Below are 56,044 nucleotides of genomic sequence, written 5' to 3'. Positions count from 1 at the left end.
GGGTCAAGCCAGCTGGCGCCCCATAGCTTGCCGGCCACCAGGGCAACGATCGCCAGCACCGAAGTGGCGGCGTCGGCGATCACGTGCAGGTAGGCCGAGCGCAGGTTGAGGTCATGGTGGTGATGGCCGTGGTCATGCTCATGTGCGTGGTCGTGATGGTGCGTATGGTCATCGCGCAGCAACCAGGCGCAGATCAGGTTGACCGCCAGGCCGATCACGGCGATGAAGATCGCCTCGTCGTAATGGATGGCGCCTGGCGCGAGCAGCCGTTCAACCGACTGGAACGCCATCAGCGCGGCGACGCCAAGCAGCAACAGGGCGCTGGAGTAGCCGCCGAGAATCTCGATTTTCCAGGTGCCGAAGGCAAAACGGCGGTCGCCTGCATAGCGCCGCGCGGCGGCGTAGGCCAGTAGCGAAAGGCCGAGCGCGAGGGCGTGGGAACTCATGTGCCAGCCGTCAGCCAGCAGCGCCATGGAATTGAAGAACCAGCCACCGGCGATTTCCGCGACCATCATCACGGCAGTCAGCCATACGGCCAGCCGCGTCTTGCGCTCGGCACCGAGGTTGCTGGTATGGAACTGATGGCTGTGCAGCCAGCGGTCGGAGCTTTGCGTGGTCATGGTTTATCATGCTCCCGGATAGGCGTGAAATATACTATACCCCAGTATACCTACGACGATGGAAGCAGAATGGCACATACCCTCAAGAGCAAGAAGCAGCTGCTGACCCGGGTGCGCAAGATCAAAGGTCAGGCAGCGGCGCTGGAGAGCGCGCTGGAGCAGGAGAAGGACTGCCTGGCGATCCTGCAGCAGATCGCTGCCGTACGTGGCGCAGTGAACGGGCTGATGGCCGAGGTGATGGAAGGGCACATCCGCGAACACCTGGTGGCGGAGGGGCTGAGCGCCGAGGAGCGGCTTGAAGAGGCCGACAAGGTCGCCTCGCTGTTGCGCTCCTACCTGAAATAACGTTGGCATCATCGTGGGGCACATCGGTGCCCCGCAATGCGCTCTACAACCGGCCACGCATCGCGGCAATCACCTCAGGTATACCCCTCCCCAGTACCTTGGGTGGCGTCGGGCTTTCGCCGAACTCCCGCCAGACGAACAGCGTCAGTTCCGCCCCGTCGGTCTTGGACAGGGCATGCTCCAGCGAGCCGAACTGTTGCAGCGCCCGGTAGCGCTCATCCGCCCAGAACAGCGCCTCGACCCAGTCATAGACCGGGATGAAGTGAAAGTGCAGCGGGCAACCGGGTACATGGCCGAAGCGCCCGATGTACAACCACCTGGGCGCCAGCGCTTGCTCCATGGCCCGTTGCAGCCTGGCCATCAGCAGGCCCATGTCCGCCAGCGCCTGGTCGGGCAGGTCGGCCAGGCTGTCCACTGGCGCCCGCGAGCCCAGCATCAGGTAGCCGGGCAGGCGCGACGTCAGGTGATGGTTGACGATCCAGTGCTCGCTTTCGTGGACGACGTACTCCAGGGGAATGTCCACCGGCTCAGGCCCACCAGTAGCGCACGAAGTGGAAGAACACTGGCGCTGCGAAACACACCGAGTCCATGCGGTCGAGCATGCCGCCATGGCCTTCGATCATGTGCCCCCAGTCCTTCACCCCGCGGTCGCGCTTGATCGCCGACATCACCAGCCCGCCAAAAAAGCCCATGGCATTGACGGTCAGCGCCATCAGCGCCGCCTGCCAGAAGGTGAACGGGGTGATCCAGCACAGCATTGCGCCCACCAGGGTAGCCAGCGCCACGCCGCCGGCCAGGCCTTCGACGGTTTTCGACGGCGACAGGTTTGGCGCCACCTTGCGTTTGCCGAACAGCTTGCCGCACACGTACTGCAGCACATCGCTGATCTGCACCACCAGGATCAGCCAGGCGATCAGCAACAGGTTGCGGCCTTCGAAGCCTGGGATATCGAGGGTCATCAGCGCCGGCACCGACGACACGCAATACACCGCGATCATCAGCCCCCATTGCACCTTCGAGGCGCGCTCGAGGAAACGCGTGGTGTCGCCACCGAAGCTGGCCAGAATCGGCAGCAGCAGGAACAGGTACACCGGAATGAAGATGCTGAACAACCCATACCAGTCCATGGCGATCAGCAGGTACTGCACCGGCAGCGCCACGTAGAACGCGGCCACCAATGCGGGGTAGTCGCTGCGCCGGGTCGGGGTGAGGGTCATGAACTCGCGCAGGGCATAGAACGACACGCCGTAGAACAGCACGATCACCCCGTACTTGCCGAACACGAAGGCGATGCCGATCACCAGCACCATCACCCACCAGGCGTTGATCCGGGCGTTGAGGTTGTCGATGACCGCGTGCGGGGCAGGGCCGGCGCGCCACTTGAGCAGGCGACCGATGACGCTGGCCAGCAGCAACAGGGCGCCGATGCCGGCGAACAGCGAAAGGGTGTTGTGGTCCATCTCAGGCATCCTTCGGGGCCAGGTTCAGCAGGGCCTCGCGGGCCCGTTCGAGAAATGCGTGTTTGCCTTCGTCCGCCTGCAGGTGCAGCGGCTCGCCGAAACTCAAGGTACACAGCAGCGGCAGTGGCAGGGCGCGGCCCTTGGGCATGACCCGGTTGAGGTTGGCGATCCACACCGGTACCAGCTCGACCTGCGGGTTGGCCGCGGCCAGGTGGAACAGGCCGCTCTTGAACGGCAACAGCGGTTCGTCACCGAGGTTGCGCGTGCCTTCCGGGAAGAAAATCAGCGAGTCGCCCTGGGCGAACGCATCGAGCACCGGTTGCAGCGGATTACCCTCGGCCGGCGTGCGCGTGCGATCGATCAGCACGCCGTTGAACACCTGGCGGATGAGGAAGTCGCGAATGCCCGGTTTGCACCAGTAGTCGGCGCCTGCCACGGGGCGGGTGTGGCGGCGCAGCGGGGCGGGCAGTGCCGCCCACAGCAGCACGAAATCGCCATGGCTGCTGTGGTTGGCAAAGTAAAGCCGTTGCACCGGCTGTGGCGTGCAACCCAGCCACAGGGCGCGGGCGCCGGTGATCAGGCGGGCGGCGGAGGTGATGACGAAGGCGGTCAGGCTGGCGAGCATGGCGGCGGTCTTATCCGGTGAAGGGGAGGGTCAGTACCAGCAGCACTTGCACGGCCAGGCACAGGGCCTGGCGGCGCAGCAGGGCCAGGGCGGCCTGGCTGCGTGCCGGCCAGTCGCGGCTGTCGGTGGCGCTGGGTTTGAGGCGTAGTTCATGCAGGGCACGGTCCAGGGCCTGGGTATCGGCGGGCAGGTCGCTGCTGGCGGCCAGCTGGGTAAACAGCTCGGCATCCAGGGCGACGCGTATCGCCCAGTACTTGTGCGCAAGGCCAACGAGCAGCAGCACCACGCACAGCGCATGGGCCAGCGCTGGCAGCGCCACGCCGAACAGCGGCGCCAGGCTGCAGGCGATGGCCAGCAGGCTGATGCCGTCTGAAAGGCGTTCCAGCTGGCGCCCGCGGGCGAGCAGGCTGGCGACGAGGCGCAGGTTCATGGCCGGGCCTCCAGTTGCTGCAGCACCTGCTGATGGGCCGGGTGCAGGACCACCCTGGGGCGTGCCTTGCGGATCAACGTTTCGGCCTGGCTGGCGTTGTTGCAACGGCCGCTGATGATCAGCCACGCGGCTACCGCGCTGGCGCTGCGTGAATAGCCCAAGGCGCAGCAGACCAGTACCGGGCCATGCTGGCGCTGGTGTTCGATGGCGGCGGCGGCTTGCTGCAACAGGTGGCTGTCCGGGGCGATCAGGTCCAGGGTGGGGAAGTGCTGGTAGTACGCTGGCGCCTGCGCCGCCGCCATCGCCGGCAAGCCGGCTCCCACAAGGTTGTCGCCGATCCCTGTGGGAGCCGGCTTGCCGGCGATGGCGGTGCAGGGCAACTCTGCACACAGGTCGACAACCGCTCTGAACGATGTCGCCTCACCCCGTCCTGGGATCCGTCCCAGATAAACCCCATCGCACACTTCATCCGCTTGCGGATGCTGTCGTGTCCACAACCGTGAATTGCCCCATGCAGCCAGCAGATAGGGCGCCAGCAACACGCTCGCGGCAATCGACAATCGGCCATCCGCACCCTTCTGGAAACCGCCCGCACCGAACACGCCATAGTTCAGCGCCACCAGCAACAGCGCCAGCGCCGGCCACAGCAGCCACAAACTGGCGTGCCCGAGCTTGAAGGCCAGCACAGCCAGCAGCATCGCGCCGAGCCCGTAGCGCAACGCCACTCGGCAACGCTTGGGGTCGCGCGCCAACTCGGCGTGTTGCCAGGGCAGCGGGCCTTGCTGCGGCCACAGCCACAGGCAGACGAAACCGGCCAGCGCGCCGGTTGGCAGGTCGATGAAGTGATGCTGCCAGGTGGTCAGCACCGATACCCCGATCAGCCCCATCCAGCCATGCACCAGCCAACGCCACAGGCGCTGGTGCGTGTGCCGGGCGAACATCGTCCAGATGATCACCAGCAGCGCGATATGCAGCGACGGCGCCTGGTTGTAAGGCTTGTCGAAGCCCATCAGCACATCGAACAGCCAGCCGAACAGCCCCGACAGTTCCGGGCGCTCGAAGGTGAAGCGCAACGGCCAGAGCAGGAAGCACGCAACGCTGACCAGTTGCGCGGTCAGCAGGGCCAGGGCGTGCCTGTCCATCTCCCGCCGGGTGTGCGGCAACAGGAACGACAAGCCGTACAACAGGTCGATCGACCAGTACGGGATGATCGTCCAGGGCCACAGCGGCATGTGCCGTTCCCAGGCGAACACCAGGCTGCCGACATCCTCGCGCCCTGCCGTGTAGCTGTTGGTCAGGCCGTAGCTGAGGAAGAAGAACGGGCCGAGCAGCAACAGCCACAGTACGCCACGACGAATCAGCCCTGCTTCACGGGCCATCAACGCACCCGCTGCGCCAGGCTGACACTGAAAATGCCCCACTCGTCGATGCGCTGGGTGACCTTGCGAAAACCTGCCGCTTCCACCAATTGGTCCATCTCTGCCTGGCTGCGTCGGCGCATCACCCAGGCCTGGCCGCCACGGTGGCTGGTCAGTGCACGGGCGATCATCTCCAGTTGCGGGTGCCAGGGCTGGCCGGTGTACACCAGGTAGCCGCCTGCTTCGACGGCATCGGCCAGCCCCGCCAGCGAGTTACCCACGGCCTCGTTGCTGGGGAACAGCTCATACAGGCCGCTGACCACGGCGAGGGTCGGGCGCGGGTCGAGGCTGGCCAGGCTCTGGCGGTCGAAGGCGTCGCCCTGGACGAAACGGGCGATGTCACCCAGGCCCTTTTCGCTGATCAGCGCGTTGCCTTGCTGCACGTTCAGCTCGCTGTAGTCGCGCAGCAGGATCGAGTCGGGCAGCTGCTGCAAGCCTTGCAGCGCTTCGAGGATGTAGCGGCCGTGGCCGGCGGCGATATCGACGATATGCACCGGGCGCTGTTGCTCGCGCAGCTGGGCGATGGCCAGGCGCAGCAGTTCCTCGACATTGAGCTTGCGCTGGCGGATGCCGCGCCAGCCGATGGCGTTGAGGTAGTTCTGGTCGATCATTTCGCCCAGCCGGCCTTTGCCGGTGGGCTGGTTACGGTAGACGTAGTCAAGGGTGGAGCCAGAGTCGAAACCAGTATCGAAGCCCAGTTTCACGCCAGCGGACAGGCCCTTGCCCAGTTGCAGGCCGGCGCGGGTGGCGCGCCAGTACAGGTCGCGCGGCGAGTTGCGTGGCAGCGGCGCGGCCAGGCTTTCGGCCTCGGCGCAGCTGGCGCCGGTCTTGTCGGCATCGAGCAGCGATGGAACGGGGGCGGGGCTGTCGAAGCAATGCTCGACGAAGCGCTTGATCCGCGCCAGGGCATGGGCACGGTCACGTTCGCCGAGGGTGTCGTGGAAGAAGCCGGGCAGGATGTGCAGCTCTTTGCGCGCACTGCCCAGGCGCTCGAAGAAGCGCTCCTGCGGGGCGCGTTCGACCACGAAGTCCGAGCCCGATACCAGCAGTTGCGTCGGCACCTGGATCGCCTGGGCATCGGCCACCACGCGGTCGGCGGCTTCGTACAGGCCGAGCAGCATGGTCACCGAGATCGGCCGGCTGATCAGCGGGTCGGCCACGTAGGACATGACTCGCTCCGGGTCGTGGGTGAGCAGGCGTGGCTTGACGTAGCTGTTGACGAAGAAGTTGCCGCGCAGGGCTTTCATCAGCTTCAGCCCGGGGCGGGCGAAGGGGACGTAGAGCTTGACCTTGAACGCCGGCGAGGCGAGCACCAGGCAGCGCACCTTGGGTGCGTAGTCGTGGGCCCAGGTGGCGATCAGCACCGCACCGACGCTCTGCGCCAGCACCACCAGGTCGGGCTCGGCGATGCCGTGCTGCGCCTGGATATGCTCGATGAAGGTCTGTACGTCACGCACGCTGGTGGCGAAGCTCGGGCTGTCGCCGCGCGCACCCGGCGACTGGCCATGGCCACGGGCGTCCCAGGCGAAAACGTCATAGCCGGGCAGGTCCAGCTCGTCGGCCAGGTGCGCCAGGCGCCCGCCGTGCTCGTGGCCACGGTGGAACATCACCACGGCCCGGCGCGGCTGGTGTTCGTTGCGCGTGGCGGGCCAGTGGCGGTAATGCAGCTCGACGCCGTCATGGGTAGAGAAATGCAGCGATTGCGCTTGGCGCATGGCGAATATCCTTGTCCGGCAGCGGGAGGCTCAGCGGGTTTCGGCCAGGCCCTGGCGAACCCGGTTGTACAGGGTATAGAGCGAGAGCAGCAGGATGACCAGCAGCAGGCCGTTGATCCAGGTTGCGCTCAGCAGCCCGAAGGCTACCCCGGTGCCCAGCACGCCGAAGGCGAAGGCTCGGTCGCTCTTGCCCATCGGCCCGTCGTAGCGCCGCGACGCGCCGGCCAGCGGGCCCATCACCCCGGCGTACTCGCTGATGACCGCAAGCAGCACCAGCAGCACTACCAGCACCGGCGACACGCCGGCCAGCAGGGCGAAGGGCAGGTACAGCGCGGCATCGGCGATCACGTCGCACAGTTCGTTGAGGTAGGCGCCCAGCTTGGATTGCTGGCCGAACTCCCGGGCGAGCATGCCGTCGACCGCATTCAGCGCCATGCGCAGCAGCATCCACACCGGCACCAGGATGAACAGCCAGGTCACGTGAGGCAGCCAGGCCAGCAGCAGGCCGATGAGCACGGAGATTGCGCCAGCGGCGACGGTGACCTGGTTGGCGGTGACGCCACGCTCGTACAGGCGCTGCACGGACGGGCGCAGCAGCGCCTGGAAGCGGGGTTTGAGCTGGTAGATCGATGGCACGTGGAACTCCCTGTCGTGGTGCGGCGATGCGGCAATTGTGAATAAGCCGCGTGGGCGGCGGCAAGTTGAAAGCGCCTACTTGTGAAGTTGATCAGGCCTACAGGGCAAGGGAAATGCGCCGCTTGTCGCTTTGTGTGTGCATGGTGTGTATTTGGCGTGGTTGAAATCCATAGCGGTGTGTACGCTACACATCACCTGCCAAAGGACGGATGCATGCGCAGCAGGGACGTGATCCAGCTCATCGAGGCTGATGGCTGGTACGAGGTGGACGTGAAAGGAAGTCACCATCAATTCAGGCATCCGTACAAGCGAGGGCGGGTTACGGTTCCCCATCCCAGAAGCGAACTGCCACGGGGCACCGTACACAGCATTTTGAAACAGGCGGGCCTGAAATAAGGCCGCTTGCGTTGAGCGGGGCGCGTTGCAGCCCACAGCATTACTGGAGACAGACGATGAAATTCCCCGTTGTACTGCATAAGGATGAGGGCTCGGATTACGGCGTGATCGTGCCCGACGTGCCTGGCTGCTTCTCGGCCGGCGCCACTGTTTCCCAGGCGCTGGAGAACGTGCAGGAAGCTCTGGCCCTGCATTTTGAAGGCCTGGTGGCCGACGGCGAGGCGCTGCCGCAGGCCGAGGAGGTGGATGTGCATGTGGCCAACCCCGACTACGCCGGGGGCGTCTGGGCAGTGGTGGACTTCGATGTGACCCCGTACCTGGGCAAGGCGGTGCGCTTCAACGCCACGTTGCCCGAGAACCTGCTGCAGCGGATCGACGAAAAAGTGAAGCGCGATCATCGTTACGCCTCACGCTCCGGTTTCCTGGCCTCTGCCGCGCTGCGTGAGCTGGCGGTCGCCTTGCGCTAACCCCCGGTATTGGCGCGGTCCCTGTAGGAGCGGCCTTGTGCCGCGATAGGGCTGCACAGCAGCCCCAACATTTTTGTGTCGTGCCTAGAACCTGGGGCCGCTGCGCGCCCCTTTCGCGGCACAAGGCCGCTCCTACACGGGACCGCGCTGAAGATCAGCTCGTCAGCAAATGCTCGACCAACGCCGCCGCATACCCCGGCAGCGCGGCAAAATCCCGGGCGCACAGCTGCAGTTGCCGGTTGGCCCACGGCTCGTGCAACGCCACCCAGTGCAGGGGCAATACCCCCTCCCAACGCCGCACCGAGGCCAGCGGCACCACACCTACGCCAGCCCCACCAGCAACCATGCGGATCACCCCATCGAAACCTTCGGCACGCACCCGCACCTGCATCCGGTGCCCCAGCCGCAGGGCCTGTTCCTCAAGGTGCAAGGCCAGTGCGCTGTTCGGGCCCAATCCGACATGCCCGTACGCAAGGCTCTGCATAAAGTCGGGCTCGACTGCATCGGCCAGCACATGCCCTACCGGCATCACCAGCACCAGCGGATCATCGCGAAACGGCCGGGTCTGCAGATGCTCGCTGGGTGCGGCGGTAGAGACGATGCCCAGGTCGGCCATGCCCTGGGTAATGGCCTGCACGATGCGCAGGCTTGGCAGCTCCTGCACGTCGACGCTCACCCCTGGGTACTCGACCAGATACTGCGCCAGCAGCTCGGGCAGGTACTCGGTCAGCGCCGCGGTATTGCACAGCAGGCGCACCTGGCCCTGCTGGCCCTTGGCGTACTGTGCCAGGTCGTATTGCAACCGCTCCACCTGCGCCGCTATCAGGCGTGCGTGTTGCAGCAGCGCCTGGCCGGCGGGCGTCGGCTGCACGCCGCGGCGATTGCGGTCGAGCAACGGGATGCCGAGCGAAGCTTCCATGGCGCGGATGCGCGCGCTTGCGGCCGGCAGCGACAGGTGGCTACGCCGTGCACCGGCGGTGATGTTGCCGCACTCCAGGGTGTGCTGGAACAGCGCAAGGTCGGTCAGGTCGAAATGCATCAGCCTCTGTCCTGGCAAAAGTCTGACTGAGTATATGGCGAATTTTCAGGCCAGCGCCGCTACCTCAGGATTAGGCCATGGAAACCTTACTCGCGTTTTACCAAAACATTGGCCCAGCATTGACGTTGCTGGTAGTGCTGACCTTCCTGCTGGCCGGTGCGGTCAAGGGCGTCATCGGCCTGGGGTTGCCGACCATCGCCATGGGCCTGCTTGGCCTGGCTATGCCGCCGGCGCAGGCTGCGGCGCTGCTGATCGTGCCTTCGACGCTGACCAACCTGTGGCAGCTTGCGGCAGGCGGGCATTTGCGGGTGCTGATGCGGCGCCTGGGCGCAATGCTGCTGATGATTTTCGTCGGCACCTTGCTGGGTAGCCGTTGGCTGGGGATCGACAGCGGCCCCTGGGCGGCCCACGCCTTGGGTGGTGCGTTGGTGGTGTACGCGCTGTATGGCCTGATCGGGCGGGGACTGTGCCTGGCGCGGCGCCATGAGCGTTGGTTGGGCCCGTTGTGCGGGCTGGTGACGGGCGTGGTCACGGCCGCCACCGGGGTGTTCGTGATGCCTGCCGTGCCTTACCTGCAGAGCCTCGGCCTGAGCCGCGACGAGATGGTCCAGGCCTTGGGCCTGTCGTTTACCGTCTCGACCCTGGCGCTGGCCATGGGCCTGGCCGGCCAGCAGGTACTGGACGGCCAGGCGCTGGGGGCCTCATTGCTGGTGCTGGCCCCGGCGTTGCTGGGCATGCTCGCCGGTACCTGGCTGCGCAGCCGTATCCGTGCAGCGCTGTTCAAGCGCTGCTTCTTCATCGGCCTGGCGTTGCTCGGTGGGCACCTGCTGATCAACGGTTAGCAGAGGAGGGGCTGAGCATTTCGATCATCTGGAAATCGAAGTCGCGCTCCAGGTACTGCATGCGGTTTTCAAAGAACTCAGCCATGTGCGGCAGGGCCGAGTGCACGTCCAGTGCGGCTTTGTCTGCCCACACCTCGAAGAACACGAACAGGCTTGGGTCTTCCTTGTCGCGCAGCATGTGGTACTCGATGCAGCCCGGCTCCTGGCGGCTTGGTTCCACGTAAGGGCGGAAAAGTTGTTCGAAGGCCTCGGACATTTCCGGGCGGGTCTTGGCTTTGAGGATGAAGGCGAATTGCTCGCTCATGGTGAGGCCTCTATGGATGAACAGTGAGCAGATTCTAAGGCAATAATTACTTCGGTATTCGTGATTTCAGGGCAAATGTATTTTGCCGTGCCCCCGCTTTATCCACCGCCCGCGACTGCCTAATCTGCCGCCATCCAATTGACCCGGTCGCCGATACCGACCCTTTGAGGCACACCATGAAAAACATTCTTCTGCTCAACGGCGGCAAGCAATTCGCCCATTCCGACGGTCGCCTGAACGAGACTCTGCACGACGCCGCCCTGGCCCACCTGGACCGCGCCGGTTTCGACCTGAAGCAAACCTACATCGATGGCGGTTACGACGCCCGGGAAGAAGTCGAAAAATTCCTTTGGGCCGATGTGATCATCTACCAGATGCCCGGCTGGTGGATGGGCGCGCCCTGGACCGTGAAGCAGTACATCGACGAGGTGTTCACCGCTGGCCACGGCAGCCTGTATGCCAGCGACGGCCGTACCCGCTCGGACGCTTCGCAGAAATACGGCAGCGGTGGGCTGATCCACGGCAAGCAGTACATGCTGTCGCTGACCTGGAACGCACCCCAGCAGGCGTTCGACGACCCGGCTGACTTCTTCGAAGGCAAGGGCGTGGACGCGGTGTACTTCCCGTTCCACAAGGCCAACCAGTTCCTCGGCATGACCGGGCTGCCGACTTTCCTGGCGGTGGATGTGATGAAGCGGCCGGATGTGCCGGCGGCGCTGGCGGCGTATGAGCAGCATCTGGATCAGGTGTTCGGCAAGGCAAATTGAAGCCCCGCGATGCGTTGAAAACTTGCCTGGGTTGCCTGCAACGGCTATCAATCACCGCATCCCTACACCAAGGCCACCCCGCGTGAAAACCCGCTCCGAAGAACTCCAGGTATTCGTCGCCGTCATCGACTGCGGTTCGATCTCCGCCGCCGCCGAACAGATCGGCCAGACCCCGTCGGCGGTCAGCCGCACGCTGTCGCGCCTGGAGGGCAAGCTGGGCACCACGCTGGTCAACCGCACCACCCGGCGCATGGACCTGACCGAAGAAGGGCGCTTCTTTCTCGAACGTTCACGGCTGATCCTCGAGCAGATGGACGACATGGAAGAGCGCCTGTCGATGCACCGCCAGACCCCGTCCGGGCGCCTGCGCATCAATGCCGCCGGGCCGTTCATGCTGCACGCGATCCTGCCCTGGATCAGCGAGTTCCGTCAGCAGTACCCCGGTATCGAACTGGAACTGAACACCGACGACCTGATCATCGACTTGCTGGAGCAGAGCACCGACGTGGCCATTCGCATCGGCGAGCTGGCCGACTCCAGCCTGCATGCCCGGGCGTTGGGCTGCAGCCCGGTGCAGGTGCTCGCCAGCCCTGCGTACCTGGCCCGGCACGGCACCCCGCAGAACGTCGAGGACCTCGCCGAGCATTGCCTGCTCGGTTTCAGCGCACCCGAGTCGCTCAACCAGTGGCCGCTGCGCCATGCCCAGGGCGAGCGCTGGGCGATCCGCCCGCAATTGCTCGCCTCCAGTGGCGAGACCCTGCGCCAGTTGGCGATTGCCGGGGAAGGCATCGTCAGCCTGTCGCATTTCATGACCCACGAAGACATCCGCGCAGGCCGCCTGCAGGTGCTGCTGGCGGAGCACAACAACGGCTATCGTCAGCCGATCCATGCGGTCTACTACCGCAATACCCAGCTGGCCCTGCGCATTCAGTGCTTCCTCGATTTCATCCAGGCAAAGCTTGTGGCATACGCGTGCGCAGTTGCCTGAATGCGACAACAGCTGCCCGTTGGCGGCGGAAATTTCCTACGGTGTTTGCTTAGTCGGAGCGCTTCGGCCTTAATGACTGATCAACAAAAACAACACCAAGGAAGTGCCCATGCGTCTTGTCATGTTCCAGCCATTGGCCCTCGGGGCCGCGATCCTGAGCTGTTCCTCCGCTTTTGCCGTGACGCTGGAAGGCGGCGCGGTGGCTGCGCCTGATCAATATGGCGCACAGGTGGCCGCCGATATCCTCAAGAAGGGCGGCAACGCGGTGGACGCCGCCGTCGCCACGGCCTTCACCCTCGCCGTCACCTACCCCGAGGCCGGCAACATCGGTGGCGGTGGCTTCATGACCCTGTTCGTCGACGGCAAGCCGTACTTCCTCGACTACCGCGAAGTGGCGCCCAAGGCCGCCACCAAGACCATGTACCTGGATGACAAGGGCGAGGTGATCGAGAACCTCAGCCTGGTCGGCGTGCGCGCAGCCGGCGTGCCGGGCACGGTAATGGGCCTGTGGGAAGCGCACCAGAAGTTCGGCAAGCTCAAGTGGAGCGAGCTGCTCACCCCCGCCATCGGCTATGCCAAGAACGGCTTCAAGATTGCCCAGAAGCAGTACCAGTACCGCGATGACGCCCAGGGCCTGTTCAAGACCGCCACCAACTTCAACGACTACTTCGGCAGCATGAAGGTGGGCGAGTTGTTCAAGCAGCCGGAGCTGGCGCAGACCCTCGAGCGCATCGCCGACAAGGGCGTCAGCGAGTTCTACCAGGGCAAGACCGCCGACCTGCTGGTGGCGCAGATGCAGGCCGACAAGGGCCTGATCACCAAGGAAGACCTCAAGGACTACAAGGCGCTGTGGCGCAACCCGATGGCCATCGACTGGCGCGGCAACGTGGTCTACACCGCGCCACCGCCGAGCTCTGGCGGCGTGGCCCTGGCCCAGCTGCTGGGCATCAAGGAAGACCGTGCGGTCGACTTCAAGGGCGTCGAGCACAACTCGGCGAAGTACATTCACCTGCTGGCCGAGATCGAGAAGCGTGTGTTCGCCGACCGCGCCGACTACCTGGGTGACCCAGCCTTTACCCAGGTGCCGGTGGACAAGCTGGTCGCCAAGGACTACCTGGCCAAGCGCGCAGAGCAGGTCAACCCGAACGCGATCTCCGCGACCGACAAGGTCAAGCCGGGCCTGGAGCCGCACCAGACCACGCACTTCTCCATCGTCGACAAGCAGGGCAACGCGGTGAGCAACACCTACACCCTCAACCTCGACTACGGCAGCGGCGTGGTGGTGAAGGGCGCGGGCTTTTTGCTCAACGACGAGATGGACGACTTCAGCGCCAAGCCGGGTGCAGCCAACGCCTTTGGCGTGGTGGGCGGTGACGCCAACGCCATCGCCCCGGGCAAGCGCATGCTTTCGTCCATGAGCCCGACCCTGGTGACCCGTGACGGCAAGGTGGTGCTGGTGGTGGGCACGCCGGGCGGTTCGCGGATCTTCACCTCGATCTTCCAGGTGATGAACAACCTGTATGACTACAACATGCCGCTGGAGAAATCGGTGGCGGCGCAGCGGGTGCATCACCAGTTGCTGCCCAAGGACACTATCTACTTCGACAGCTATGCGCCGCTCACCGGCAAGGTGGCCGATGACCTGAAGAAGATGGGTTATGTGCTGGAGGATCAAGGCTGGGAGATGGGCGATATCCAGGCGATCCGGGTGACCGGGGAGAAGCTGGAGACCGCGTCGGATCCGCGTGGGCGGGGCGTGGGGATGATCGTTAAGTAAGCCACTGTTGGCTGAGCCGACGTATTCGCGGGTAAACCCGCTCCCACAGGATCAATTCTGGACCTGTGGGAGCGGGTTTACCCGCGAATCGTTTCTGAAGGTCAGACGCGGAACTGGCTGACCAGAGTCTGCAAGTGACCACCCAGACGCGCCAGCTCGACGCTGGAGGCCGCGGTTTCATCACTGGCGGCAGCGGTCTGCTCCGACACATCACGCACATTCAGGATGCTGCGGCTGATCTCTTCGGCCACGGCGCTCTGCTGCTCGGCGGCGGCGGCGATCTGCTGGTTCATCGACTGGATGTTCGACACCGTGCGGGTGATGTTCTCCAACGAGCCACCGGCCTTGCGCGCCAGTTCCACACTGCTGTCGGTCAGGCTGCGGCTGCCGTTCATCGCATCGGCCACCTGCTGGGTGCCGTGCTGCAGGCTGGCGATCAGGCCTTCGATCTCTTCGGTCGACTGCTGGGTGCGTTGGGCCAGGCCGCGCACTTCGTCGGCGACCACCGCAAAACCACGCCCGGCTTCACCGGCACGGGCAGCTTCGATGGCGGCGTTGAGGGCCAGCAGGTTGGTCTGCTCGGCCACCGACTTGATCACATCCATCACACTGCCGATCTTCTGGCTTTCCTGCTGCAGCAGGGTCATGGCGTCGGTGGAACGTTTGACCTCCTGGGCCAGGCGCTCGATCTGGCCGATGGCCTCACCCACCACTTTGTCGCCGCCGCGGGCTTCGCCGTCGGCATTGGTGGCGGCAAAGGCCGCCTGTTCGGCATTGCGCGCCACTTCCTGCACGGTGGCGGCCATTTCGTGCATGGCGGTGGCCACCTGGTCGGTCTCGACCTTCTGGCTGTTGGCGCCGGCGCTGGTCTGCTCGGTGACCGCCGACAGTTCCTCGGCTGCGCTGGCGATCTGGGTGACGCCATCGCGGATACCGGTGATCAGCTCGCGCAGGGTGGTGCCCATGCGCGCGATGCCTTGCTGCAAGGCGCCCAGTTCGTCGCGTCGGGTAACGCGCAGGTTCTGAGTGAGGTCGCCGTTGGCGATCTTGTTCACCACGTCCATGGTTTCGCGCAGCGGGCGGGTAATCTGGCGGGTGATGATGAACGCGGCCAGTACACCGACCAGCAGTGCCAGCAGTGTGGCGAAGATCTGCAGGCTGCGCGCCTGGGCGCTTTCGCTGTCGCGGCGGTCAAGCTGGATCTGGTACAGCGCGTCGCTGCGTTTGACGATGTCGGCGCCCTGCACGGTCATCTCGGCCCGGGCGCTGGCGATAGCGGCCACTGCATCGCGGAAGCGGCGCACGCCGTCACGGTAGGCCTGCACCGACTGCTCGAACTGCTGCAGGCGCGCCGTCTCGTTGGGTAACTGGCGCTTGAGGTCGTCGACTTCGGCCAGGGCGGCGTCGAGTTGACGCAGGGCTGCCTGTTCGTTGGCAGCGGTGTTCTCGGCGATATAGCCGCGCACGTCGATGCGTACCAGCAACAGCTGTTGGCGCGCCTTGCTGATCAGTTGGTACTGGGCCAGGCGCACGCCGTCGCTCTCGGTGCGTGACATGACTTCCTGGCTCAGGGCATCCATGGCCTCGTCGGCCTTGGTGGCCGAGGCCGTCATCGCCTCGCGGGTGGCCTGGGAGCTGGTGTAGCCAGCCCGCATCTTGCTCAGCGAAGCCTTGTATTCGCTGATGGTCTGGCCCAGTTCATTGAGCAGCTTGACGTTCTCGGGGCTCTTGAAGGTGCTGACCAGGTATTCCTGCTGCTTGCTGAACGCGTCCAGCTTGGCCTGGGTGTTGGCTGCCGCCGCGTCGTCGCCATTGGCGATCATGTACTGCAGGCGGGCGATGCGCAGGTCGGTCAGGTCTTTGTTGAGCTGGCCGATGTCGCCCATCCAGTTGCTGCGGTTGATCAGGCTGCCCAGGCTGTTCCAGCCGGTCAGGGCCAGCAGGCCGGTCAGTACCAGCACCAGGCCGAAGCCCAGGCCGAGTTTGAGGTTGACGCTGATGTTGGCGAACCAGCTGTTCATGCACGCTCTCCCAGAAAATGATTTCGCTCACTTGATCTCATATCGCTGGGCGTTGTTTTTATGAGGGTGCCCTTGGATTTGTGTAGGGCATATCGGCAAATAAGAGAGAAGCTGAAACGCTTTTTCAGCAGATTTGTAAATGGCTGAAAACGTTTGCTTTTTGGCAGGGCAAGGGGGGCGCTTTGCGGCCCCCCTTCCAGGCTCAGAGGCTACGTGCGCTGAAGGTGTCGCATTGGGTCACATCACCACTGCCGAACCCGGCCTTGAACCAGCGCACCCGCTGCTGCGAGGTGCCGTGGGTGAACGAGTCGGGTACCACCCGTCCCTGCCCCTGTTGCTGCAGGCGGTCGTCGCCAATGGCATTGGCGGCGTTCAGCGCTTCCTCCACATCCCCCGGCTCCAGCCAGTTCAGGCGTTTCTGCGCCTGGTAGGCCCAGACCCCGGCCAGGCAGTCGGCCTGCAGTTCCTGGCGCACCAGCAAGCCATTGTCGCCCTCCATGCGCTGGCCGCTGCGGCGGGCGGCGTCGACCTTGGCCGAGACCCCGAGCAGGGTCTGCACGTGGTGGCCGATCTCGTGGGCGATCACATAGGCCTGGGCGAAATCGCCGGCCGCGGCGAAGCGGGTTTCCATTTCGCGGAAGAAGCTCATGTCCAGGTACACGCGCTGGTCGGCGGGGCAGTAGAACGGCCCGACCGCTGCCGAGGCGAACCCACAGGCCGAATTGACCTGGCCGCTGAACAGCACCAGCTTCGGGTCGCGGTACTGTTTGCCAGCCTGGGCGAACAGCGCTTTCCAGGTGTCTTCGGTGTCGCCGAGGATCGAGGCGACGAACGCCGCCTGCTCGTCATTGGCGGGCGGTGCCTTGCTCCCGACATTGGCCGGGGCGGTCTGTTGCTGCTGGTCCATCTGCCCGGCCAGTTGGCCGAGGATCTGCAGCGGGTCCTGCCCGGTGAGCCAGCCGATGCCGACGATCAACAGGATGGCGCCGAGCCCCAGGCCCTTGCCTCCGCCGAAACGCATGCCGCCGCCACCGCCACCTTCGCCGCGGGCATCGACCACGTTGTCGCTGCGTCGGCCTTTTCGCCATTCCATGTGGTGCACTCCACTTTTTTGAAACATGAAGACAAAAGATTAGTTCAGCGCCGCGCTGGCCGTTAGGGCGAGCGCATGGCCATAACCAAATGGTTATGCCTATGACCGCTGAATTCAATATTCATCCCGTCGTACCTGCCGGAAACTGCAAGTCCGCCTGGCACGCCCAGGCGGCTTCATAATTCCAAGAGAGGAAACCGGCATGCCTGCCCAGGACACCAGCCGTTTCGTGATCCGTGATCGCAACTGGCACCCCAAGGCCTTCACCCCCGACTACAAGACCTCGATTGCCCGTTCGCCGCGCCAGGCGCTGGTGAGCATTCCGCAGTCGATCAGCGAAAGCACCGGCCCGGACTTTTCCCATCTGCGCTTCGGCGAGCATGACCACGACCTGCTGCTGAACTTCAACAACGGTGGCCTGCCCATCGGCGAACGCATCATCGTCGCTGGCCGTGTGGTCGACCAGTACGGCAAACCGGTGCCCAACACCCTGGTGGAAATGTGGCAGGCCAACGCCGGTGGCCGCTACCGGCACAAGAACGACCGCTACCTGGCACCGCTGGACCCGAACTTCGGCGGCGTCGGCCGTTGCCTCACCGACCGCGACGGCTACTACAGCTTCCGCACCATCAAGCCCGGCCCGTACCCCTGGCGCAACGGCCCCAACGACTGGCGCCCGGCGCATATCCACTTCTCCGTCAGCGGCCCGTCGATCGCCACCAAGCTGATCACCCAGCTGTATTTCGAGGGCGACCCGTTGATCCCGATGTGTCCGATCGTCAAGTCGATCGCCAACCCGGATGCGGTCGAGCGGCTGATCGCCAGGCTCGACATGAGCCACGCCAACCCCATGGATTGCCTGGCCTATCGCTTTGACATCGTCCTGCGCGGCCAGCGCCAGACCCACTTCGAAAACCGCTGAGGAGCGCCGTCATGCCTATCGAACTGCTGCCGGAAACCCCCTCGCAGACCGCCGGCCCCTACGTGCACATCGGCCTGGCCCTGGAAGCGGCCGGCAACCCGACCCGTGACCAGGAAATCTGGAACCGCCTGGCCAAGGCCGCTGCCCCGGGTGAGCACATCCTGCTGATCGGCCAGGTGTACGACGGCAATGGCCACCTGGTGCGTGACTCGTTCCTGGAAATCTGGCAGGCCGACGCCAACGGCCTGTACCAGGACGACTACAACCAGGAGAACCTGTTCAACAGCTTTGGCCGCACCGCCACTACCTTCGATGCCGGTGAATGGACCCTGCACACGGTCAAGCCGGGCGTGGTGAACAACGCTGCCGGTGTGCCGATGGCGCCGCACATCAACATCAGCCTGTTTGCCCGGGGCATCAATATCCACCTGCACACGCGGTTGTATTTCGATGACGAGGGCGAGGCGAACGCCAAGTGCCCGGTGCTCAACCTGATCGAGCAGCCGCAGCGGCGCGAGACGCTGATTGCCAAGCGGTGCGAAGTGGAGGGGAAGACGGCGTATCGCTTCGATATCCGTATTCAGGGGGAAGGGGAGACGGTGTTCTTCGATTTCTGAGAATGCTGGGGCCGCTTTGCGGCCCATTCGCGGCACAAGGCCGCTCCTACAGGAGAGATGCGATCCACTGTAGGAGCGGCCTTGTGCCGCGAAAGGGCTGCAGAGCAGCCCCGAGGGCTTGAAAGTCAGCGCCGAACCAGCAGCACGCCGCTTTCCATGTGATGGGTATACGGGAACTGGTCGAACAGCGCACAGCGCTCGATGCGGTGGGTGTCCTGCAACTGGGCGATGTTCTGCGCCAGGGTCTCGGGGTTGCATGAGATGTACAGGATGCGCTCGAAGCGCCGGGTCAGCTCGCAGGTGTCCGGGTCCATGCCGGCGCGCGGCGGGTCGACGAACACGGTACCGAATTCGTAGCGCTTCAGGTCGATCCCTTCCAGCCGGCGGAACGGGCGCACCTCGTTCAGCGCCTGGGTCAGCTCTTCGGCCGACAGGCGCACCAGGCGCACGTTGTCCACGCCATTCTCGTCCAGGTTGTGCAGCGCGGCGTTGACCGAGGTCTTGCTGATTTCGGTGGCCAGCACCTGGCGGGCACGGGTGGCCAACGGCAGGGTGAAGTTGCCGTTGCCGCAATACAGCTCCAACAGGTCGTCGTCGCGCTCGCCCATGGCTTCGAATGCCCAGCCGAGCATCTTCTGGTTCACCGCGCCGTTGGGCTGGGTGAACGCGCCTTCGGGTTGGCGATAGCTGAAGGTGCGGCCGGCAATGTCCAGTTTTTCTACCGCGTAGTCACGGCCGATCACCAGGCGCTTGCCCTTGGAGCGGCCGATCACGCTCACATTCAGCTCGCTGGCCAGCTGCTGCGCAGCGGCTTCCCAGGCGTCGTCCAGCGGGCGGTGGTAGCACAGGGTGACCATGGCATCGCCGGCCAGGGTGGTGAGGAACTCCACCTGGAACAGGCGGTTGTTCAGCGCCTCATTGCCCTGCCAGGCGGCCTTCAGGCGTGGCATCAGTTCGTTGATGCGCTGGCTGGCGATGGGGAAGTCGTCGATCAGGATCGCTTTGTGCTTCTCGCCCGGGGCGAACATCGCGTAATGGCGCTGGCCGTCCTCGCGCCACAGGCGGAACTCGGCGCGCAGGCGGTAGTGCTCGCGCGGCGAGTCGAACACCGCAGGTTCCGGGGCGCCGAACGGCGCCAGCAGCTCGCGCAGGCGGGCGACCTTGGCCGCCAGTTGCGCGTCGTATTGCGTGGGGTCGAAAACGGCACTCATGCGTTGAACCAGCCCAGCTTGATGACAAACAGAATGGACAGGATCACCAGCGCCGGGTTCAGGTCCTGGCGACGGCCGGACAGCAGCTTGATGGCAGTCCAGGCGATGAAGCCGAAGGCGATGCCGTTGGCGATCGAGTAGGTCAGCGGCATGGCCAGGGCGGTGACCACCACCGGTGCGGCTTCGGTGACGTCATCCCAGTTGATCTCGGCCAGGCCCGAGGCCATCAGTACGGCGACGAACAGCAGCGCCGGGGCGGTGGCGAAGGCGGGCACGCTGCCGGCCAGCGGGGCGAAGAACAGCGCCAGCAGGAACAGGATGGCCACGACGATGGCGGTCAGGCCGGTGCGGCCACCGGCACTGACGCCAGCGGCGGATTCGATGTAGCTGGTGGTGGTCGAGGTGCCCAGCAGCGAGCCGGCCATGGCGGCGGTGCTGTCGGCGATCAGGGCGCGGCCCATCTTCGGCATGTGGCCGTCCTTGCCCATCAGGCCGGCGCGCTTGGCCACGCCGATCAGGGTGCCGGAGTTGTCGAACAGGTCGACGAACAGGAAGGCGAAGATCACGCTGATCAGGCCGACGTCCAGGGCGCCCTTGATGTCCAGCTGCAGGAAAGTCGGCGCCAGCGACGGCGGCATCGACACCACGCCACCGAAGGGGGTGACGCCCATGGCGATCGAGGCCACGGTCACGGCGAGGATGCCGATCAGCACCGCGCCACGCACTTTCATCGCCTCGAGGGCAACGATCAGGAAGAAGCCCAGGGTGGCGAGGATCGGCGCCGGCTGCTTGAGGTCGCCCAGGCCCACCAGGGTGGCCTGGTTATCGACGACGATGCCGGCGTTATGCAGGGCGATCAGCGCCAGAAACAGGCCAATACCGGCGGCGATGGCCGAGCGCAGCGGCAGCGGGATGCTGTTCACGATCCATTCGCGGATGCGGAAGATCGACAGCAGGAAGAACAGCACGGCGGACAGGAACACCGCACCCAGCGCCACCTGCCAGGTGTGGCCCATGTGCAGGACCACGGTGTAGGTGAAGAAGGCGTTCAGGCCCATGCCCGGCGCCAGGGCGATCGGGTAGTTGGCGATGATGCCCATGGTCACCGAGCCGATGGCCGCGGCCAGGCAGGTGGCGACGAAGATCGCGCCCTTGTCCATGCCGGTCTCGCCGAGGATGCTCGGGTTGACGAACAGGATGTAGGCCATGGCCAGGAAGGTGGTGACGCCCGCGAGAATCTCGGTGCGCACGTTGGTGTTGTGTGCCTTTAGTTGAAACAGCCTTTCCAGCATGCCTGCTCCCAGGGCGCCTCGCGCCGTGAATGTATCGTCCCCAACAGCAAAGCACAGACCGTACCGGATGCCGTGGTTTTGCGTGGGGCGCAAAAAAGCCGCGCATCATACCAGCATGGGGGGCGGGGGCCTATGGCCGTTGGGGTGGGTGATCGGGTCAGGTTCGCGGGCCAGGCGAACGATCAACCGTTGTGCAAGCGGTCGCGGTGGGTCAGGGTCGGGAACAGTTTCATCCACACCCCGGTCACCACCAGCGTGCCCACGCCGCCCAGCACCACGGCGGGCACTGTGCCAAACCAGTGCGCGGTGAGCCCCGATTCGAACTCGCCGAGCTGGTTCGAGGCGCCGATGAACAGCCCGTTCACCGCACTTACCCGGCCGCGCATTTCATCCGGCGTTTCCAGCTGCACGAAGGCGCCACGGATGACCATGCTGATCATGTCCGCCGCACCCAGCACCACCAGCACCGCCAGGGAGAACCAGAACGAGGTGCTCAAGCCGAAGGCGATAGTCGCCACGCCGAACACCCCTACCGCCGTGAACATGACCAGCCCCACCTTGCGTTCTACCGGGAAGCGCGCCAGCCACAGCGACATCAGCAACGCCCCCACCGCCGGGGCCGAGCGCAGCAGGCCCAGGCCCCAGGCGCCAGTGAGCAGGATGTCCTTGGCGAACACCGGCAGCAGCGCGGTGGCCCCCCCCAGCAGTACGGCGAACAGGTCCAGCGAGATGGCGCCGAGGATGTCCGGGCGGCTGCGGATGAAGCGGATGCCGGCCAGCAGCGACTCAAGGCTGGCGCGGCCTTGCTGGAGGGGTTGCTGGCGGGCGTCGAGGCTGAGCATGAGCAGGCAGGCGATCACGTACAGGATCACGGTCGGGGCATACACCCAGATGCTGCCGAAGGCATACAGGAAACCGCCGACCGCCGGGGCGATGATGGTCGCCGACTGGGTCGCCGAGGCAGACGCCGCCACCGCGCGGGGGAACAGCCCCGGCGGCACCACGTTGGGCAGCAGCGCCTGGGTGGCCGGCATCTCGAACGAGCGGGTGGCGCCCAGCAGGAAGGCCAGCACGAAGATCAGCTCGCGGCTGACGTTGTCGGTGGCGCTGCCAAGGGCCAGCGCCAGGGCGATCAGCGCCTGCAAGGTCTGGCACAGGGCGGCGACCTTGCGCCGGTCATAGCGGTCGGCAACGTGCCCGGTGTGCAGCATGAACAGCACGCGCGGGGCAAATTCCACCAGCCCGACCAGGCCCAGGTCGAGCACGTTGCCGGTCAACTGGTAGAGGTGCCAGCCGATGGCCACGGTGAGCATCTGGAAGCCGCTGGCGGTGAAAACGCGGGCCAGCCAAAAAGCCATGAAAGGGCGGTGATGACGCAGCAATTGCGGGGCAGAGTCGGACATCGGCAGGCCTGTAACCTCGGCAATAGAGGGGTCTGCAGAGTAGCATCTGTTTGTAACAATTAGTTGCTGAATGTCGAGGTGGACAGTTTTTCAGCGCCCGGAAAAGGGGGTGGGACAACGGGTCACGCGGCAATCAACCACACATCTGGTCACTTGATTCGGGACTATGCTTCCAGACATTCGTTGACCTGGATCAATCGTTCCAGATGCAACGAATTTGGCCCTCGGGCCGGAATCCCTGCGATCGAACAGAACAATTCCAACGAGCCGCACTCGATCACTGTGGGGGCAGTGGGCGACAAGGGCCACCAGCCTGGACGCCGGATTATCTGAAGAGGAAGCACCATGTTCGGATTAGAAGCCCTAGAGCTCGCCCGAATCCAGTTTGCCTTTACCGTGTCCTTTCACATTCTGTTCCCGGCCATCACCATTGGCCTGGCGAGCTACCTGGCGGTTCTCGAGGGCCTTTGGCTCAAGACCGGCAACAACACCTACCGTGACCTCTACCACTTCTGGTCGAAGATCTTCGCCGTCAACTTTGGCATGGGCGTGGTCTCCGGGCTGGTCATGGCTTATCAGTTCGGCACCAACTGGAGCCAGTTCTCCGACTTCGCAGGTTCCATCACCGGCCCCTTGCTGACCTACGAGGTGCTGACGGCCTTCTTCCTCGAGGCCGGCTTCCTGGGCGTCATGCTGTTCGGCTGGAACCGTGTCGGCCGCGGCCTGCACTTCTTCGCCACCTGCATGGTGGCGCTCGGTACCCTGGTCTCGACCTTCTGGATCCTGGCGTCCAACAGCTGGATGCAGACCCCACAGGGCTACGAGATCGTCAATGGCCAGGTGATCCCGGTGGACTGGTTCGCGGTGATCTTCAACCCGTCCTTCCCCTACCGGCTGATGCACATGGCCACCGCCGCCTTCGTCGCCACGGCGTTCTTCGTCGGCGCCTCGGCGGCCTGGCACCTGCTGCGTGGCCGGGATAACCCGGCGGTGCGCAAGATGCTGTCGATGGCCATGTGGATGGCGCTGGTCGTCGCGCCGATCCAGGCGGTGATCGGTGACTTCCACGGCCTCAACACCCTCAAGCACCAGCCGGTGAAGATCGCGGCCATCGAGGGCCACTGGGAGAACAAACCGGGCGAGCCCACCCCGCTGATCCTGTTCGGCATCCCGGACATGAAAGCCGAAACCACACGCTACAAGATCGAGATCCCGGCCCTGGGCAGCCTGATCCTCACCCACAGCCTGGACAAGCAAGTGCCGGCCATGAAGGAGTTCCCACCTGAGGACCGGCCCAACTCGACCATCGTGTTCTGGTCGTTCCGGGTCATGGTCGGCCTGGGCATGCTGATGATCTTCGTGGGCCTGTGGAGTGTGTGGCTGCGTAAGCGCGGCACGCTGTACAGCTCACGGCCGTTCCTTTACCTGACCCTGTGGATGGGCCCGTCGGGGCTGATCGCCATCCTCGCCGGCTGGTTCACCACCGAGATTGGCCGCCAGCCGTGGGTGGTCTACGGGCTGATGCGCACCGCCGACGGGGTGTCCAACCACAGTTACGCGCAGCTCGGTTTCACCCTGGTGATGTTCGTGGTGGTGTACTTCGCCCTGTTCGGTACCGGCATCGGCTACATGATGCGCCTGGTGCGCAAGGGGCCGAAAACCGGCGAAGGCGAGGAGCACACCCCGGGTGGCCCTGGCCAGCAACGTACGCCGGCGCGGCCACTGTCCGCCGCCGATGATGGCCATGAGGCCACCTCCACCCGCCTGAGCGAGGGGAACTGAGATGGGTATCGATCTTCCGCTGATCTGGGCCGTGATCATCATCTTCGGCGTGATGATGTACGTGGTGATGGACGGTTTCGACCTTGGGATCGGCATGCTCTTCCCGTTCGTCCAGGACGAGCGTGACCGTGATGTGATGATGAACACCGTCGCCCCGGTCTGGGACGGCAACGAAACCTGGTTGGTGCTGGGGGGCGCCGCGCTGTTTGGCGCCTTCCCGCTGGCCTACTCGGTGGTGCTGGAGGCGCTGTACCTGCCGCTGATCCTGATGCTGGTGGGCCTGATCTTCCGTGGCGTAGCCTTCGAGTTCCGCTTCAAGGCGCGGGCCAACAAGCGGCATATCTGGGACAAGGCGTTCATCTGGGGTTCGCTGGTGGCCACCTTCTTCCAGGGCGTGGCCCTGGGGGCCTTCATCGAAGGCTTCAAGGTGGTCGACCGCAAGTTCGTCGGCGGCTACCTGGACTGGCTGACACCGTTCACCCTGTTCTCTGGCCTGGGTCTGATCGTCGCCTACACCCTGCTGGGCTGCACCTGGCTGATCATGAAAACCGAAGGGCCGCTGCAGCAGAAAATGCACGACATGGCGCGGCCACTGGCGCTGGTGTTGTTGGCGGTGATCGGCATCGTCAGCCTGTGGACGCCGATCGCCTACCCGCAGATCGCCGACCGCTGGTTCAGCATGCCTAACCTGGTGTGGTTCATGCCGGTGCCGCTGCTGGTGCTGGTGACCTTCTACGGGCTGCTGCGTGCGGTGGCGCGCAACGCGCACTACACGCCGTTCCTGCTGACCCTGGTGCTGATCTTCCTTGGCTACAGCGGCTTGGGGATCAGCCTGTGGCCGAACATCATCCCGCCGTCGATCAGCATCTGGGACGCCGCCGCGCCGCCGCAGAGCCAGGGCTTCATGCTGGTGGGCACGCTGTTCATCCTGCCGTTCATCCTTGGGTACACCTACTGGAGCTACTACGTGTTCCGCGGCAAGGTGACCCATGACGATGGCTATCACTAGGAGCGCGCCATGATGGATGTCGAACAGAAGAAACCGTTGTGGCAACGCCTGGGCTGGCTGGTGCTGATCTGGGCGCTGAGTGTCGCGGCGCTTGGGGTGGTGGCTTATGGCATGCGCATGTTCATGAATGCGGCGGGGCTGAGCACGCACTGAGCCTGCGGCGAAACCATCGCGGGGAATGGACTGCCCCCAAGACGTTGGACGCCAATCCAACCCTTGGGGGATTTATGGGCAAGTACACCGAGCGCTTCAAGCTCCTTCGCCAAAAAAAAGCGATAGCTTTACGGAAAATCAGGCTTCCAGAGGCTCCGGCGAGGTTTAGAAGGTTTTCAAACAGAACCTAAGCCAGCAAAACAGTTACCTCAGCTACCGAGTGTGGTGAGGATGAGGGCTCGGATATTCGACAAACGAATTTCTACGAAGAGGGGAAAAGCCAGCTGCTTTCCGCACTATCACTTGATTAAATGCTGGCTCACGAATCAAATAGCTTTCCATGACGCGTTCATCACTGCCATCCCAGAGATTAACGATTTCTGTTCCCGCCTTCAGTCCTCTAAAGTTTTTTACATACACTCCAAATACGTGCGGCGTTGATGCCCTCCCTTCCCGCCTAGCTGTTCTTCGAGCATAACTCCAAGCCAGATTATAGCGTTGCGTAAAGTAAAACCCGTCCCCGTGATTAGTATAAGGATTTGACATCGGCTCAACGCTCACTTCCAATGAGCTTTGATGCGTTAGCGTACTACCGTGATACCCCACAAAATCATAACCTTGGGGCACATCTTGGGGCACATCTTGGGACACATGTCGGGGCGCATATCGGGGTGCATATTGGGGCACATATCGAGGTGAATTTTGGGGCGCATATCGGGTTGTGTATCGGGGCACATATCGGGGCGCATATCGGGTTGTGTATCGGGGCACATATCGGGGCGCATACCGGTTCATGTGCTTTGGCATTGGAGCATGCCCGCTCGGATCTTTTGTATTTATTGGATCTCCTTTGCAGTAACCATATGGATTCAATCCACCGTGCTCGAACGGACTTGCACTGTCCGGCGAACTAAATCGAATTAGTGTAGGGTTGAATAGTCGATAGCCGTTTCCAAGTAGGTAACTACGGGTGCAAGGATCTAGTCGCTCGCCATTGAAACCGAGCAGACTCGATGACCGAGGAGCGTAACCATAAGGTGAGTAAGAGAAGGCACCAGGCCGCGACATGCCACGCAATGTGTCAATTAATTTTCCCGGCGTATGTATCATGATAATTTCCCGCTTTACGCTTCAAGCAAGATATTCATGACTGACAGTAAAAATTTCTACTGGCAAAAATGCTAGGTTGCAAAACACTCAAAGTTTGTCGAGTACAGAGCCCAAGCCGCTGGCTGATCTGTCCAACTTCTCGGGGACTGTCCAGAACGTGGGAGCAGCGGTACGCCGCTCCCACGTGGCCACCGGGTTTACATTACTTGCGGGCCTTGAGCACTACGAACTTCGGCGTCGCCGCCACTTGCTCCACACCTCTGAACAACCGCGCCAGCTTGCTGTGATAGCCCAGGTGCCGGTTGCCGACGATGTACAACGCGCCCCCCACCTCCAGCGCCTCCCGCGCCTGCTGGAACATGCGCCAGGCGAGGAAATCGCCGACCACCTGCTGCTGGTGGAACGGCGGGTTGCACAGCACCACGTCCAGCGACTGTTTCTCAAACCCTGCCAGGCCATCCGCCGCCTGGATCAGCACGTCACGCTCGCCCAGCGCGGCCTGCCAGTTGTCACGGGCCGATTGCACTGCCATGTACGACTCGTCCACCAGGGTGTACTGCGCATCAGGGTTTGCCAGGGCGCTGGCGATGGCCAGTACGCCGTTGCCGCACCCCAGGTCCGCCACCCGGGCGCGGCCCAGGTCGCGTGGCAGGTGCGGCAGGAAGGCGCGGGTGCCGATGTCCAGGCCTTCGCGGCAGAATACGTTGGCGTGGTTGACCAGCTCCAGTGCCGGTGTGTCGAGGCGATAGCGGCTGGGGTAGGGGGACTGGGCGAGCGGGCGCTCGGCGACGGTGGCGGTGAGCAGGCGTGCTTTCTTCTGGGCCAGCGAGGCCTGGACCGGGCCGATGTATTTTTCCATCAGGTCGCCGGCCGCACGGGGCAGGTGCTTGATCATGGCGCCGGCAATCACTTGGGCGCCGGGGGCCAGGTGGCCCTGCAGGCGGATCAGTTGCTCTTCGAGCAGGGCCAGGGTTTTCGGCACACGCACCAACACACGATCGAATGGCCCTTGCCAGTGATCACTGGCGGGTACGAAAGGCACGGCATCGAACGGCTTGCCATTGCCTGCCAGGTTCTTCTCCAACGCCATGCGCGCCAGGTGCGAGTCGCCGCTGCTGGTAACGTCCAGCGTGCCGGCCAGGCTGGCGGCCAGGGCGCCAAAGCTGTCGTTGAGCACCAGCACCCGGCTGCCAGCGGCCGGCGCCTGTGCAGCCAGGTGCTCCAGCAGGTACTGGTCGGCGGCGTCGAAGGCCAGCAGCGGGTCATTGGCCTGTTCCGGCTGGCGGATCAGGTCGAGGTCGGCGAAGGGGCTGTTGAACAGGGGCATGGGTACGGCTCGGCGCGGATCTGGCCGTCGCGGCGTGCGACGGGCTTGAGGTGCGCGATTCTACAGGGCTTTACACTTCGAGGGGGGTTACAGCAGGCCTTGGCGGAAGACATTGACGATGGCTGCCACTTTGTTGCTGCTGTTGGTCTTGGCGATGACGCTGCGGATGTGAAAGTTTACCGTGCTGGTGGATAGCGAAAGGATCTTGGCGACATCCTCGGCTATCTTGCCTTCGGATGACCACTTCATGACTTCCAGTTCACGTTTGCTCAGTGGCGGGTAGTGCCCCTCGCTGGCCATGTGCTGTTCGCTCACGGCGGCATGAAGCACCTGGCACAGCCACATGATGTGTGCGCCGTTCTCATAGAGTTCGTCTGGGCGAATCTCGCCGACTCGTCGGGCGACGTGCAGCTGGCTTTCGTTGTGCAGTTGATCGAACAACGATTGCGTCCAGCCATGGCGCAGGCCATGGCCGCAGGCCGCCTCGCGCAACTGGGGCATCTCTTTGAACAGCTCGTCGCTCCACAACAGCGGCAGGGTGGTCTTGCGGCATTCGCAGGAAGCCGGATCGCTGGCAATGAACTGCTGTACGTAAGTCTGGTGCCATTCGTCCGGATAGTTGCTCCGGAAACACACTTCGGGGGCTTTACCTGCGAAATGCATGTGGGTCGACAGGCCGACGAACTCCAAACCGAGTGCCTGCACCATCTCGACCGCGTGGAGGAACAATCTGTCGGGGTCGTGCTCCCCCAGCAACTGCTGAAGCTGTTCGCTGTGCCACAGTGACATTGATGGAGCTCCTGAAATCCGATGGATCCAATGACCGGACTGCACGGGCCAAGTGTAGGAAAAGTCCTCGTTCCGTGCTGGGTTTTTTTGCTATAGCTGTCACGCTTCTTGCGCAACTTTTTGTCAGCCAGAAGCGATGCCCTACAAACCGGTGGTGTTTATCCCCGGCGCTTTGCGAGACACTTGGCGCATCTGATTTATGGAGCCCGTCATGACCGCCAGCGCCGACAAGTTCACCCGCCAGACCCTGCTCGATGTTCAGCCCCTGACGCCGAACCTGTTCAGCCTGCGGGTCAGCCGTGACCCGGGCTTTCGCTTCCGCTCCGGGCAGTTCGCTCGCCTGGGCGTGACCAAGGCCGATGGCAGCGTGGTGTGGCGCGCCTACTCGATGGTCAGCGCCCCGCACGACGAATTCCTCGACTTCTTTTCCATCGTGGTGCCCGGTGGTGAGTTCACCAGCGAGCTCAGCCGGCTGGGCGCGGGCGACACCTTGCTGATCGACCGCCAGGCGTTCGGCTACCTGACCCTCGACCGCTTCATCGGGGGCCGTGACCTGTGGCTGCTGGCCACCGGCACCGGGATCGCACCGTTCATGTCGATCCTGCAGGACTTCGAGGCCTGGGAGCGTTTCGACAACATCAAGCTGGTGTACTCGGTGCGCGAGGCGAAGGAGCTGGCCTATGTGGAGGAGATCGCCGGGCTTGAGCAACGCGACTACCTGGCCGAGTTCGCCGGCAAGTTGCAGTTCATTCCGGTGGTGACCCGAGAGACGCACCCGGGGGCGTTGAATGCGCGGATCACCACGCTGATCGAGAACGGCGAGCTCGAGCGGGCGGCCGGGTTGGAACTGTCCACCGAGCATTCGCGGATCATGCTGTGCGGCAACCCGGACATGATCGATGAGACGCGCAAGGTGCTCAAAGCGCGTGACTTGCAATTGAGCCTGAGCAAGCGGCCCGGCCAGGTCGCGGTGGAGAACTATTGGTAGCTGCGAGATTCAAGCTGCAAGCTTCAAGTGGGAGTGCAGCGCGTGTTGGCCCACACCGCTTGCAGCTTGCAGCTTGCAGTTCTATTTCTGATTTTGGGCCTTGAGCAGGTCGCGGATCTCGGTCAGCAGCGTCTCTTCGGCGCTCGGTACCGGTGGTGCGCTCGGCGCCACGGCCTCTTCGCGCTTGAGGCGGTTGATCGCCTTCACGCCCATGAAGATGGCGAAAGCGACGATGATGAAGTCGAGGATGGTCTGGATGAACTTGCCGTAGGCCAGCATCACGGCCGGTACGTCACCCTCGGCAGCCTTGAGGGTAATGGCCAGGTCACTGAAGTCCACGCCGCCGATCAGCAGGCCGATGGGGGGCATGATCACGTCGCCGACGAACGACGAGACAATCTTGCCGAAGGCGGCGCCGATGATGATACCGACGGCCATGTCCACGACATTTCCTTTGACGGCGAAGGCCTTGAACTCACTGAGCATGCCCATGTTCGATTTCCTTGTAACAAATGGTGAGGTAGACGCAGTGTAAGCCACTAAAACGCTTCATGCGTGGCAATCAGGGCTACTGACTGCGGTTAGAACGAATAGTTTTGTCGCCTTTCGACGCGTTCGGGACACGTCCGGCTTCGGCTATCATGGCGGTTTTTTCCAGGAGACTGTGCCCATGGCCAAGGCCAAGCGTTTGTATGGCTGCACCGAATGTGGCGCGACCTTCCCCAAATGGGCCGGCCAGTGCGGCGAGTGCGGTGCCTGGAACACCCTGGTCGAGACCATGATCGAAAGCGGTGGCGCGGCGGCCCCCAGCGGCCGTGCCGGCTGGGCCGGGCAGCAGGCGCAGATCAAGACCCTCGCCGAGGTCAGCGTCGAAGAGATCCCGCGCTTCACCACCAGCAGCACCGAGCTTGACCGCGTACTCGGCGGCGGCTTGGTCGATGGTTCAGTGGTGTTGATCGGTGGCGACCCGGGCATCGGCAAATCGACCATCCTGCTGCAAACCCTGTGCAACATCGCCACGCAGATGCCGGCGTTGTACGTCACCGGCGAAGAGTCGCAGCAGCAGGTGGCCATGCGTTCGCGGCGCCTGGGCCTGCCCCAGGACCAGCTCAAGGTGATGACCGAAACCTGCATCGAGGCGATCATCGCCACGGCCCGCCAGGAAAAGCCGCGGGTGATGGTGATCGACTCGATCCAGACCATCTTCACCGAACAGCTGCAATCGGCGCCGGGCGGCGTGGCCCAGGTGCGCGAAAGCGCGGCGCTGCTGGTGCGCTATGCCAAGCAGAGCGGCACGGCGATCTTCCTGGTCGGCCACGTTACCAAGGAAGGTTCGCTGGCCGGCCCGCGTGTGCTGGAGCACATGGTCGACACCGTGCTGTATTTCGAGGGCGAGTCGGACGGGCGCCTGCGCCTGCTGCGGGCGGTGAAGAACCGCTTCGGCGCCGTCAACGAGCTGGGCGTGTTCGGCATGACCGATCGCGGTCTGAAGGAAGTCTCCAACCCTTCGGCAATCTTCCTCAACCGCACCCAGGACGAGGTGCCCGGCAGTGTGGTGATGGCCACCTGGGAAGGTACGCGGCCGATGTTGGTGGAGGTGCAGGCACTGGTCGACGACAGCCACCTGGCCAACCCACGGCGAGTGACCCTGGGCCTGGACCAGAACCGGCTGGCCATGCTGTTGGCGGTACTGCACCGTCACGGCAGCATCCCCACCCATGACCAGGACGTGTTCCTCAACGTGGTCGGCGGGGTCAAGGTGCTGGAGACCGCCTCTGACCTGGCGTTGCTGGCGGCGGTGATGTCGAGCCTGCGCAACCGGCCGCTGACCCACGGCCTGCTGGTGTTCGGCGAGATCGGCCTGTCTGGCGAGGTTCGCCCGGTACCCAGCGGCCAGGAGCGCCTCAAAGAAGCCGCCAAGCATGGCTTCAAGCGCGCCATCGTGCCCAAGGGCAATGCGCCAAAAGAGGCGCCGCCGGGGCTTGAGGTGATTGCCGTGACCCGTCTGGAACAGGCCTTGGATGCCTTGTTCGAGTAGTCGTCTTCTTGCAAGTGATTCTCAATAGCTAGTAGCATGCCGCCACCTTGCGACCATCGTATGGAGTGCGTGTGGCGGAGTTCGACCTCAAGCGGCTGTTCCTCAAGCACGCGAAAAACCTGCAGGCCATGCTTTCGCGCAAGGTGCGCGACCCGCAGCTGGCCGCCGACCTGGTGCAGGACAGTTTCCTGCGCCTGGCCGAGCAGCAGCAGGCCGACCGCATCGACAATGCCCAGGCCTACCTGTACCGAACGGCCCATAACCTGATGGTCGATCATGTGCGCCAGCAGCAGCGGCGCAAGACCGATCTGGTCCCCCACGAAGCGCTGGAAGGCATCATCGAGGACGGCCCCGGGCTCGACGAGCAGGCGGCCCGCATCCAGCACCTGCGCCGCTTGCAGGCGATCCTCGAGGCGTTGCCCGAACGTACCCGGCAGGTGTTTCGCCTCAATCGCCTGGAGGGCATGACCCACGCCGAAGTCGCGCGTCACCTGGGTATTTCCGACAGCTCCGTGCAGAAGCATCTGGCCAAGGCCCTGGCCTATGTGATGCAGTGCCTGCAGGAAGCCGAATGACCAACGGTTTACTGACAAACGCCGCTTCAGACGTCAGCCCAGACATAACCAGATCGCGAGAGAACCGTGTGAGCAGCCAGAACGAGCAAGCCATCCGCGAGCAGGCCGCCGAGTGGGTGGTGCTGCAAGGCGCCGGCCCCCTGAGCAGTGTGCAGCAGCAGGCGCTGGAGCAGTGGTGCGCGAGTGACCCGCGCCACGCCCAGGCCTTCGCCTTCGCGCAGGCAACCTGGAGCGACCTGGGGCAGCTGGCGGGCCTTGCACCCGCTGCCGCGCCGCGCCGCGCGCCGCCGCCAGCTCGCAGTTTGCGCACGCCTGGTCGGCGCAGGGTTTCGCGGGTACGGCGGGCCGTGGCCTGTAGCGCGCTGGTGCTGCTGGCGATCCTTGGCCTCGAGCAGGGGCCCGGCCTGCTGCTGGACTGGCGCGCGGACTATGTCACCGGCGCTGGCGAGGTGCGTCGGGTGACCTTGCCCGATGGCAGCCTGGTCGATCTCGACAGCCGCAGCGCCTTGCAGCTGGCTTTCGATGGCCAGCAGCGGCGGGTGCGTTTGCTGGCTGGCGATGCGGTGTTCAGCGCAGCACCGGTCACGGCCGCCGAACCGCGGCCGTTCGTGGTCGATTATGCCGGTGCCAGCACGCAGGCCCTGGGCACGCGGTTCGTGGTCGGCATGGCGGGCGAGGGCGGTTGGGTCGGCATGCTCGAACACAGTGTCGAAGTGAAGCTGCAAGCAGCGCCGGCACAAGGCCTGACCAGCCAGCTGTTGCAGCAGGGCCAGGCGCTGCGCTACGACCAGGCCCATGGCGTCCGGCTGTGGCCAGGGCGCGACCTGCAACGGGCCACCGACTGGCAGCGTGGGGTGCTGGTGTTCGAGCGCCAGCCGCTGGCCGAGGTGGTCGAGCGGCTCAATCGCTACCGTGACGGGCGCCTGCTGGTGGTCGACTCGGCCCTGGCGCAGCGTCAGGTCAGTGGCGTGTTTCGCCTCGACAACCTCGAGGCGGCAGCCGATGTGCTCACTGCCGAACTCAAGGCCGAACGCCTGCAGTTGCCGGGTTTGACGCTGATCTATTGAGCCGCTGAAAAAAACTTTCAATTCGCGTTACTGAGTTTTCCTGTGCCGCACGTCTGATTGTTGAGATTGATTTTCATTACTAGAAATCGCCAACAGAAGACGAGACGCGCAGTGAGCACGCAACCCCTACCACCACGTCGGCCCCTGAGCCGCATCGCCCTGGCCGGCAGCCTGGCCATCGGCGCCTTGAGCCTGCCGATGGGGATCGGTCTGGCCCAGGCCGCCACGTCGCCGAACAGCACAAGCCGCAGCCTGGTGCAGTTCGACATTCCCGCCCAGCCCCTGGACAGCGCCGTGCTGGCCTATGCCGAACAGTCCGGCGTGCAGGTGTTCTACGACAGCCGCAAGCTGGTCGGCCTGTACAGCGAAGGGCTGCGCGGTGGCTACAGCGTGGAAGAAGGCCTGCGCCTGCTGCTGCGCAACATGCCGGTGCGCTACCACTTCAGCGCTGCCGGCCAGGTGGGCCTGGAGCGACTGGAAGAGTCCGGTGTGGCCATGGAACTGGGCGTCACCCAGGTCGAGTCCAGCCGTGACGGTGACTGGGTGTACCAGGCGCCACGTTCGGCCAGCGTGATCACCCGTGATCAGATCGACAAGCGCCCGCCGCGCCACGCCGCCGACATGCTCGAGCAGACCGCCGGGGTGTACACCGCGGTCAACCAGCGCGACCCTGGCCTGTCGGTGAACATTCGCGGCGTGCAGGACTACGGCCGGGTCAACATGAACATCGACGGCATGCGCCAGAATTTCAGTGTCAACGGCCACCAGCAACGCAACGGCACGATGTACATCGACCCGGAGTTCGTCAGCAACGTCGAGATCGAGAAGGGCAGCCAGTCCGGCATGGGCGGCGCGGGTGTGCTCGGCGGCATCGCCAGCTTCAACACCCTGCAAGCCGCCGAGTTCCTCGGCCCGGGCAAGGAGATGGGTGGCCGGATTCGGGCCGGGCACGGTATCGGTGAGCTGGGCAACGGCACCTATTTCAACGGCAGTGGCGTCTTCGCCTTCGGCAACGACGTGGGCGACCTGCTGCTGGGCATGAGCGAGCGGCACTTCGGCAACTACCGCGCCGGCACCAACAACAAGGACAACCTGGGCACCGAGATGCGCCTGCGCAAGTTGTTCCCGCGGGCCTGGGACAACTGGATCGAGTCCGAAGTCGGCGACATGGGCACGGTGACCCGCTCGAACCTGATCAAGGTGGGCCTGAACCTGCCCGAAGACCAGCGCCTGCAACTGAGCTACATGGAAACCGACACCGACAGCAAGGACGCCTGGACCTGGCTGGCCTCCGACCTCAATTCGTTCTATTACCGGCGCACCGCCAGCAGCGACATCAACGCGAAGAACGTCGGGCTCGACTACAGCTACTCGCCGGACAACGACCTGATCGACTTCAAGGCCAAGCTGTATTTCGTCACCACCCGCCAGGACCGCTGGAACAACAGCAACACGGCCAGCGTCGGCAGCGGCAACTTCTACGCCGACTACAACGATCACTTCCAGACCGACACCTGGGGCCTGCAGGCGCAGAACACCTCGCGCTTCTATTTCGGCCAGAGCAACCTGCTGAGCTTCAACTACGGCACCGAACTGTTCCTGGATACCTTCAAGCCGAGCAGCGAGCGCATCCCCGCGCCGAGTGAACGGGACAACCCCTTCATTGCCGGTGCCGACCCGGAAGGCAAGCGAGCCATGGGCAGCCTGTTCGGCAACCTGTCGTTCGAACATGACGGCTGGCTGACCCTGGACGCCGGCCTGCGTTACGACCGCTACCGCCTGACCGGCAAGACCGGGTTCACCACCTGGGCCTACCCGGTCGGCGTCACCGGTGTGGACGTGCCGCGTGAACGCACCGAGTTTGCCTATGACGTCGAGCGTGAGGAGGGGCGCTTCTCGCCGACCTTCGGCATCGGCGTCAAACCGGGGCTGGACTGGTTGCAGCTCTACACCCGCTGGGGCCGCGGCTGGCGCCCACCCGCGGTGACCGAGGCGTTCATGAGCGGCAAACCGCACGGGGGTGGCAACGAACTGGTGTACCCCAACCCATTCCTCAAGCCCGAGCAGTCGCACAACTGGGAGGCCGGTTTCAACATCTTCAAGGAGTCGCTGTTTCGCGACGGTGACCGCCTCGGCGTGAAGGTGGCGTATTTCGATACGCGCATCGAGAACTTCTCGTACCTCGACTACAGCGTTGACCTGCCCGGCACCGATATCACCGGGCTGTCGCTGGGCAACAGCGCCTACACCAACAACCTCGAAGGCACCAACTTCCGTGGTGTGGAGTACTCGCTCGACTACGACAACGGCCGTTTCTACACCCAGCTCAGCTACACCCACATGATTGGCAGCAACGAGTTCTGCTCCAAGCAGCTGTACATGGGCGGCGGTGTGCAGCGCAACGACGCCGGCATGATAGACACGGTGATCGACTTCGGTGGCTTCCCGCTCCCGGTGACCCTGCCGGCCTACAACTTCAGCGAAGGCCAGGCGATCAATGACCAGGTCAGCTGTGGCGAGATCATGGGCAATGCCGCCTACATGCCGTCCGACCGTGGCGCGTTGACCACCGGCCTGCGTTTTTTCGACAACACCCTCGATGTCGGCGCCCGCCTGCGCTACAGCGCGGGCCGGGGCGAGCACCTCAACAGCCAGGGCTACGGCAACCTGGAGAAGGCCCGCTGGCCGGAATACAAAGTTTACGACCTGTATGCCAGCTACTGGGCAACCCCGCAGCTGAACATCGCCCTGTCGTTGGAAAACGTCACCGACGAGGCCTACTTCGTGGCCATGGGCGATGCCAACAACCTGTCCCTGGCCCGTGGCCGGACCCTCTCCGGCATGCTCGAGTACCGTTTCTGATTCACCAGGTTCGCCCACTGTCGGGCAACACGAAGGCGTTTAACGCCTTCGCTCTCAACTGCAACGCAACGAGGAAATGCAATGACTCTGTCCGTTACCTACGCGGCTTCTTTTGCCAACTACACCGTTGACCAGTACCTCTCGGCCTGGGCCACCGGTTTCAAGACCGCCGCGCACAACGCCAGCAACACCGGCGGCTTCAACGAGGGCGGCACCGATGGCAGCCAGTACGCCATTCGTGGCACCAACGGTTCGAACTTCGCCGTGATCGCCGAAAGCGATACCCCGACCGGCCTGCACTATGTCTGGAACTCGTCGCTGCCGGCCGGCGACAACCAGAACCACTACCTGTACGGCGAACTGGACACCGTGACCCTCGGCAACACCCTGCTGCGTGATGCCAGCGGCAACTACAGCGTGCAGTCGCTGGCCGTGAGCTTCGACGGCCTGGACCTGAACGCCGCCCAAGGTGCCGGCCGTGCAGGCAACGACGTGCACAACGTGATCTACAACCTGATGCAGGGCAAGACCGCCGGCCTGGAAACCGTGCTGGACAACCTGCTGGCCGACTACGGCGTGTCTACCAACAACACCTTCGCCCAGATCAACACCGCCCTGGCGGCTGGCCCGGTCGCGGCCTCGGCCGAAGCCGTTGGCGTGCAGGCGCTGCCGGAAGACCTGGCCCTGGCGGCCTGAGCGCAGGCATGAAAAAGCGAATGGAAGGTCACCCCGCCATTCGCTGATCTGATGCATTTACCCCGCAGCCCGTGTCTTTGCCGGGCCCAGGCTGCGGTGGTGCGAATTCTGTGGCGTCGACGGGCACAAAGCAATCGCCGGTCGGCGCACCCTGTGAGGTTTCCAACGAATGCGAACCGCTCCCGCCGCGGCCAACGAAGTGCTGCAGGCGCTCAAGGCCTGCCGTGCCGGCCTCGCCAACGTCGCCCTGTTCACGGCGGTGATCAACCTGCTGATGCTGGCGCCGGCGCTGTACATGCTGCAGGTGTATGACCGGGTCCTGTCGTCGCGCAACGAGATGACGCTGCTCATGCTCAGCCTGCTGGTGCTGGGGCTGTTCGCCTTCATGGGCGTGCTGGAGTGGCTGCGCAGCCAGGTGGTGGTGCGCCTGGGCACGCGGATGGACATGGGCCTCAACCCGCGGGTGTTCGACGCCGCCCATGCGGCCAGCCTGGCGGGGCACAAGGGCGCGGCCGGGCAGATGCTCGCCGACCTGACCAGCCTGCGCCAGTTCGCCACCGGCCAGGCGCTGTACGCCTTCTTCGACGCACCCTGGTTCCCGGTGTACCTGCTGGTGATTTTCATGTTCAGCCCGTGGCTGGGCCTGATGGCGCTGGTAGGCGCGGTGTTGCTGACAGTGCTGGCCTGGGTCAACGAACGCCTGACCAAGGCCCCGTTCGCCGAAGCGGGCGAGCTGTCCCAGCAGGCTGGCCTCGAGGCCAGCGCCAACCTGCGCAATGCCGAGGTGATCGAAGCCATGGGCATGCTGGGCGCGGTGCGCCAGCGCTGGGCGCGCCTGCACCATGGTTTCCTGGCCCGACAGAACCTGGGCAGCGAGCGCACCGCGGCCGTCAGCGCGGTGTCCAAGACCGTGCGCCTGGCCTTGCAGTCGCTGGTGCTGGGGCTGGGCGCCTGGCTTGCGATCGAGCAGTTGATCACCCCCGGCATGATGATCGCCGGCTCCATCCTCATGGCCCGGGTGCTGGCGCCGATCGACCAGTTGATCGGCGCCTGGCGCCAATGGAGCGGTGCCCGCCAGGCCTACCTGCGCCTGAGCGAGCTGTTGCGCACGCAACCGCCACGCCCGGCGGGCATGCCCCTGCCGGCGCCGCAGGGCAGGCTAACGGTGGAGCAAGTAGGCACGCTGCAGCCGGGCAGCAACCGGCCTTGTCTGAACAACCTGGGCTTCGACCTGGCCGCCGGCGAGTCGCTGGGCATCATCGGCCCGTCGGGGTCGGGCAAGTCGACCCTGTCCCGTTTGTTGGTGGGTGCTGCCACGCCGTCTACCGGCAAGGTGCGTCTGGACGGTGCCGACCTGCGGGTGTGGGAGCGCCAGGCGCTGGGCCGGCACATTGGCTACCTGCCGCAGGATGTGCAGCTGTTCGCCGGCAGCATTGCCGACAATATCGCCCGCCTGGGCCCGGTGGACGCCCAGCAGGTGGTGGCCGCCGCGCAGATGGCCGGTGTTCACGAGATGATCCTCAAGCTGCCGGCTGCCTATGACACGGTGCTGGGCGAGGGCGGCAGCGGGCTGTCCGGTGGCCAGCGCCAGCGCATTGGCCTGGCCCGCGCGCTGTACGGGTTGCCGGCGTTGATCGTGCTCGACGAGCCCAACTCGAACCTCGATGAGGCCGGTGAGCAGGCGCTGCTCGAGGCCGTCGGCAAGCTGCGAGCGCACAAGCGCACGTTGATCCTGATCACCCACAAGTCGTCGTTGCTGGCGGGCCTGGACAATCTGCTGATGTTGCAGAACGGCCAGCTGCAAGCCTACGGGCCGACCGCCCGCGTGCTGCAGGACCTGCAACGCGCTGCCCGCCCGGCGCCGGTCGCCGCCGCCCCCGCCACACGCCCGCCCTTTGGCCTGAGCGCCAGCTTCGGCCAGCCAAGAGCCTGACTTCATGACCGTACATGCCGTTTTCAACCGCAAGACCGATGTGCCCGCCGACCCCGACAACGTGCTCAGCCTCAGCGAACATCGCCCCGCTCGGGTGGGGCGCTGGCTGGTGCTGGCCGGCTTTGGCGGCTTCCTGCTGTGGGCTGCGCTGGCGCCGCTGGACAAAGGCGTGCCGGTGACCGGCAACGTGGTGGTGGCCGGCAGCAAGCAGGCGGTGCAACACCCCACCGGCGGGGTGATCGAGCAACTGCTGGTGCGCGATGGCGAACCGGTCAGCGCCGGCCAGGTGCTGCTGCGCATGGACCCGACCCAGGCCCAGGCCCAGGTCGGTTCGCTGCGGGTGCAGTACGTCAACGCCCGCGCCGGTGAGGCGCGGTTGCTGGCCGAGCGTGACGGTGCGCAGGGCCTGGCGTTCCCCGAGGATCTGCAGGCCGAGGCCGGCACGCCGTGGGTGGCGGCGGCCCTGGAGGGGCAACGCCAGCTGCGGGGCAGCCGTGCCCGCGCATTGGACATGGAGCTTGGTGGCATGCGCGAAGGCATCGCCGGCGCCGAAGCGTCGTTGCAGGGCTTGCAGGGTTCGCTGGCCAGCAAGCAGGCCCAGCGCGAGGCCCTCGACGAGCAACTGCGTGGCCTGCGCGACCTGGCCCGGGATGGCTACATCCCCCGTAACCGGCTGCTCGACAATGAACGGCTGCTGGCCCAGGTCAACGGCTCGATCGCCGAGGACCTGGGCTCGATCGGCCGTACCCGGCGCCAGGTGCTGGAGCTCAAGCTGCGCATCGGCCAGCGCCAGCAGGAGTTCCAGAACGAGGTGCGTCAGCAGTTGGCCGAACTGCAAGCCAGCGCCGAGGACCTGGGCAATCGCCTGCGCAGCGCCGAGTTCGAGCTGGCCCACACCCAGGTGCGCGCCCCGGTGGCCGGCACGGTGGTGGGGTTGAGTGTGTTCACCAATGGCGGGGTGATCGCCCGTGGTCAGCAGTTGATGGAAATCGTGCCGGCCGGTGCGCCGCTGCTGGTCGATGCCCGGGCCCCGGTGGAGATGGTCGACCGCCTGCGCCCGGGGCTGCCGGTGGAGCTGATGTTCGCCGCCTTCAACCAGAGCACCACGCCCAGGGTGGAGGGGGAAGTGAGCCTGGTGTCGGCCGATCGGCTGGTCGATGAAAAGACCCAGCACCCCTACTACCAGGTGCGCATCAAGGTCAGCGAGCAGGGCCTGCAGCAGTTGGCGGGGCTGGACATTCGCCCGGGCATGCCGGTGGAGGCCTTCGTGCGCACCGGTGAGCGTTCGCTGCTCAACTACCTGTTCAAACCGTTGGCCGACCGGGTGCATGTCGCCCTGGCGGAGGAGTGATGCGGATGCCGTTGTTTGCCCGCCTTGCCCTGCCCATGCTGATCGCTGCCAGCCTGCCGGCGCAGGCGCTTGACCTGGGCGATGCCTATGCCCTGGCCCTGCGTAACGACCCGGCCTGGCAGGGGGCGATCGCCGAGCGCGCCGCCGGCGTGGAGAACCTGGCGATCGGCCGTGCCGGCCTGCTGCCCAAGCTGTCCTACCGCTACAACCGCGCCCGCAACGACTCCGAGGTGACCCAGCGCAGCCCGTTCGGCAACGTCACCACCCAGCGCGACTACCGCAGCTACAGCTCGACGTTGACCCTGGAGCAACCGCTGTTCGACTACGCCGCCTGGAGTGCCTACCGCCAGGGCGTGGCCCAGGCGGCGCTGGCCGACGAGCGCTTGCGCGGGCGCGGCCAGGAGCTGGTGGTGCGCCTGTTCCAGGCCTACAGCGAGGCGTTGTTCGCCAACGAACAGATCGGCCTGGCCCAGGCCCAGCGGCGCACCTATGCCGAGCAGCTGACACTCAATGAACGCTTGCTCAAGGGCGGCGAGGGGACCCGCACCGACCTGCTGGAAACCCGCGCCCGCTACGAGCTGGCCCAGGCCCAGGAGATCGAGGCCGGTGATAACCTCGATGCCGCGCTGCAGGCGCTGCAGGCGATCATCGGCGAGCCTGTGACGGTCGAGGACCTGGCGCCGCTGGCGGCGCGTTTCACGGTCCAGCCACTGATACCGGCACGCTTCGAGCCCTGGCGCGACCTGGCCGTGGCCCACAACGCCGAGCTGGCCAGCCAGCGCCATGGCCTGGAGGTGGCCGAACATAACGTCGAGCGCCAGCGCGCCGGGCACCTGCCGTCATTGAGTGCCTATGCCAGCAGCGGCGTTTCCAGCTCCAGCTCCGAAAGCAGCTACAACCAGCGCTACGACACCGACAGCATCGGCCTGCAACTGAGCATGCCGCTGTTTGCTGGCGGCGGGGTGTCGGCCTCTGTGCGCCAGGCGCAGGCCCAGCGCAATGCCGCGGGTTTCGAACTCGACGCCCAGTTGCGCGACACCGTCAATCAGTTGCGCCGGCAGTTCAATCTGTGTGCCAGCAGCACGGCGAAGATCCGTGCCTATGACCTGGCGGTGAACGCGGCGGGCGCGCTGGTGGAAGCCACGCGCAAGAGCGTGGCGGGCGGCGAGCGGGTCAACCTGGATGTGCTGGATGCCGAGCAGCAGCTCTACAGCGCTCGCCGTGACCTGGCGCAGGCGCGCTACGACTACCTGCGGGCGTGGCTGAAACTGCGCTACCTGGCGGGGGTGCTGGATGCCGGGGACCTGAATGCGCTGAACGGCTACTTCGCCGCCCACGGCTGATCGACAGCCACAAAAAAGGGGAGCCGACGATGCGCGTCGGCTCCCCTGCGTGATCGCCTCATTCAGCGATCAGTGCTCGGCAACGGCCTTGCGCCTGGGCGCTTCGTTGCCATGCTCGTCCAGCTCCATGACCGGCACTTCGTTGCCCTCGGCATCGAACAGCTTGCCATCCTTGAAGTAGTCGCCATCGCGCAGGCACGAGATGTCCGAGTACTGGATGGTGCGCTCGTAGGCTGCGGCGAACACCGACTGGTTTTCCGAGTTGCCGGTGGTGAAGTGGTTGAACATCAGGTTGAGCAGGATGGCCATGATCGCCGCCGAGCTGATGCCGGAGTGGAAGATGGTTTCGAACCAGCTCGGGAAGTTGTGGTAGAAGTTCGGCGCGGCGATCGGGATCATGCCGAAGCCCAGCGAGGCGGCGACGATGATCAGGTTGACGTTGTTCTTGTAGTTGACCTTCGACAGGGTGCGGATACCACTGGCGGCCACGGTACCGAACAGCACGATGCCGGCGCCGCCGAGGACCGGGGTGGGGACCGCGGCGATGATGCGGCCCATGATCGGCAGCAGGCCGAGCACCACCAGGATCACACCGCCGGTGGCGACCACGTAGCGGCTCTTGACCCCGGTCACGGCCACCAGGCCCACGTTCTGGGCGAAGGCGCTCTGGGTGAACGAACCGAAGATCGGCGCCAGGATGCTCGATGCCATGTCGGCGCGCAGGCCGTTGCCCAGGCGTTTGGAGTCGACCTTGGTGTCGATGATTTCACCGACCGCGAGGATGTCGGCCGAGGTCTCGACCAGGGTCACCATGATCACGATGCACATCGACAGGATCGCGGCGATGTGGAAGGTCGGCATGCCGAAGTGGAAGGGGGTGGGGAAGGCGAAGATCGGGCCTTCGGTGACCTTGCTGAAGTCGGTCATGCCCAGTGCCCAGGCGATCAGGGTGCCTGCCACCATGGCCAGCAGGATCGACAGCCGCGAGATGGTCGCGCTGCCCAGCTTGCTCAGCAACAGGACGATGGCGAAGGTCAGCGCCGCCAGGCCAATGTTGGCCACGCTGCCGAACTCCGGCGAAGCGCTGTTGCCGCCCATCACCCAGCGCGCCGCGACGGGCATCAGGGTGAGGCCGATGGTGGTGATGACGATACCGGTCACCAGCGGCGGGAAGAACTTGGTGATGCGCGAGAACACCGGGGTGATCAGGAAACCGATCAGCGAGGCGGCCATGACCGCACCCAGCACCGCTGGCAAACCCCCGCCGCCCTGGCTGCCGAGAATAGCCCCCATGGTCGCCACACCGGCAAACGAAACGCCCTGCACCAAGGGCAGCTGGCAACCGAAGAACGGCAGGCCGAGGGTTTGCAGCAGCGTCGCCAGCCCCCCCGCGAACAACGAAGCCGCGATCAGCAGGCCGATTTCGGCGGGGGCCAGGCCAGCCGCCTGGCCGAGGATCAGCGGTACCGCGACGATCCCGCCATACATGGTCAGAACGTGCTGCAGGCCGTAGGCCAGGTTGGCGCCAAGCCCGAGGTTTTCATCCTCTGGGCGTTGGGTGGGAGACGTGCTAGGGGACGTAGTCATGGAGCAGGCTCTCAGCATTTATTGTTGTGGCACTACTGTAGACAGCATGTGGATTCGATTGCCATCAAAATTGTATACAATATTTTGATCCTGACGCGCACAGCCGTGCCTCCAGGGTGCGCCTTTTCTGGATGCAGAATGCGTTCCAACTCGTTAAATGCTGAAGTAGATGGGTGTGTACAAGGTCGAATGGGGCCCGCACAAAGCTGTCTGGGTAGACAGGAAACACTCTCTGTTCGATTTGTTAGCAGGCTAAGAGATTTTATTATTCGATCAATTCACGCAGCTCGCGCATCATTTCGGTGCTGTCGGCCACGTTCAATTCCACCAAACGGTGCAGATGGGTCATCGAATCGACGTCGATATAGAGGCAGATGAAGCCCAGGCGCTTCGATTCCTCATGGCGTAACTCGACCTGCATCTGCACGTGGTTGTGCGCGTCGAGGTGGATGATCGCGTCGAAATCCTGAGAGGGGTCGGCATCCCAAGGGGTGGGGCGCTCGATCAACAGGCCCTTGAGTGAAAGGTCGAGCAACTTGACAGGCCAGCGCCGGTCGCCCTGGCGAAGTTCGGTGGGGGCGTCGAAGTCGATGCGTTGGAAACGGCGGCGTTCGTCGTGATCGCTCATGGAAGGTTCTCCGCTGTACAGCCTGACTATAGTTATTGAGTTGCGTACGGCATTACCAATTGGTCGTAGAGGCTCTAGACCAGCATGTCAGCTATGGCAATGAGCGATGACACGCCCTAGACTCGATGGGCGGTCTTTCCAATCCACCAGCTGGAAGTAAACCATGAACAACAATAATAGCCTGCTACGCCACATTCCGTGGCTGGCGCTGGCAGTCATAGGGGCCTGCGCGCTGGGTGTGGTAGCCCTGCGGCGCGGCGAGGCAATCAACGCCTTGTGGATCGTGGTCGCGGCAGTGGCCATCTACCTGGTTGCCTACCGCTACTACAGCCTGTTCATCGCCACCAAGGTGATGCAACTGGATCCCCGCCGGGCCACGCCCGCGGTACTCAACAACGATGGCCTGGACTACGTCCCGACCAACAAGCACATTCTCTTCGGCCACCACTTCGCCGCCATTGCCGGCGCCGGCCCGCTTGTGGGCCCGGTGCTCGCCGCGCAGATGGGCTACCTGCCCGGCACGCTGTGGCTGATCGCCGGCGTGGTGCTGGCTGGCGCGGTACAGGACTTCATGGTCCTGTTCCTCTCCACCCGCCGCAACGGCCGCTCGCTGGGTGATATGGTCCGCGAGGAGATGGGCCGCATCCCGGGCACCATCGCCCTGTTCGGCTGCTTCCTGATCATGATCATCATCCTCGCGGTGCTGGCGCTGATCGTGGTCAAGGCCCTGGCCGAGAGCCCGTGGGGCATGTTCACGGTAATGGCGACCATCCCGATCGCGATGTTCATGGGCATCTACATGCGCTACATCCGCCCGGGCCGCATCGGCGAGATCTCGGTCATCGGCGTGGTGCTGTTGCTGCTGTCGATCTGGCTGGGGGGCCAGATCGCCGCGGATCCGGTCTGGGGCCCGGCCTTCACCTTCACCGGCGTACAGATCACCTGGATGCTGGTCGGTTACGGTTTCGTCGCCGCCGTGCTGCCGGTATGGCTGGTGCTGGCGCCGCGCGACTACCTGTCGACCTTCCTCAAGATCGGCACCATCGTTGGCCTGGCCATCGGTATCCTGATCATCGCTCCCGAGCTGAAAATGCCGGCGCTGACCCAGTTCACCGACGGCACGGGCCCGGTGTGGAAGGGCACCCTGTTCCCGTTCCTGTTCATCACCATCGCCTGCGGCGCGGTGTCCGGCTTCCACGCGCTGATCTCCTCGGGGACCACGCCCAAGCTGCTGGACAACGAAACCAACGCCCGTTACATCGGCTACGGCGGCATGCTGATGGAGTCGTTCGTCGCCATCATGGCCATGGTGGCCGCTTCGGTGATCGAGCCGGGCGTGTACTTCGCCATGAACAGCCCGGCTGCAGTGGTCGGTGCCGACGTCGTCTCGGTGGCGCAAACGGTCAGCAGCTGGGGCTTCATGATCACCCCCGAGCAGCTTGAAGCCACCGCCCGTGACATCGGCGAACACACCATCCTGGCCCGTGCCGGGGGTGCGCCAACGCTGGCGGTGGGTATCGCGCAGATCCTGCACCAGGTACTGCCGGGTGAGAACACCATGGCGTTCTGGTACCACTTCGCGATCCTGTTCGAAGCGCTGTTCATCCTGACCGCCGTGGACGCCGGTACCCGTGCCGGGCGCTTCATGCTGCAGGACCTGCTGGGCAGCTTCGTGCCGGCGCTCAAGCGCACCGAGTCGTGGGGCGCCAACCTGCTCGCCACCGCCGGTTGCGTGGCGATGTGGGGCTACCTGCTGTATCAGGGCGTGATCGATCCGCTGGGTGGTATCAACACCTTGTGGCCGCTGTTCGGTATCTCCAACCAGATGCTGGCCGGTATCGCCCTGATGCTCGGTACCGTGGTGCTGATCAAGATGAAGCGCCAGCGCTACATCTGGGTCACCCTGGTGCCGGCTGTCTGGCTGCTGATCTGCACCACCGCCGCGGGCCTGATCAAGCTGTTCGACCCGAACCCGGCCGTTGGCTTCCTGGCTCTGGCCAAGAAGTACAGCACCGCCCTGGACGCAGGCCAGGTGCTGGCCCCGGCCAAGGACATCGGCCAGATGCAGCACGTGATCTTCAACGCCTACACCAACGCCGGCCTGACGATCCTGTTCCTGCTGGTGGTGTTCAGCATCCTGTTCTTCGCCCTCAAGGTCGGCTATGCCGCCTGGGGCCGCAAGGAGCGCAGCGACAAGGAAACCCCGTTCCAGGCTTTGCCTGACGCTTGAGAGGAATGCCGCGATGTTCAACGACTTGAGTCGACTGGGTAAGTACCTGGGGCAGGCAGCCCGCCTGATGGTCGGCATGCCCGACTACGACAACTACGTCGAGCACATGCAGACCAAGCACCCGGACAAGCCGGTGATGAGCTACGAGGCGTTCTTCCGCGAACGCCAGGAAGCGCGTTATGGTGGCAAGTCCGGGCCCAAGTGCTGTTGAACCCGCGACACGTGTGAATCAGTGGGAGCCCGGGCAACCGGGCTCCCACTTTCGTTTTCAGCTCCAGGAGACAACCGCGTGCAAACGCCGATTCCCGTTACCGTGCTGACCGGCTTCCTCGGCGCCGGCAAGACCACCCTGCTCAAACACATGCTCAAGGCCGAGCACGGCCTGAAGATCGCCGTGATCGAAAACGAGTTCAGCGAGGCCGGCATCGACAGCCAACTGCTGGGCGACGAACCGGTACAGGTCATGACCCTGGCCAACGGCTGCGTGTGCTGCAGCATCCATGGCGACCTGACCCGCGCCCTGTACCTGCTGCTGGAGCGCCTGGATGCCGGCGAGATCGCCTTCGACCGCCTGGTGATCGAGTGCACCGGCCTTGCCGACCCGGCGCCGGTGGCGCAGACCTTCTTTATCGATGAAGAGCTGCGTGAGCGCTACGTGCTCGACGGCATCATCACCCTGGTCGATGCCGTGCATGCCGAACTGCACCTGACCCAGGCCATTGCCCAGGCCCAGGTCGGCTTTGCCGACCGCCTGCTGCTGAGCAAGACAGACCTGGCCGAACCTGCGGCGGTGCAGGCCCTGGGCGAGCGCCTGGCCCGCATCAACGGCCGGGCGGCGATCCGCGTGGTCGAGCATGGGCGTATCGACTTGGCCGAACTGCTCGATGTGCGGGGCTTCAACCTCAACCCGGACCTGGGCATCAGCCTGAAACCGAGCCTGCGCCCGGTGCTCAAGCCCGCGACCCCGGACCGCATCGCCACCCTGGTGCTGCGCACCGATACACCGCTGGACATCGACCGGCTCAGTGACTTCATGAACGAGTTGCTGGAAGAGCACGGCAAACAGCTTCTGCGTTACAAAGGCGTGCTGAGTATCGCGGGTGAAGATCGCCGTTTGGTGTTCCAGGGAGTGCTCAAGCTGTACGGCTTTGACTGGGATGCCGAGTGGAAGGAAGGCGAGGGACGAGAAAGCGTGATGGTGTTTATCGGCGATGAGCTGCCAGAGGAGAAGATCCGGGCAGGTTTCGAGGCTTTGAGTGATGGGGCAGTCAGAAGCGTCTGACTTGTTAATGCCGTCTTATGGCGGCATTTTCTCCGCCTCAATGTCTTCGTGAGAGTGGGTCAAATGAATCGTCACATCGGGTCAAATTTCGATGACTTCCTTTTGGAAGAGGGTTTGGCTGAGGCGGTGTTGGGGCCAGCGTTGAAACGGGTGCTCATCTGGCAGCTGATACAAACCATCAAGCGCTGTCATGCATCAATACTCGACGTAGCCTCACAACGCCTGGACTCGCGCAGTTATTGACCGGGATTGGCGTGGAGACCACTAGCTGTGTGCCGTGACAGTTGTTTTGCCCATGAGGTCGAGCGCCGCATGACGCTCGCCAAGCACCCACAAAAAAGCCCGGCATCAAGCCGGGCTTTTTCACATCAGGCAACCGCCGATCAGTTGCCGTACACCGGCAGCTTCTTGCAGATGGCCTTGACCTTCTCACGCACGGCGTCGATCACCGCTTCGTTGTTCAGGTCAGCCAGGATGTCGCAGATCCAGCCGGCCAGCTCTTTGCACTCGGCTTCTTTGAAGCCACGAGTGGTCACGGCCGGGGTGCCGAAGCGCAGGCCCGAGGTGACGAACGGCGAACGTGGGTCGTTCGGTACCGAGTTCTTGTTGACGGTGATGAAGGCCTTGCCCAGGGCTGCGTCGGCGTCCTTACCGGAGATTTCCTGCTTGATCAGCGACAGCAGGAACAGGTGGTTCTGGGTGCCGCCGGAAACCACGTCGAAACCGCGCTCGATGAACACCGAGGCCATGGCCTGGGCGTTCTTCACCACTTGCTGCTGGTAAGCCTTGAACTCAGGCTGCAGGGCTTCCTTGAAGCAGATCGCCTTGGCGGCGATGACGTGCTCCAGCGGGCCGCCCTGGGCGCCTGGGAAGACGGCGGAGTTCAGCTTCTTCTCGATGTCGGCGTTGGCACGGGCCAGGATCAGGCCGCCACGTGGACCGCGCAAGGTCTTGTGGGTAGTGGTGGTGACCACGTCGGCGAACGGCACCGGGTTCGGGTATACGCCAGCGGCAACCAGGCCGGCAACGTGGGCCATGTCGACGAACAGGTAGGCACCGACCTTGTCGGCGATTTCGCGGAAGCGGGCGAAGTCCAGTACCTGCGAGTAGGCCGAGAAGCCGGCAACGATCATCTTCGGCTTGTGCTCGACCGCCAGGCGCTCGACTTCGTCGTAGTCGATCAGGCCGTTGCCGTCGATGCCGTACTGGATGGCGTTGTACAGCTTGCCCGACGAGCTTACCGAAGCACCGTGGGTCAGGTGGCCACCGTGGGCCAGGCTCATGCCCAGGATGGTGTCACCGGCCGACAGCAGCGCCAGGTAGACGGCGGCGTTGGCCTGGGAGCCGGCGTGCGGCTGGACGTTGGCGTAGTCGGCGCCGAACAGTTCTTTGGCGCGGTCGATGGCCAGTTGCTCGACCACGTCGACGTACTCGCAACCACCGTAGTAGCGCTTGCCTGGGTAGCCTTCGGCGTACTTGTTGGTCAGTACCGAACCCTGGGCTTCCATGACGGCGGGGCTAGTGTAGTTTTCCGAAGCGATCAGCTCGATATGCTCTTCCTGGCGCAGGGCTTCTTGCTGCATGGCTTCGAAGAGCTCGGCGTCGTACTTGGCAATGGTCAAATCACGGCTGAACATGGCGGTCCTCAAGGATCGGGCTGGATTGGGGGGGCATTCTAACCGATTGATTCGCGCCTGGCATATGAAGTGGCATCAAGTCGCGGACCAATGGGGCTCATGTTGCAGGCCGCGTGGTGACTGGGCTGGGCGGGGTGGAGGAGTTGACTCAAAGGTCCGTTTTTCAAGGCGGACCTGCGCCGCGCCGCCGACCCTGTGGGAGGGGGTTACCCGCGAAGCAGCCAGCGCGGTGCATGGCACCGGCTTCGCCGGTGTTCGCGGCGGTTCGACGCTTCGATAAACCCGCTTCCACAGGACTGCCGACATCGACTTACTGGAACATGAACAACGTCTCGTTGCTGAACTGCGCCTCGAACTGGTTGGCCGGCATCGGCCGGCCGAACAGGTAGCCCTGCACCTCGTCGCACCCATGCTCGCGCAGGAATTCCAGTTGCTCATGGGTCTCCACACCTTCGGCGATCACCGCCAGGTTGAGGCTGTGGGCCATGGCGATGATCGCCCGGGCGATCTGCGCGTCCTGTTCGCCTTCGGGCAAGCCATCGACGAAGGTGCGGTCGATCTTCAACACGTCGATGGGGAACTGCTTGAGGTAGTTGAGCGACGAGTAACCGGTGCCGAAGTCGTCTACCGCGATGCTCAGGCCAAGGTTCTTGAGGCTGTCGAGGATCTGCATGGCCTCGTGGACCTCGCGCATCAGGATGCTTTCGGTCAGTTCCAGCTCCAGGCATGCCGGCGGCAGGCCGGTCTCTTCCAGGATGGTGGCGATGCGCGTGCCAAGCTGGCCATCGGAGAACTGCCGGGCAGAGATGTTCACCGACACTTTCGGCACCCGCACCTTGGCCACATGCCAGGCCTTGAGCTGGCGGCTGGCCTCGCGCAGCACCCAGTCGCCGACGTCCACCACCAGCCCCAGTTCCTCGATCACCGGGATGAAGTCGCCCGGCGGTACCAGGCCACGGGTCGGGTGGCGCCAGCGCAGCAGCGCCTCGGCGCCGGTCAGGCGCTTGCCGTCGCCGCTGAACTGCGGCTGGTAATAGAGGATGAACTCGTTCTGCTCCAGGGCGTGGCGCAGGTCGCTCTCCAGCTCCAGGCGCTCCAGGGCGCTGGCGTTCATGTCCGCCTGGTAGAACTGGAAGTTGTTCTTGCCGCGCTCCTTGGCGTGGTACATGGCGGTGTCGGCGTTCTTCATCAACTGGCTCAGCTCGCTGCCGTCCTGTGGGCTGAGGGCGATGCCGATGCTGGCGGTGACGAAGAACTCGCGGTTCTCCAGCACGAACGGGGTCACCAGGCTGCCGAGGATGTTCTCGGCAACATGGATGGCGCGGTTGAGCGCCAGTTCGCGGGTAGCCCTGGGCTGCAGCAGCAGGGTGAATTCATCGCCCCCCATGCGCGCCACGGTGTCGTCGTCGTCGACGCAGGCCAGCAGGCGCTCGGCCATGTCCTTGAGCATGCGATCGCCCGCGGCGTGGCCGAGGGAGTCGTTGATCGGCTTGAAACGGTCGAGGTCGAGGAACATCAGCACCACCCAGGCCTTTTGCCGCTCCGCCTGCTGCAGGGCGGTGTACAGGCGGTCCTGGAACAGCGTGCGGTTGGGCAGGTGGGTGAGGGCGTCGTAGTAGGCCAGGCGGTGGATGCGCTGTTCGCTGGCCTTGCGCTCGCTGATGTCGGTGAAGAAGCACACGTAACTGGCCAGGTCGCCTTCGTCGTCGAGTACCGCGGTGATGCCGACCCAGGCCGGATAATGTTCGCCGTTGCGGCGCTTGAGGAACACTTCGCCCTCCCAGCTGCCGCGCTGGTTGAGCTGCTTGAGCACGTAGCCCAGGTGGGCATCTTGCTGGTGTTCGACGGTGAGCATGCCCGGCAACTGGTCGAGCACTTCGGCGACCGCATAGCCGCTGACCCGGCTGAACGCCTCGTTGGCCTGGACGATGTAGCCGGCCGGGTCGGTAATCAGGATCGCCGAGGTAGAGTGCTCGAACACCGTCGCCGCCATGCGCAGGTCCTTCTCGGCACGGCGCTGCTGGCTGATGTCGCGGCCGACGCCAAGCACGCCCTCGAAGCGCTCATGCTCGTCCCACACCAGCACCAGGCGCAGCTCGATGGGGATCTTGCGGCCGTCGGCGCGCAGGCAGTCGAACAGGAACAGTTGCGTGGGCAGGGTGGTGCGCAGATGGGCCAGCTGCTGCTGGTCGCCGAGGGCCTTGCTGACCCGCTCCATCAGGCCATAGACGCCAGTGAGCTGGGCCGGGTTGGCGACGACCGATTGCCAGCCGTTGGCGAAGATCCAGTCGGCCTCGTAGCCGAGTACCGCCTGCACCGAAGGGCTGACGTAGTTGAGCTGCAGCAGGCTGTCGGTGGAGAAGATCACGTCGCTGATGCTTTCGGCGAGCATGCGGTAGCGCTGCTCGCTGTCGCGCAGCGACTCGCTGGCCTCGATCTGCACGGTGACGTCCTTGCCGATACCGATGATGCGGGTGATCAGGCCGTCGCTGTCGCGGGTCAGTACTTGCTCGCGAATTTCGTAGCAGCGCCAGCCGCCGTCGCGGTGGCGGAAACGCAGTTGGCAGTGCAACGACTGTTCACGGTTGCTGTCCAGTTGTTGCCGGCGCAGTGCTTGGTAATGCTCGGCATCCTCGGGGTGCAGCAACAGCTCCCAGAAACGTTCGCCCATCTGCGCAAGCTCGGCGCGGTCGTAGCCCAGGGTCTGGCCGAGGTGGCGATTGCTGAAGATCATCCGCTGGCTGTACACGTCCTGCACGTAAAGCTGGTCGGGCACGGTGCGGACCACGTCCGACCAGAAGCTCTCGCGTTCGAGCAGCGACAGCTCCACCTGCTTGCGGCTGGTGATGTCGCTGATGCTCAGGATTACCGCCTGGTAGTCGCGGCGTTGCTGCGGCAGGCGCACCATCAGCCACAGGTGCAGCTCGCCGCCCAGGGGGGCTGGCAGGCGCACTTCCAGTTCGAGCTGGCTGCGTTCCTCGATCAGCGCGTCGATCAGTTGCATGCCAACGCTGTCGAGGCCATTGCCGCTGCCGTCGATCAGGCGCTGCCAGGCGCCTTCATTGCACTCGACGTTGAGCAACTGACGGGCGACCTGGTTGATTTCAGTGATCTTCAGCTCGGCCAGCAGCGAGCGGCGCAGGTTCGGGTCCAGGGCCAGGCTGTGCTTGAGCGCGGCGCGGTTGCGCAGGTGGTAACGGTCGAGCTGGCCGGGCAGGCTGGAGAGATCGAGCACGCACAGGGCGACACCGCTGCCCTCGAAGATTTCCTGGTAGCGCCGGCGGTCTTCCTGCAGGGCACGCTGGCGGCGGCGCATGTTGATCAGTGCCAGCACCGGTAGCAAGGCGCAGAACAGCACCAGCACGCATTTGCCGATCAGCGCCGGGAGCAACTTGCCACGGGCCAGGCCTGCGTCGAACAGGCCGCGCAGCTGCCAGCTGCTGTTGTCGATGTAGGCCAGCATCACGCTCTGCAGCGGCTCGTCGCTGGTGGCGGTCGGGCCGTGGCGCTCGATCACCTCGCCGTTGCGGCTGTTCTCCAGCAACCACAACGGCTGGCCGTGACCATCCAGGTGCTGGGCCAGCTCTTTGTAGTAGTCGGGGCTCATGCGCAGCAGCCAGTAGCCGCGGTCCTGCTCGGCGGGCTGGCGCAGCAGCAGGTAGATAATCTTGTTGTCCGGGGCGTTGGTATAGAAGAAGGCGCGCCCCTGGTTCAGTTGCAGCAGCTCGTCAATCAAAGGGCGGTCGTGACTGGCGGCCTGGGTGTCGGCCAAGGTCTGGCCATTGCTGTCCAGCCAGGCCACTTGCTGCAGGGCAGGCAGGCGAGCCTGCAATGTTTCGAGCAGGGTCGGCAGGGCGGCAGGCGCCGGGGTTTTGACGTAGGGCTGGACCAGGTTCAGCGCTTGCTGTGCCTTGAGCGCCATGTTCAGGCTCAGATGGTCGGCCAGTTCCGCGCTGGTCGTCAGGCTTTGCTGGCGAAGGTCGGCCTGGGTGTGGCGAAACTGGGTGAACAGTTGCCACAGCAGCAGGCCCAGCAACACCAGCGCCAGCAGGGCCAGCGCCCCTTTCAGTGAGCCACGCAGATGTGTGCCGGCCTTGGCAGCAGCGGGGCGCAGGGGTGACGGATGCGTGAGATTGGTCAAGCGTTGGTCCTGCGATTGGGCTGACGGCAGGGAGGGCGCATGCACGGCGCATGCCGTGGCCAGGCAAGCCGTCGGGCGCACTATAAGCCGCTTATGTGAAGCCGCCTAGCATGCCTTCAAACATGGCAAAGTGCCAGTGGGTGTGAGCGCAGCCGGTCATGCCGGTTCGGCAAGCCCCTGCATCCTGTGCGAGAATGCAGGCCGCTTCATAGTCAACGCATCGGAGAAGTAAGGTTTTGGTTACCCACTATTCCACCAATGGTCTGGATTCCGCTTGCGGGCGCAGCAGTCAGACCCTGGTCAGCACTGCCGCGGCCGAGGACGTATCCTGCAAGACCTGCCAGCGCTCGCTGGCCAAGCCGGACGCGGCGGCTGCCAACCTGAACAAGACGCCGTCGCTGGCTGAGCTGCGCAAGTCGGCCAAGGCCGCCAAGGCCGCTGCCGAGCCTGTCGCCGAGGTGGCCGCGCAAGCTGTAGTCAAACCTGCCGCACCCGCCAAGGTTGCGAGCAAACCGGCCGCCAAGGCTGTTGAAAAGCCTGCCCGCAGCGGCGGCTTCAGCGTCAAGTCGGCCTGGGCCGCACGCCTGGCCGAGCAGTCGGACCGTTGCCGCCTGCCGCGTGGCAAGGCCAGGCAGTCGCACGTCTGAGGCCCCTCATCGTAGGGTAATCCCGCTCCTACAAGCATGACCGTGGGAGCGGGCTTGCTCCGCGATAGCCGCAAAGCGGCCCCTGCCTGCCATCTACCCCATCTGTGCAACGCCACGACTTGGCGTAGAATGGCCCACTTTGTTCAATGACACCCCGTAAACACATCCCCCGGGCAACCGCCTCGGGCGTACGTCGATGTCTTTACCTATCTGATAGAGGGCTTGGTTTTGGCTCAATACGTCTACACCATGCATCGGCTGAGCAAGGTCGTGCCGCCGAAGCGGGAAATTCTCAAGAATATTTCCCTGTCGTTCTTCCCGGGCGCCAAGATTGGCGTGCTTGGCCTGAACGGCGCGGGTAAATCGACGCTGCTGCGCATCATGGCGGGCGTCGACAAGGAATTCGACGGCGAAGCCCGTCCGATGCCCGACATCAACGTCGGCTACCTGCCCCAGGAGCCGCAGCTGGACCCCACCAAGACCGTGCGTGAGGTGGTCGAGGAAGCGGTCAGCGTGATCAAGGACGCCCAGGCCCGCCTGGATGAGGTTTACGCCGCCTACGCCGACCCGGACGCCGACTTCGACAAGCTGGCCGCCGAACAGGCCAAGCTCGAAGCCATCCTGCAGGCCGCCGACGGCCACAACCTGGAGCGCCAGCTGGACGTCGCCGCCGACGCCCTGCGCCTGCCGGCCTGGGATGCGAAGATCGAGCACCTGTCCGGTGGCGAAAAGCGCCGCGTGGCCCTGTGCCGCCTGCTGCTGTCGGCCCCCGACATGCTGCTGCTGGACGAACCGACCAACCACCTGGACGCCGACTCGGTGGCTTGGCTTGAGCGCTTCCTGCACGACTTCCCCGGCACCGTGGTGGCGATCACCCACGACCGTTACTTCCTCGACAACGTCGCCGGCTGGATCCTCGAACTGGACCGCGGCGCCGGCATCCCGTACGAAGGCAACTACTCGGGCTGGCTGGAGGCCAAGTCGGACCGTCTGGCCCAGGAATCCAAGCAGCAGAGCGCCCACGAGAAGGCCATGAAAGAGGAACTGGAGTGGGTGCGCAAAGGCGCCAAGGCCCGCCAGTCCAAATCCAAGGCTCGTCTGCAGCGCTTCGAAGAGATGCAGTCGCAGGAGTTCCAGAAGCGTTCCGAGACCAACGAAATCTACATCCCGGCCGGCCCGCGCCTGGGCGACAAGGTCATCGAGTTCAAGAACGTCACCAAAGGCTACGGCGACCGCGTGCTGATCGACAACCTGTCGTTCGCCATGCCTAAAGGCGCCATCGTCGGCGTGATCGGTGGTAACGGTGCCGGTAAGTCGACCCTGTTCCGCATGCTGATGGGCAAGGAGCAGCCGGACTCGGGCAGCATCGAGATCGGCGAAACCGTGCAACTGGCCTGCGTCGACCAGAGCCGTGAGGACCTGGACGGTGGCAAGACCGTGTTCCAGCAGGTGTCCGATGGCTCCGACATGATCAAGATCGGCAACTACGAGATCCCGTCGCGCACCTACGTCGGCCGTTTCAACTTCAAAGGTGGCGACCAGCAGAAGTTCGTCAAGGACCTGTCCGGTGGTGAGCGTGGCCGCCTGCACCTGGCCCTGACCTTGAAAGAGGGCGGCAACGTCCTGCTGCTCGACGAACCGTCCAACGACCTCGATGTCGAGACCCTGCGTTCGCTGGAAGAAGCCCTGCTGGACTTCCCGGGCGCGGCCATCGTGATCTCTCACGATCGTTGGTTCCTGGACCGTGTGGCCACCCACATCCTGGCGTACGAAGACGATTCGAGCGTGGTGTTCTTCGAAGGCAACTACACCGAGTACGAAGCCGATCGCAAGAAGCGCCTGGGCGATGCCGCTGCCCAGCCGCACCGTGTGCGTCACAAGAAACTGGCTCAGTAAGCCGGTTTTGGTTGCACAAGAATGGGGCCCTCAGGGGCCCCATTTTTGTGCCTGGCTGGAAAGTGGCAGTGGCCTTTTCGCGGGCAAGCCCGCTCCCACAGGTACAGCGCAGCTGTTCAGCGTGGCGCCGCCCCTGTGGGAGCGGGCTTGCCCGCGAAGAGGTCAAAACAGCACTCAAGTTTGTATACAGTTATAGAAAACGCACCAAATAATTTCATAAAAACGACATCTCGCCCTGTTCCAGTGCGATTGGTTCTTGGTACATTCCCGAAAAAACCAATAAACAATCCCTCTTGGTGAGATGTCTACCATGATCGAATCTGTCGACGCCTTCCTGGCCCGTCTGCAACAGCGCGACCCTGCCCAGCCCGAGTTCCACCAGGCAGTGGAAGAGGTGCTGCGCAGCCTGTGGCCCTTCCTCGAAGCCAACCCTCACTACCTCAAGGCGGGCATCCTCGAGCGCATGGTCGAGCCCGAGCGTGCCGTGCTGTTTCGCGTGTCGTGGGTGGATGACCAGGGCAAGGTCCAGGTCAACCGCGGCTACCGCATCCAGATGAGCAGCGCTATCGGCCCGTACAAGGGGGG

At 64.4% G+C, this 56,044-nt stretch carries 50 protein-coding genes and 2 pseudogenes (2 of these 52 running past the window's edge); 28 read left to right on the top strand and 24 right to left on the bottom strand.

Going from position 1 to position 56,044, the window contains the following annotated elements; translation table 11 throughout:
- Positions 1 to 620, bottom strand: partial view of a CDF family Co(II)/Ni(II) efflux transporter DmeF gene (dmeF, locus tag L6D77_RS02920; protein ID WP_232881818.1) — the 5' portion only. Its footprint begins 310 nt before the window's first position; the window shows 620 of its 930 coding nt (coding positions 1-620); it begins with the start codon at positions 618 to 620; the stop codon falls past the left edge of the window.
- A gap of 69 nt (positions 621 to 689) precedes the next feature.
- On the opposite strand from dmeF, the gene L6D77_RS02915 reads away from it, so the two are divergent.
- Entirely contained in the window at positions 690 to 965 is a 276-nt protein-coding gene (locus L6D77_RS02915; protein WP_232881820.1) for a metal/formaldehyde-sensitive transcriptional repressor, read from the top strand.
- A gap of 43 nt (positions 966 to 1,008) precedes the next feature.
- Here the strand turns inward: L6D77_RS02915 and L6D77_RS02910 are convergent, their stop codons facing one another.
- Genes L6D77_RS02910 through L6D77_RS02880 form a run of 7 tightly spaced genes read right to left on the bottom strand, consistent with a single transcriptional unit; the run spans position 1,009 to position 7,249 of the window.
- Positions 1,009 to 1,488, bottom strand: coding sequence for an HIT family protein (locus L6D77_RS02910; protein WP_232881822.1), 480 nt, complete (start codon positions 1,486 to 1,488; stop codon positions 1,009 to 1,011).
- A 4-nt stretch (positions 1,489 to 1,492) separates the two neighbouring features.
- Positions 1,493 to 2,425, bottom strand: coding sequence for a phosphatidate cytidylyltransferase (locus L6D77_RS02905; RefSeq protein WP_232881824.1), 933 nt, complete (start codon positions 2,423 to 2,425; stop codon positions 1,493 to 1,495).
- Between the two features lies 1 nt (position 2,426).
- Entirely contained in the window at positions 2,427 to 3,050 is a 624-nt protein-coding gene (locus tag L6D77_RS02900) for a lysophospholipid acyltransferase family protein (protein ID WP_232881826.1), read from the bottom strand.
- 10 nt (positions 3,051 to 3,060) lie between these two features.
- A complete protein-coding gene (locus tag L6D77_RS02895) occupies positions 3,061 to 3,480 on the bottom strand; it encodes a hypothetical protein (RefSeq protein ID WP_232881828.1) in 420 nt (139 codons plus the stop codon).
- Positions 3,477 to 4,859, bottom strand: a complete 1,383-nt coding sequence (locus L6D77_RS02890; RefSeq protein ID WP_232881830.1) for a phosphatase PAP2/dual specificity phosphatase family protein — start codon at positions 4,857 to 4,859, stop codon at positions 3,477 to 3,479. Before L6D77_RS02890 ends, L6D77_RS02895 begins: the two co-directional genes overlap by 4 nt.
- Positions 4,859 to 6,613 (bottom strand): bifunctional alpha/beta hydrolase/class I SAM-dependent methyltransferase, encoded by a 1,755-nt coding sequence (locus L6D77_RS02885; protein ID WP_232881832.1) that lies wholly within the window; start codon positions 6,611 to 6,613, stop codon positions 4,859 to 4,861. The genes L6D77_RS02890 and L6D77_RS02885 overlap by 1 nt, the downstream gene beginning before the upstream one ends.
- Before the next feature lie 30 nt (positions 6,614 to 6,643).
- Positions 6,644 to 7,249: a CDP-alcohol phosphatidyltransferase family protein gene (locus L6D77_RS02880; protein ID WP_232881834.1), complete on the bottom strand. Its 606-nt coding sequence runs from the start codon at positions 7,247 to 7,249 to the stop codon at positions 6,644 to 6,646.
- A 213-nt stretch (positions 7,250 to 7,462) separates the two neighbouring features.
- Here L6D77_RS02880 and L6D77_RS02875 point away from each other — a divergent pair, with 213 nt between their 5' ends.
- A complete protein-coding gene (locus tag L6D77_RS02875; protein WP_232881844.1) occupies positions 7,463 to 7,645 on the top strand; it encodes a type II toxin-antitoxin system HicA family toxin in 183 nt (60 codons plus the stop codon).
- A gap of 56 nt (positions 7,646 to 7,701) precedes the next feature.
- Complete coding sequence (locus L6D77_RS02870; protein ID WP_232881846.1) at positions 7,702 to 8,112, top strand: type II toxin-antitoxin system HicB family antitoxin; 411 nt, start codon at positions 7,702 to 7,704, stop codon at positions 8,110 to 8,112.
- Between the two features lie 154 nt (positions 8,113 to 8,266).
- On the opposite strand, the gene L6D77_RS02865 is transcribed toward L6D77_RS02870, so the two are convergent.
- On the bottom strand, positions 8,267 to 9,151 hold the full coding sequence (locus L6D77_RS02865; RefSeq protein WP_232881848.1) for a LysR substrate-binding domain-containing protein: 885 nt from the start codon (positions 9,149 to 9,151) through the stop codon (positions 8,267 to 8,269).
- Between the two features lie 77 nt (positions 9,152 to 9,228).
- On the opposite strand from L6D77_RS02865, the gene L6D77_RS02860 reads away from it, so the two are divergent.
- A complete protein-coding gene (locus tag L6D77_RS02860) occupies positions 9,229 to 9,993 on the top strand; it encodes a sulfite exporter TauE/SafE family protein (protein ID WP_232881850.1) in 765 nt (254 codons plus the stop codon).
- On the opposite strand, the gene L6D77_RS02855 is transcribed toward L6D77_RS02860, so the two are convergent.
- A complete protein-coding gene (locus L6D77_RS02855) occupies positions 9,983 to 10,297 on the bottom strand; it encodes a putative quinol monooxygenase (protein WP_232881852.1) in 315 nt (104 codons plus the stop codon). The genes L6D77_RS02860 and L6D77_RS02855 overlap by 11 nt on opposite strands.
- 176 nt (positions 10,298 to 10,473) lie before the next feature.
- Between L6D77_RS02855 and mdaB the strand changes: the two genes are divergently transcribed.
- The 3 genes from mdaB to ggt all read left to right on the top strand — a co-directional run bounded on the left by mdaB (position 10,474) and on the right by ggt (position 13,829).
- Positions 10,474 to 11,064, top strand: coding sequence for an NADPH:quinone oxidoreductase MdaB (mdaB, locus tag L6D77_RS02850; RefSeq protein WP_232881854.1), 591 nt, complete (start codon positions 10,474 to 10,476; stop codon positions 11,062 to 11,064).
- Between the two features lie 82 nt (positions 11,065 to 11,146).
- Complete coding sequence (locus L6D77_RS02845) at positions 11,147 to 12,052, top strand: LysR family transcriptional regulator (RefSeq protein WP_232881856.1); 906 nt, start codon at positions 11,147 to 11,149, stop codon at positions 12,050 to 12,052.
- Between the two features lie 109 nt (positions 12,053 to 12,161).
- On the top strand, positions 12,162 to 13,829 hold the full coding sequence (gene ggt, locus L6D77_RS02840; protein ID WP_232881858.1) for a gamma-glutamyltransferase: 1,668 nt from the start codon (positions 12,162 to 12,164) through the stop codon (positions 13,827 to 13,829).
- 101 nt (positions 13,830 to 13,930) lie between these two features.
- On the opposite strand, the gene L6D77_RS27455 is transcribed toward ggt, so the two are convergent.
- From L6D77_RS27455 to ypfJ, 3 genes and pseudogenes are all read right to left on the bottom strand, one after another.
- The gene (locus L6D77_RS27455) at positions 13,931 to 14,644 is read right to left on the bottom strand and encodes a methyl-accepting chemotaxis protein (RefSeq protein ID WP_373870564.1); all 714 of its coding nucleotides are present in this window, start codon (positions 14,642 to 14,644) and stop codon (positions 13,931 to 13,933) included.
- Positions 14,645 to 14,785: 141 nt separating this feature from the next.
- A pseudogene (locus L6D77_RS27450) lies at positions 14,786 to 15,715 on the bottom strand (methyl-accepting chemotaxis protein); the annotation flags it as partial.
- A gap of 337 nt (positions 15,716 to 16,052) precedes the next feature.
- Positions 16,053 to 16,943, bottom strand: coding sequence for a KPN_02809 family neutral zinc metallopeptidase (gene ypfJ, locus L6D77_RS02830; protein ID WP_232881862.1), 891 nt, complete (start codon positions 16,941 to 16,943; stop codon positions 16,053 to 16,055).
- Positions 16,944 to 17,145: 202 nt separating this feature from the next.
- Between ypfJ and pcaH the strand changes: the two genes are divergently transcribed.
- On the top strand, positions 17,146 to 17,865 hold the full coding sequence (gene pcaH / locus L6D77_RS02825) for a protocatechuate 3,4-dioxygenase subunit beta (protein WP_110994676.1): 720 nt from the start codon (positions 17,146 to 17,148) through the stop codon (positions 17,863 to 17,865).
- Between the two features lie 11 nt (positions 17,866 to 17,876).
- Positions 17,877 to 18,482 carry a protocatechuate 3,4-dioxygenase subunit alpha gene (pcaG, locus tag L6D77_RS02820; RefSeq protein ID WP_232881865.1) on the top strand — a complete coding sequence of 202 codons (606 nt, stop codon included), beginning with the start codon at positions 17,877 to 17,879 and terminating at the stop codon, positions 18,480 to 18,482.
- 125 nt (positions 18,483 to 18,607) lie between these two features.
- Here pcaG and trmA read toward each other — a convergent pair whose 3' ends face one another.
- From trmA to L6D77_RS02805, 3 genes are all read right to left on the bottom strand, one after another.
- Positions 18,608 to 19,693 carry a tRNA (uridine(54)-C5)-methyltransferase TrmA gene (gene trmA / locus L6D77_RS02815; protein ID WP_232881867.1) on the bottom strand — a complete coding sequence of 362 codons (1,086 nt, stop codon included), beginning with the start codon at positions 19,691 to 19,693 and terminating at the stop codon, positions 18,608 to 18,610.
- Positions 19,690 to 20,985, bottom strand: coding sequence for an NCS2 family permease (locus L6D77_RS02810; RefSeq protein WP_232881869.1), 1,296 nt, complete (start codon positions 20,983 to 20,985; stop codon positions 19,690 to 19,692). Before L6D77_RS02810 ends, trmA begins: the two co-directional genes overlap by 4 nt.
- A gap of 182 nt (positions 20,986 to 21,167) precedes the next feature.
- On the bottom strand, positions 21,168 to 22,388 hold the full coding sequence (locus L6D77_RS02805; RefSeq protein WP_232881871.1) for an MFS transporter: 1,221 nt from the start codon (positions 22,386 to 22,388) through the stop codon (positions 21,168 to 21,170).
- A 345-nt stretch (positions 22,389 to 22,733) separates the two neighbouring features.
- Between L6D77_RS02805 and L6D77_RS02800 the strand changes: the two genes are divergently transcribed.
- From L6D77_RS02800 to L6D77_RS02790, 3 genes are read left to right on the top strand one after another with little or no spacing between them, the layout of a single operon-like run.
- Complete coding sequence (locus L6D77_RS02800; protein ID WP_232881873.1) at positions 22,734 to 24,170, top strand: cytochrome ubiquinol oxidase subunit I; 1,437 nt, start codon at positions 22,734 to 22,736, stop codon at positions 24,168 to 24,170.
- A gap of 1 nt (position 24,171) precedes the next feature.
- The gene (cydB, locus tag L6D77_RS02795; RefSeq protein ID WP_153788670.1) at positions 24,172 to 25,179 is read left to right on the top strand and encodes a cytochrome d ubiquinol oxidase subunit II; all 1,008 of its coding nucleotides are present in this window, start codon (positions 24,172 to 24,174) and stop codon (positions 25,177 to 25,179) included.
- 12 nt (positions 25,180 to 25,191) lie between these two features.
- A complete protein-coding gene (locus L6D77_RS02790; protein WP_232882126.1) occupies positions 25,192 to 25,332 on the top strand; it encodes a DUF2474 domain-containing protein in 141 nt (46 codons plus the stop codon).
- Between the two features lie 213 nt (positions 25,333 to 25,545).
- Here L6D77_RS02790 and L6D77_RS27445 read toward each other — a convergent pair whose 3' ends face one another.
- From L6D77_RS27445 to L6D77_RS02775, 3 genes are all read right to left on the bottom strand, one after another.
- Positions 25,546 to 26,400 (bottom strand): RHS repeat-associated core domain-containing protein, encoded by an 855-nt coding sequence (locus L6D77_RS27445; RefSeq protein WP_373870563.1) that lies wholly within the window; start codon positions 26,398 to 26,400, stop codon positions 25,546 to 25,548.
- Positions 26,401 to 26,644: 244 nt separating this feature from the next.
- Positions 26,645 to 27,769, bottom strand: a complete 1,125-nt coding sequence (locus L6D77_RS02780; RefSeq protein WP_232881875.1) for a methyltransferase — start codon at positions 27,767 to 27,769, stop codon at positions 26,645 to 26,647.
- Positions 27,770 to 27,856: 87 nt separating this feature from the next.
- Positions 27,857 to 28,558 carry an autoinducer binding domain-containing protein gene (locus L6D77_RS02775; RefSeq protein ID WP_232881877.1) on the bottom strand — a complete coding sequence of 234 codons (702 nt, stop codon included), beginning with the start codon at positions 28,556 to 28,558 and terminating at the stop codon, positions 27,857 to 27,859.
- Positions 28,559 to 28,769: 211 nt separating this feature from the next.
- On the opposite strand from L6D77_RS02775, the gene L6D77_RS02770 reads away from it, so the two are divergent.
- Positions 28,770 to 29,546 carry a ferredoxin--NADP reductase gene (locus tag L6D77_RS02770; RefSeq protein WP_232881879.1) on the top strand — a complete coding sequence of 259 codons (777 nt, stop codon included), beginning with the start codon at positions 28,770 to 28,772 and terminating at the stop codon, positions 29,544 to 29,546.
- Between the two features lie 81 nt (positions 29,547 to 29,627).
- On the opposite strand, the gene mscL is transcribed toward L6D77_RS02770, so the two are convergent.
- A complete protein-coding gene (mscL, locus tag L6D77_RS02765) occupies positions 29,628 to 30,038 on the bottom strand; it encodes a large-conductance mechanosensitive channel protein MscL (protein ID WP_232881881.1) in 411 nt (136 codons plus the stop codon).
- Positions 30,039 to 30,216: 178 nt separating this feature from the next.
- Between mscL and radA the strand changes: the two genes are divergently transcribed.
- The 8 genes from radA (at position 30,217) to L6D77_RS02725 (ending at position 41,411) form a co-directional block, all read left to right on the top strand.
- Positions 30,217 to 31,584: a DNA repair protein RadA gene (gene radA, locus L6D77_RS02760; protein WP_232881894.1), complete on the top strand. Its 1,368-nt coding sequence runs from the start codon at positions 30,217 to 30,219 to the stop codon at positions 31,582 to 31,584.
- Positions 31,585 to 31,655: 71 nt separating this feature from the next.
- Positions 31,656 to 32,159, top strand: coding sequence for an RNA polymerase sigma factor (locus L6D77_RS02755; protein WP_232881897.1), 504 nt, complete (start codon positions 31,656 to 31,658; stop codon positions 32,157 to 32,159).
- Positions 32,160 to 32,227: 68 nt separating this feature from the next.
- Positions 32,228 to 33,226 carry a FecR family protein gene (locus L6D77_RS02750; protein WP_232881898.1) on the top strand — a complete coding sequence of 333 codons (999 nt, stop codon included), beginning with the start codon at positions 32,228 to 32,230 and terminating at the stop codon, positions 33,224 to 33,226.
- Positions 33,227 to 33,424: 198 nt separating this feature from the next.
- Entirely contained in the window at positions 33,425 to 36,088 is a 2,664-nt protein-coding gene (locus tag L6D77_RS02745) for a TonB-dependent receptor (protein ID WP_232882127.1), read from the top strand.
- Between the two features lie 81 nt (positions 36,089 to 36,169).
- Positions 36,170 to 36,784 carry a heme acquisition protein HasA gene (locus L6D77_RS02740; RefSeq protein ID WP_232881900.1) on the top strand — a complete coding sequence of 205 codons (615 nt, stop codon included), beginning with the start codon at positions 36,170 to 36,172 and terminating at the stop codon, positions 36,782 to 36,784.
- Positions 36,785 to 36,953: 169 nt separating this feature from the next.
- Entirely contained in the window at positions 36,954 to 38,717 is a 1,764-nt protein-coding gene (locus tag L6D77_RS02735; RefSeq protein WP_232881902.1) for a type I secretion system permease/ATPase, read from the top strand.
- Positions 38,718 to 38,721: 4 nt separating this feature from the next.
- Positions 38,722 to 40,068 (top strand): HlyD family type I secretion periplasmic adaptor subunit, encoded by a 1,347-nt coding sequence (locus L6D77_RS02730; protein WP_232881904.1) that lies wholly within the window; start codon positions 38,722 to 38,724, stop codon positions 40,066 to 40,068.
- Between the two features lie 5 nt (positions 40,069 to 40,073).
- Complete coding sequence (locus L6D77_RS02725; RefSeq protein WP_232881906.1) at positions 40,074 to 41,411, top strand: TolC family outer membrane protein; 1,338 nt, start codon at positions 40,074 to 40,076, stop codon at positions 41,409 to 41,411.
- Positions 41,412 to 41,480: 69 nt separating this feature from the next.
- On the opposite strand, the gene L6D77_RS02720 is transcribed toward L6D77_RS02725, so the two are convergent.
- Complete coding sequence (locus L6D77_RS02720; RefSeq protein WP_232881908.1) at positions 41,481 to 42,998, bottom strand: nucleobase:cation symporter-2 family protein; 1,518 nt, start codon at positions 42,996 to 42,998, stop codon at positions 41,481 to 41,483.
- A gap of 265 nt (positions 42,999 to 43,263) precedes the next feature.
- Positions 43,264 to 43,626, bottom strand: a complete 363-nt coding sequence (locus tag L6D77_RS02715) for a PilZ domain-containing protein (RefSeq protein WP_232881921.1) — start codon at positions 43,624 to 43,626, stop codon at positions 43,264 to 43,266.
- Positions 43,627 to 43,789: 163 nt separating this feature from the next.
- Here L6D77_RS02715 and L6D77_RS02710 point away from each other — a divergent pair, with 163 nt between their 5' ends.
- The 4 genes and pseudogenes from L6D77_RS02710 to L6D77_RS02695 form a co-directional block, all read left to right on the top strand.
- On the top strand, positions 43,790 to 45,856 hold the full coding sequence (locus L6D77_RS02710) for a carbon starvation CstA family protein (RefSeq protein ID WP_232881924.1): 2,067 nt from the start codon (positions 43,790 to 43,792) through the stop codon (positions 45,854 to 45,856).
- A 13-nt stretch (positions 45,857 to 45,869) separates the two neighbouring features.
- Entirely contained in the window at positions 45,870 to 46,067 is a 198-nt protein-coding gene (locus tag L6D77_RS02705) for a YbdD/YjiX family protein (RefSeq protein ID WP_110994698.1), read from the top strand.
- 78 nt (positions 46,068 to 46,145) lie between these two features.
- A complete protein-coding gene (gene yjiA / locus L6D77_RS02700) occupies positions 46,146 to 47,138 on the top strand; it encodes a GTPase (protein ID WP_232881926.1) in 993 nt (330 codons plus the stop codon).
- Positions 47,139 to 47,201: 63 nt separating this feature from the next.
- Positions 47,202 to 47,304, top strand: a pseudogene (locus tag L6D77_RS02695) (Fis family transcriptional regulator); the annotation flags it as partial.
- Between the two features lie 217 nt (positions 47,305 to 47,521).
- Here L6D77_RS02695 and glyA read toward each other — a convergent pair.
- A complete protein-coding gene (glyA, locus tag L6D77_RS02690; protein ID WP_110996555.1) occupies positions 47,522 to 48,775 on the bottom strand; it encodes a serine hydroxymethyltransferase in 1,254 nt (417 codons plus the stop codon).
- Positions 48,776 to 49,085: 310 nt separating this feature from the next.
- Complete coding sequence (locus tag L6D77_RS02685; protein WP_232881928.1) at positions 49,086 to 52,916, bottom strand: sensor domain-containing protein; 3,831 nt, start codon at positions 52,914 to 52,916, stop codon at positions 49,086 to 49,088.
- Positions 52,917 to 53,152: 236 nt separating this feature from the next.
- On the opposite strand from L6D77_RS02685, the gene L6D77_RS02680 reads away from it, so the two are divergent.
- The 3 genes from L6D77_RS02680 to gdhA form a co-directional block, all read left to right on the top strand.
- Positions 53,153 to 53,563, top strand: a complete 411-nt coding sequence (locus tag L6D77_RS02680) for a hypothetical protein (protein ID WP_232881930.1) — start codon at positions 53,153 to 53,155, stop codon at positions 53,561 to 53,563.
- A gap of 228 nt (positions 53,564 to 53,791) precedes the next feature.
- On the top strand, positions 53,792 to 55,459 hold the full coding sequence (ettA, locus tag L6D77_RS02675) for an energy-dependent translational throttle protein EttA (RefSeq protein WP_232881932.1): 1,668 nt from the start codon (positions 53,792 to 53,794) through the stop codon (positions 55,457 to 55,459).
- Positions 55,460 to 55,769: 310 nt separating this feature from the next.
- A protein-coding gene (gene gdhA / locus L6D77_RS02670) for an NADP-specific glutamate dehydrogenase (protein ID WP_232881933.1) crosses the window boundary here: on the top strand, positions 55,770 to 56,044 show its start. Its footprint extends 1,066 nt past the window's final position; the window shows 275 of its 1,341 coding nt (coding positions 1-275); its start codon is at positions 55,770 to 55,772; the stop codon falls past the right edge of the window.

It is taken from the genome of Pseudomonas parasichuanensis (assembly GCF_021601385.1).
In the GTDB taxonomy this organism is placed as follows: Bacteria; Pseudomonadota; Gammaproteobacteria; order Pseudomonadales; family Pseudomonadaceae; genus Aquipseudomonas; species Aquipseudomonas parasichuanensis.
The sequence above is the reverse complement of the archived record's forward strand: the minus strand, read 5'-3'. Positions and strand labels throughout refer to the sequence as shown.

Bases quoted from the DNA above. Each gene is read 5' to 3' on its own strand.
- L6D77_RS02860 (WP_232881850.1), top strand. From the start codon at position 9,229: ATGGAAACCTTACTCGCGTTTTACCAAAACATTGGCCCAGCATTGACG.
- L6D77_RS02735 (WP_232881902.1), top strand. From the start codon at position 36,954: ATGCGAACCGCTCCCGCCGCGGCCAACGAAGTGCTGCAGGCGCTCAAG.
- L6D77_RS02790 (WP_232882126.1), top strand. From the start codon at position 25,192: ATGGATGTCGAACAGAAGAAACCGTTGTGGCAACGCCTGGGCTGGCTG.
- L6D77_RS27445 (WP_373870563.1), bottom strand. From the start codon at position 26,400: ATGTCGCGGCCTGGTGCCTTCTCTTACTCACCTTATGGTTACGCTCCT.
- pcaH (WP_110994676.1), top strand. From the start codon at position 17,146: ATGCCTGCCCAGGACACCAGCCGTTTCGTGATCCGTGATCGCAACTGG.
- L6D77_RS02865 (WP_232881848.1), bottom strand. From the start codon at position 9,151: ATGCATTTCGACCTGACCGACCTTGCGCTGTTCCAGCACACCCTGGAG.
- radA (WP_232881894.1), top strand. From the start codon at position 30,217: ATGGCCAAGGCCAAGCGTTTGTATGGCTGCACCGAATGTGGCGCGACC.
- L6D77_RS02885 (WP_232881832.1), bottom strand. From the start codon at position 6,613: ATGCGCCAAGCGCAATCGCTGCATTTCTCTACCCATGACGGCGTCGAG.
- trmA (WP_232881867.1), bottom strand. From the start codon at position 19,693: ATGAGTGCCGTTTTCGACCCCACGCAATACGACGCGCAACTGGCGGCC.
- L6D77_RS02915 (WP_232881820.1), top strand. From the start codon at position 690: ATGGCACATACCCTCAAGAGCAAGAAGCAGCTGCTGACCCGGGTGCGC.
- L6D77_RS02730 (WP_232881904.1), top strand. From the start codon at position 38,722: ATGACCGTACATGCCGTTTTCAACCGCAAGACCGATGTGCCCGCCGAC.
- L6D77_RS02810 (WP_232881869.1), bottom strand. From the start codon at position 20,985: ATGCTGGAAAGGCTGTTTCAACTAAAGGCACACAACACCAACGTGCGC.
- L6D77_RS02780 (WP_232881875.1), bottom strand. From the start codon at position 27,769: ATGCCCCTGTTCAACAGCCCCTTCGCCGACCTCGACCTGATCCGCCAG.
- L6D77_RS27455 (WP_373870564.1), bottom strand. From the start codon at position 14,644: ATGCACGAAATGGCCGCCACCGTGCAGGAAGTGGCGCGCAATGCCGAA.
- L6D77_RS02905 (WP_232881824.1), bottom strand. From the start codon at position 2,425: ATGGACCACAACACCCTTTCGCTGTTCGCCGGCATCGGCGCCCTGTTG.
- L6D77_RS02725 (WP_232881906.1), top strand. From the start codon at position 40,074: ATGCCGTTGTTTGCCCGCCTTGCCCTGCCCATGCTGATCGCTGCCAGC.
- L6D77_RS02720 (WP_232881908.1), bottom strand. From the start codon at position 42,998: ATGACTACGTCCCCTAGCACGTCTCCCACCCAACGCCCAGAGGATGAA.
- glyA (WP_110996555.1), bottom strand. From the start codon at position 48,775: ATGTTCAGCCGTGATTTGACCATTGCCAAGTACGACGCCGAGCTCTTC.
- L6D77_RS02895 (WP_232881828.1), bottom strand. From the start codon at position 3,480: ATGAACCTGCGCCTCGTCGCCAGCCTGCTCGCCCGCGGGCGCCAGCTG.
- L6D77_RS02715 (WP_232881921.1), bottom strand. From the start codon at position 43,626: ATGAGCGATCACGACGAACGCCGCCGTTTCCAACGCATCGACTTCGAC.
- L6D77_RS02870 (WP_232881846.1), top strand. From the start codon at position 7,702: ATGAAATTCCCCGTTGTACTGCATAAGGATGAGGGCTCGGATTACGGC.
- L6D77_RS02710 (WP_232881924.1), top strand. From the start codon at position 43,790: ATGAACAACAATAATAGCCTGCTACGCCACATTCCGTGGCTGGCGCTG.
- L6D77_RS02875 (WP_232881844.1), top strand. From the start codon at position 7,463: ATGCGCAGCAGGGACGTGATCCAGCTCATCGAGGCTGATGGCTGGTAC.
- ggt (WP_232881858.1), top strand. From the start codon at position 12,162: ATGCGTCTTGTCATGTTCCAGCCATTGGCCCTCGGGGCCGCGATCCTG.
- mscL (WP_232881881.1), bottom strand. From the start codon at position 30,038: ATGGGCATGCTCAGTGAGTTCAAGGCCTTCGCCGTCAAAGGAAATGTC.
- L6D77_RS02855 (WP_232881852.1), bottom strand. From the start codon at position 10,297: ATGAGCGAGCAATTCGCCTTCATCCTCAAAGCCAAGACCCGCCCGGAA.
- pcaG (WP_232881865.1), top strand. From the start codon at position 17,877: ATGCCTATCGAACTGCTGCCGGAAACCCCCTCGCAGACCGCCGGCCCC.
- cydB (WP_153788670.1), top strand. From the start codon at position 24,172: ATGGGTATCGATCTTCCGCTGATCTGGGCCGTGATCATCATCTTCGGC.
- L6D77_RS02775 (WP_232881877.1), bottom strand. From the start codon at position 28,558: ATGTCACTGTGGCACAGCGAACAGCTTCAGCAGTTGCTGGGGGAGCAC.
- mdaB (WP_232881854.1), top strand. From the start codon at position 10,474: ATGAAAAACATTCTTCTGCTCAACGGCGGCAAGCAATTCGCCCATTCC.
- L6D77_RS02890 (WP_232881830.1), bottom strand. From the start codon at position 4,859: ATGGCCCGTGAAGCAGGGCTGATTCGTCGTGGCGTACTGTGGCTGTTG.
- L6D77_RS02900 (WP_232881826.1), bottom strand. From the start codon at position 3,050: ATGCTCGCCAGCCTGACCGCCTTCGTCATCACCTCCGCCGCCCGCCTG.
- L6D77_RS02805 (WP_232881871.1), bottom strand. From the start codon at position 22,388: ATGTCCGACTCTGCCCCGCAATTGCTGCGTCATCACCGCCCTTTCATG.
- L6D77_RS02800 (WP_232881873.1), top strand. From the start codon at position 22,734: ATGTTCGGATTAGAAGCCCTAGAGCTCGCCCGAATCCAGTTTGCCTTT.
- L6D77_RS02745 (WP_232882127.1), top strand. From the start codon at position 33,425: ATGGGGATCGGTCTGGCCCAGGCCGCCACGTCGCCGAACAGCACAAGC.
- L6D77_RS02770 (WP_232881879.1), top strand. From the start codon at position 28,770: ATGACCGCCAGCGCCGACAAGTTCACCCGCCAGACCCTGCTCGATGTT.
- ypfJ (WP_232881862.1), bottom strand. From the start codon at position 16,943: ATGGAATGGCGAAAAGGCCGACGCAGCGACAACGTGGTCGATGCCCGC.
- L6D77_RS02740 (WP_232881900.1), top strand. From the start codon at position 36,170: ATGACTCTGTCCGTTACCTACGCGGCTTCTTTTGCCAACTACACCGTT.
- L6D77_RS02705 (WP_110994698.1), top strand. From the start codon at position 45,870: ATGTTCAACGACTTGAGTCGACTGGGTAAGTACCTGGGGCAGGCAGCC.